General features: G+C 61.0%; 50 protein-coding genes (2 of these 50 only partly in view). 16 read left to right on the plus strand and 34 right to left on the minus strand.

The genetic code is table 11. The features are described from left to right. The 3 genes in view from EH165_RS07530 to EH165_RS07540 are tightly spaced (at most 2 nt apart) and all read right to left on the minus strand, a layout consistent with a single transcriptional unit that may run on beyond the window. A protein-coding gene (locus EH165_RS07530) for a carboxypeptidase-like regulatory domain-containing protein (protein WP_124798924.1) crosses the window boundary here: on the minus strand, positions 1-2193 show its 5' portion. It extends 603 nt beyond the left edge of the window; only the first 2193 of its 2796 coding nucleotides appear in the window; the start codon lies at positions 2191-2193; the stop codon falls past the left edge of the window. Continuing rightward, positions 2193-4604, minus strand: coding sequence for a carboxypeptidase regulatory-like domain-containing protein (locus EH165_RS07535; protein WP_124798925.1), 2412 nt, complete (start codon positions 4602-4604; stop codon positions 2193-2195). The genes EH165_RS07530 and EH165_RS07535 overlap by 1 nt, the downstream gene beginning before the upstream one ends. A gap of 2 nt (positions 4605-4606) precedes the next feature. Beyond that, positions 4607-5176 (minus strand): Pvc16 family protein, encoded by a 570-nt coding sequence (locus EH165_RS07540; RefSeq protein ID WP_124798926.1) that lies wholly within the window; start codon positions 5174-5176, stop codon positions 4607-4609. Positions 5177-5604: 428 nt separating this feature from the next. Between EH165_RS07540 and EH165_RS07545 the strand changes: the two genes are divergently transcribed. From EH165_RS07545 to EH165_RS07555, 3 genes are all read left to right on the plus strand, one after another. Further along, entirely contained in the window at positions 5605-7632 is a 2028-nt protein-coding gene (locus tag EH165_RS07545) for an ATP-binding protein (protein WP_164479155.1), read from the plus strand. A 164-nt stretch (positions 7633-7796) separates the two neighbouring features. Further along, positions 7797-10847, plus strand: coding sequence for an eCIS core domain-containing protein (locus EH165_RS07550; RefSeq protein ID WP_164479156.1), 3051 nt, complete (start codon positions 7797-7799; stop codon positions 10845-10847). After that, positions 10847-11320, plus strand: coding sequence for a type III secretion system chaperone family protein (locus tag EH165_RS07555; protein ID WP_124798929.1), 474 nt, complete (start codon positions 10847-10849; stop codon positions 11318-11320). Before EH165_RS07550 ends, EH165_RS07555 begins: the two co-directional genes overlap by 1 nt. A gap of 61 nt (positions 11321-11381) precedes the next feature. Here EH165_RS07555 and EH165_RS07560 read toward each other — a convergent pair whose 3' ends face one another. Next, on the minus strand, positions 11382-12299 hold the full coding sequence (locus tag EH165_RS07560; protein WP_206425854.1) for a DNA-3-methyladenine glycosylase family protein: 918 nt from the start codon (positions 12297-12299) through the stop codon (positions 11382-11384). 256 nt (positions 12300-12555) lie between these two features. Here EH165_RS07560 and EH165_RS15420 point away from each other — a divergent pair, with 256 nt between their 5' ends. Continuing rightward, a complete protein-coding gene (locus tag EH165_RS15420; protein WP_164479157.1) occupies positions 12556-13533 on the plus strand; it encodes a VldE C-terminal domain-containing protein in 978 nt (325 codons plus the stop codon). A 98-nt stretch (positions 13534-13631) separates the two neighbouring features. Here the strand turns inward: EH165_RS15420 and EH165_RS07570 are convergent, their stop codons facing one another. Beyond that, positions 13632-14006, minus strand: a complete 375-nt coding sequence (locus EH165_RS07570; RefSeq protein ID WP_124798930.1) for an FKBP-type peptidyl-prolyl cis-trans isomerase — start codon at positions 14004-14006, stop codon at positions 13632-13634. A gap of 101 nt (positions 14007-14107) precedes the next feature. Then, positions 14108-14986, minus strand: coding sequence for a DNA-formamidopyrimidine glycosylase family protein (locus EH165_RS07575; protein WP_124798931.1), 879 nt, complete (start codon positions 14984-14986; stop codon positions 14108-14110). Positions 14987-15051: 65 nt separating this feature from the next. Here EH165_RS07575 and EH165_RS07580 point away from each other — a divergent pair, with 65 nt between their 5' ends. After that, entirely contained in the window at positions 15052-15492 is a 441-nt protein-coding gene (locus EH165_RS07580) for an SRPBCC family protein (protein ID WP_124798932.1), read from the plus strand. 60 nt (positions 15493-15552) lie between these two features. Beyond that, positions 15553-16764, plus strand: coding sequence for a tRNA guanosine(34) transglycosylase Tgt (gene tgt, locus EH165_RS07585; protein ID WP_124798933.1), 1212 nt, complete (start codon positions 15553-15555; stop codon positions 16762-16764). On the opposite strand, the gene EH165_RS07590 is transcribed toward tgt, so the two are convergent. After that, complete coding sequence (locus tag EH165_RS07590; protein WP_124800384.1) at positions 16761-17462, minus strand: queuosine precursor transporter; 702 nt, start codon at positions 17460-17462, stop codon at positions 16761-16763. The two genes, tgt and EH165_RS07590, sit on opposite strands and share 4 nt — an antisense overlap. Before the next feature lie 95 nt (positions 17463-17557). Here EH165_RS07590 and EH165_RS07595 point away from each other — a divergent pair, with 95 nt between their 5' ends. Further along, positions 17558-19225: an ABC-F family ATP-binding cassette domain-containing protein gene (locus EH165_RS07595; protein ID WP_124800385.1), complete on the plus strand. Its 1668-nt coding sequence runs from the start codon at positions 17558-17560 to the stop codon at positions 19223-19225. Between the two features lie 40 nt (positions 19226-19265). On the opposite strand, the gene EH165_RS07600 is transcribed toward EH165_RS07595, so the two are convergent. From EH165_RS07600 to EH165_RS07610, 3 genes are all read right to left on the minus strand, one after another. Continuing rightward, positions 19266-19937: a GNAT family N-acetyltransferase gene (locus tag EH165_RS07600; protein ID WP_124798934.1), complete on the minus strand. Its 672-nt coding sequence runs from the start codon at positions 19935-19937 to the stop codon at positions 19266-19268. Positions 19938-20150: 213 nt separating this feature from the next. Further along, on the minus strand, positions 20151-21533 hold the full coding sequence (locus tag EH165_RS07605; protein ID WP_124798935.1) for an NAD(P)/FAD-dependent oxidoreductase: 1383 nt from the start codon (positions 21531-21533) through the stop codon (positions 20151-20153). A gap of 210 nt (positions 21534-21743) precedes the next feature. Beyond that, positions 21744-22433: a DUF998 domain-containing protein gene (locus tag EH165_RS07610; protein WP_124798936.1), complete on the minus strand. Its 690-nt coding sequence runs from the start codon at positions 22431-22433 to the stop codon at positions 21744-21746. A gap of 144 nt (positions 22434-22577) precedes the next feature. Here EH165_RS07610 and EH165_RS07615 point away from each other — a divergent pair, with 144 nt between their 5' ends. Further along, positions 22578-23393 carry a DUF6636 domain-containing protein gene (locus EH165_RS07615; protein ID WP_124798937.1) on the plus strand — a complete coding sequence of 272 codons (816 nt, stop codon included), beginning with the start codon at positions 22578-22580 and terminating at the stop codon, positions 23391-23393. A gap of 8 nt (positions 23394-23401) precedes the next feature. Here EH165_RS07615 and EH165_RS07620 read toward each other — a convergent pair whose 3' ends face one another. The 10 genes from EH165_RS07620 to EH165_RS07665 all read right to left on the minus strand — a co-directional run bounded on the left by EH165_RS07620 (position 23402) and on the right by EH165_RS07665 (position 33794). Next, on the minus strand, positions 23402-24484 hold the full coding sequence (locus EH165_RS07620; protein ID WP_124798938.1) for a P1 family peptidase: 1083 nt from the start codon (positions 24482-24484) through the stop codon (positions 23402-23404). Positions 24485-24504: 20 nt separating this feature from the next. Next, a complete protein-coding gene (locus EH165_RS07625; protein WP_206425856.1) occupies positions 24505-25785 on the minus strand; it encodes a M20 family metallopeptidase in 1281 nt (426 codons plus the stop codon). Next, positions 25755-26672, minus strand: coding sequence for an ABC transporter ATP-binding protein (locus EH165_RS07630; protein WP_124798940.1), 918 nt, complete (start codon positions 26670-26672; stop codon positions 25755-25757). The genes EH165_RS07625 and EH165_RS07630 overlap by 31 nt, the downstream gene beginning before the upstream one ends. Continuing rightward, entirely contained in the window at positions 26669-27481 is an 813-nt protein-coding gene (locus EH165_RS07635) for an ABC transporter ATP-binding protein (protein WP_124798941.1), read from the minus strand. Before EH165_RS07635 ends, EH165_RS07630 begins: the two co-directional genes overlap by 4 nt. Further along, entirely contained in the window at positions 27478-28320 is an 843-nt protein-coding gene (locus EH165_RS07640) for an ABC transporter permease (RefSeq protein ID WP_206426209.1), read from the minus strand. Before EH165_RS07640 ends, EH165_RS07635 begins: the two co-directional genes overlap by 4 nt. Positions 28321-28352: 32 nt before the next feature. Further along, entirely contained in the window at positions 28353-29303 is a 951-nt protein-coding gene (locus tag EH165_RS07645) for an ABC transporter permease (RefSeq protein WP_124798943.1), read from the minus strand. A 23-nt stretch (positions 29304-29326) separates the two neighbouring features. Beyond that, on the minus strand, positions 29327-30949 hold the full coding sequence (locus EH165_RS07650) for an ABC transporter substrate-binding protein (protein ID WP_124798944.1): 1623 nt from the start codon (positions 30947-30949) through the stop codon (positions 29327-29329). Between the two features lie 73 nt (positions 30950-31022). Further along, the gene (locus EH165_RS16150) at positions 31023-32387 is read right to left on the minus strand and encodes an SPFH domain-containing protein (RefSeq protein ID WP_124798945.1); all 1365 of its coding nucleotides are present in this window, start codon (positions 32385-32387) and stop codon (positions 31023-31025) included. Positions 32388-32390: 3 nt separating this feature from the next. Next, positions 32391-32822, minus strand: a complete 432-nt coding sequence (locus tag EH165_RS07660; protein WP_124798946.1) for an NfeD family protein — start codon at positions 32820-32822, stop codon at positions 32391-32393. Between the two features lie 108 nt (positions 32823-32930). Continuing rightward, positions 32931-33794, minus strand: coding sequence for a DUF3097 domain-containing protein (locus EH165_RS07665; protein WP_124798947.1), 864 nt, complete (start codon positions 33792-33794; stop codon positions 32931-32933). A 44-nt stretch (positions 33795-33838) separates the two neighbouring features. On the opposite strand from EH165_RS07665, the gene EH165_RS07670 reads away from it, so the two are divergent. Next, positions 33839-34666: a hypothetical protein gene (locus EH165_RS07670; protein WP_124798948.1), complete on the plus strand. Its 828-nt coding sequence runs from the start codon at positions 33839-33841 to the stop codon at positions 34664-34666. Between the two features lie 84 nt (positions 34667-34750). Here EH165_RS07670 and EH165_RS07675 read toward each other — a convergent pair whose 3' ends face one another. From EH165_RS07675 to EH165_RS07710, 8 genes are all read right to left on the minus strand, one after another. Continuing rightward, positions 34751-34936: a CsbD family protein gene (locus EH165_RS07675; RefSeq protein WP_124798949.1), complete on the minus strand. Its 186-nt coding sequence runs from the start codon at positions 34934-34936 to the stop codon at positions 34751-34753. Between the two features lie 102 nt (positions 34937-35038). Continuing rightward, entirely contained in the window at positions 35039-35839 is an 801-nt protein-coding gene (gene fabI / locus EH165_RS07680) for an enoyl-ACP reductase FabI (RefSeq protein ID WP_124798950.1), read from the minus strand. Positions 35840-35941: 102 nt separating this feature from the next. Beyond that, entirely contained in the window at positions 35942-36658 is a 717-nt protein-coding gene (locus tag EH165_RS07685) for a beta-ketoacyl-ACP reductase (protein WP_124798951.1), read from the minus strand. Between the two features lie 122 nt (positions 36659-36780). Next, on the minus strand, positions 36781-37734 hold the full coding sequence (locus EH165_RS07690; RefSeq protein ID WP_124798952.1) for a VWA domain-containing protein: 954 nt from the start codon (positions 37732-37734) through the stop codon (positions 36781-36783). Further along, on the minus strand, positions 37731-38729 hold the full coding sequence (locus EH165_RS07695) for a DUF58 domain-containing protein (protein ID WP_124798953.1): 999 nt from the start codon (positions 38727-38729) through the stop codon (positions 37731-37733). Before EH165_RS07695 ends, EH165_RS07690 begins: the two co-directional genes overlap by 4 nt. 14 nt (positions 38730-38743) lie before the next feature. Beyond that, the gene (locus tag EH165_RS07700) at positions 38744-39814 is read right to left on the minus strand and encodes an AAA family ATPase (protein ID WP_124800386.1); all 1071 of its coding nucleotides are present in this window, start codon (positions 39812-39814) and stop codon (positions 38744-38746) included. Positions 39815-39941: 127 nt separating this feature from the next. Next, complete coding sequence (locus EH165_RS07705) at positions 39942-40523, minus strand: NTP transferase domain-containing protein (protein ID WP_124798954.1); 582 nt, start codon at positions 40521-40523, stop codon at positions 39942-39944. Between the two features lie 24 nt (positions 40524-40547). Continuing rightward, positions 40548-42491 carry an NlpC/P60 family protein gene (locus EH165_RS07710; RefSeq protein WP_124798955.1) on the minus strand — a complete coding sequence of 648 codons (1944 nt, stop codon included), beginning with the start codon at positions 42489-42491 and terminating at the stop codon, positions 40548-40550. 296 nt (positions 42492-42787) lie between these two features. Between EH165_RS07710 and EH165_RS07715 the strand changes: the two genes are divergently transcribed. Beyond that, a complete protein-coding gene (locus EH165_RS07715) occupies positions 42788-43288 on the plus strand; it encodes a hypothetical protein (RefSeq protein WP_124798956.1) in 501 nt (166 codons plus the stop codon). A 218-nt stretch (positions 43289-43506) separates the two neighbouring features. Here the strand turns inward: EH165_RS07715 and EH165_RS07720 are convergent, their stop codons facing one another. Then, a complete protein-coding gene (locus tag EH165_RS07720) occupies positions 43507-44037 on the minus strand; it encodes a hypothetical protein (RefSeq protein ID WP_124798957.1) in 531 nt (176 codons plus the stop codon). A gap of 69 nt (positions 44038-44106) precedes the next feature. On the opposite strand from EH165_RS07720, the gene EH165_RS07725 reads away from it, so the two are divergent. From EH165_RS07725 to EH165_RS07735, 3 genes are all read left to right on the plus strand, one after another. Beyond that, complete coding sequence (locus EH165_RS07725) at positions 44107-45324, plus strand: SRPBCC family protein (protein ID WP_124798958.1); 1218 nt, start codon at positions 44107-44109, stop codon at positions 45322-45324. 288 nt (positions 45325-45612) lie between these two features. After that, positions 45613-48444 carry an aconitate hydratase AcnA gene (gene acnA, locus EH165_RS07730; RefSeq protein ID WP_124798959.1) on the plus strand — a complete coding sequence of 944 codons (2832 nt, stop codon included), beginning with the start codon at positions 45613-45615 and terminating at the stop codon, positions 48442-48444. A 9-nt stretch (positions 48445-48453) separates the two neighbouring features. Next, complete coding sequence (locus EH165_RS07735) at positions 48454-49041, plus strand: TetR/AcrR family transcriptional regulator (protein WP_124798960.1); 588 nt, start codon at positions 48454-48456, stop codon at positions 49039-49041. Positions 49042-49050: 9 nt separating this feature from the next. Here EH165_RS07735 and EH165_RS07740 read toward each other — a convergent pair whose 3' ends face one another. The 4 genes from EH165_RS07740 to EH165_RS07755 all read right to left on the minus strand — a co-directional run bounded on the left by EH165_RS07740 (position 49051) and on the right by EH165_RS07755 (position 54758). Further along, positions 49051-49530, minus strand: a complete 480-nt coding sequence (locus tag EH165_RS07740) for a hypothetical protein (protein WP_124798961.1) — start codon at positions 49528-49530, stop codon at positions 49051-49053. 74 nt (positions 49531-49604) lie between these two features. Continuing rightward, a complete protein-coding gene (locus EH165_RS07745; protein ID WP_239020475.1) occupies positions 49605-50591 on the minus strand; it encodes an enoyl-CoA hydratase/isomerase family protein in 987 nt (328 codons plus the stop codon). Between the two features lie 47 nt (positions 50592-50638). Further along, on the minus strand, positions 50639-52255 hold the full coding sequence (locus EH165_RS07750) for an ABC-F family ATP-binding cassette domain-containing protein (RefSeq protein WP_124798962.1): 1617 nt from the start codon (positions 52253-52255) through the stop codon (positions 50639-50641). Positions 52256-52376: 121 nt separating this feature from the next. Continuing rightward, entirely contained in the window at positions 52377-54758 is a 2382-nt protein-coding gene (locus EH165_RS07755) for a Tex family protein (RefSeq protein ID WP_206425857.1), read from the minus strand. Between the two features lie 146 nt (positions 54759-54904). Between EH165_RS07755 and EH165_RS07760 the strand changes: the two genes are divergently transcribed. Further along, complete coding sequence (locus EH165_RS07760) at positions 54905-55186, plus strand: SCO4848 family membrane protein (protein ID WP_124798963.1); 282 nt, start codon at positions 54905-54907, stop codon at positions 55184-55186. Then, positions 55183-55989 (plus strand): phytanoyl-CoA dioxygenase family protein, encoded by an 807-nt coding sequence (locus EH165_RS07765; protein ID WP_124798964.1) that lies wholly within the window; start codon positions 55183-55185, stop codon positions 55987-55989. Before EH165_RS07760 ends, EH165_RS07765 begins: the two co-directional genes overlap by 4 nt. A 104-nt stretch (positions 55990-56093) precedes the next feature. Here EH165_RS07765 and EH165_RS07770 read toward each other — a convergent pair whose 3' ends face one another. Further along, positions 56094-56753: an acVLRF1 family peptidyl-tRNA hydrolase gene (locus EH165_RS07770; RefSeq protein ID WP_124798965.1), complete on the minus strand. Its 660-nt coding sequence runs from the start codon at positions 56751-56753 to the stop codon at positions 56094-56096. An 89-nt stretch (positions 56754-56842) separates the two neighbouring features. Here EH165_RS07770 and EH165_RS07775 point away from each other — a divergent pair, with 89 nt between their 5' ends. Further along, positions 56843-57671, plus strand: the 5' portion of a protein-coding gene (locus EH165_RS07775; RefSeq protein WP_124798966.1) for an MFS transporter. It continues 473 nt past the right edge of the window; 829 of the gene's 1302 nt are visible here — the first part of the coding sequence; the start codon lies at positions 56843-56845; its stop codon lies beyond the right edge, outside the window.

Below are 57671 nucleotides of genomic sequence, written 5' to 3' on the forward strand. Positions count from 1 at the left end.
CGCTGTGATCACCGTGTAGGTATCCGTGGCCGAGACGAGGACGACGCTTGCCTCTCCTACAGCCGCCCCGGTACCTGTCGGTGCCTGCTGAGTCACTGTTCCCATCACGGTGGCGTACGCGGATTGCAGTCCAATAGCAATACCCGAAGCGTCTACACCTGCGCCGAGGGAACCGCTCGTGAGTGTTCCGGTGGCATCGAGTGAGACCGCGACGGTTTGCGGCTGCAGATCAGAGCGCGAGAACGTCACTGTGTAGGTGCTCGGGATCGCCAAGCCAGCCATCGTCCAACTGCCCACTGCACCAGCGGATTGAGTGACGGTAGCTATTGTCGTGGTCCCACTTGTCACAGTGACGGTGACACCCGGTGCGCGCTCCCCATCGGCCAAGGTGGTCACTACACCTGTCAGTGACCCTGCGGCTTTAGCCAGCGAAATCTGCACACCATCCAAGGTTTGGCCTGCACTCAACGCCAGATTTGACGTCGACGTGGTGTAGCCGCGCAACGTGACGCTCACGGTATAGATACCGGGGGTAACAAGGCCGCGCAACGTGAAAGCACCTGCCTCCCCTGCCGTTTCACCCGTGAGCGAGACCGTCTTTACCGAACTGCTACCCGCGGTGGCAGTGACGACCGCTTCACCGAGCGGGCCGTCGGGGCCTGAAATTGTGCCGGTGATGACCCCGTCCCCAGTTCGCAGACGGAGCGAGATCGCAGCGCGATCCTCGCCACCACCAAGGTCCACCCGCTGGGTATCTGTGGCGAAACCTTGTTTGCTCACCACTAAGTCGTAAATTGCTGGCGAAGCGAGCGCGCTCAGACTAAAAAGTCCATCGGCGCCGATCGGCACTGTCTTCACTAGCGCGCCCGGTACGTCACCCGCAGCCCCTACGGGAATTGAACCCGTGCCATCGGGTAGCTGATCCGCCGGCACTTGAACTGCAAGGCTTGCCCCTGCCACATCGGTACCAAGTACCTGACCAGAAATGGTTGCGGGTAAGCCGCCCAGCACCACGGAAATGCCTTTCTTGGACTGTCCAGCCTTCACCTCCACCACCTGGGCATCGGCGGCTGTCAATGCCGTCGGAAACCACAATTCTGCGAAACCTGCACTGCGAAACCGGACTTGGTACTTGCCTTGGGCTAGACCGGCAATCTTCCAAGTACCGTCATTCGCGGTCGCAGTGCTGGATAACGGGGTGCCAACTTGGCCTTGAGCAAACAGTTCGACGGCAACGCCTCCCACCGGTGCGCCCGTGGTGAGAAGTACGACGCTCCCTGAAACAGTCGAACTTCCGCCAGTTCCCCCGGTGGCGTCTTGAGCTGCGGCAACCTGCAGCGCAAGGTCCCGGTCTGCGGCCGACGCACCTACCAGTCGAGAGAGCGCGATAGTGATGACTACCGCAAAAACCGTGACTGCGAGGACTAACCCCATCAGCGCTAACAACCCGCGCCCCAATCGAGGCTTTTGGAGGAAGGTCCCTTGGGCCAACGGTTCCACTTCCTGCGGCGGCAGCGGTGGTGTTAGCGGTACTTCGATGGAACCGGGCTCTTCGAGTGCAGTGTGCACGGTGGGCGGCAACCAGCCATCCAGATCGCCTCGCTCGAGAACTGGACTTATGGCCAACGAGAATGGCCGAATCACAGGAGAACCGAACCAGCGTCGAGGAGCGGTGGTCCGAAGATCAGCGATGCCATGATCCCCGGGAGCCAGTGTCAGGATTTCAGGTGTGAAGCGGAAGGTGATCTTGCCTTCGTCGTCAATGCCGAAAGGCCGCGCTGAAACCACCGTGTTCCCAGTGTTTTCCAAGGTCACACCGAATTGACCATGCTTGCCCGCCATCACCGTCATCGGCGCCAGCTTGACAGCCATCGCTTCTTGAGCGGGAACTACGAGGTCGACTTCCGTGACCGACATTGCATTCGGCGGGGTCAGCTCGCGAACCTGGATGGCGATACGGCGGTCACCTGCACCAATGCCCGGCGGAATGGAAATAAGAGCACGTACGGTTTGTGACGTGTCAGGAAATAGCGAAAGATTCTCAGCGTCGAGCACCACCCATGACGGATCCGCGCCGAGAAGACGAACGTGATACCCACCGATGAGGGCGGTGGTGTTGGTAACGGTGATGGTCAGAGTAAGTGGTTCACCCTCCACCAAGTCGACCCGCTGCGGAGTTACTGCTACCCGCATCACTGCCCCCCGGGGATGGTGAAGTTCGTGGCCGCAACCATACCGGCTTGCACGGGCACGAGCGCGGTTACTGTACGGCCGTCCGCTGTCCGCGCGGTGAGCGTGTATGGCCCGACGGGTAGTTGCGCAATCACGAATCCGCCGCTGGGCTGTCCGCCCGAAGCCGCGGTAGTCGTGCTGGGCCAGAGTCGTTTGCCGTCGGTTGCCGTAACCGCGATCCCAATCATTGGATTGCCTGCAGCATCGAGCACCCTGCCGGTGATGCGGCCGAGCGAACTGGCCATGGTCACGAGCAGCGAGCTTGGCGGACTCTCGCTGGTGAGCGTCAATGGGACTGTCTGATCCGCGTATTCCGGCAACCTGAAGGTGATTGTGTAAGAGCCAGGTGACGGGAGGCCAGCAAGACTAAAAGATCCCACATCCCCGTCCGTCACAGTGGTGGTCGTTGGGGGGTTTTCAGTTCCGCCGACTGTGACAGTCGCTCCGCCCAGGCCCTTGCCACTGGCATCGACCAGCCTTCCGCTCACGAGTCCAGTGCCGCCCACCATCGGAACTTTCAGGTTGCCCAACACCTCCCCCGGACCCAGGTCGACCACGATCGTTTGGGTGGCGTAGTTCTTGGCGCTGAAAGTCAGGACGTAGGTTGCTGGCGTGGGTAGTTCAGCGAGAGCAAATTGTCCGACCGACCCGGTGGTTGGCGTGCCCGTAACTACATCCTTGCCGTCGACACTTGTTGCAACGGCGACCCCACCCAATCCGGCGATGCCATCCGTCACAAGGCCTGTGATGGATCCGGGGGCGGTTCCCAGCACCACTGTCGGTTCGAAGCGTTGCGACCCGCCTGTCACGGTGCTTCGAATACTTGTAGCTTGATAGCCCGGTGTGGTGAAGCTCAATTCGTAAGTGAACGGCGCGGGCAAATCCGGTATGGAATATTTGCCGTCGGCGTCGGTGGCAACCGGCGGCACCACCGGTGCCATGCCGGTTCCGCCAATGGGTGTCACCGTCACCTGAGATACAACTGGTAGCAGGTTGTCCCCTGGGTCAATTTTGCCGGTGATGGTCGCGGGGTTTCCGGTAATGACAGCGTTCACATTTGCAGTAGCCGCCCCGGCGTTCACTTCCACCGGCGACGCCGCGCCGACATTACTGACTCCGGGCGCGAATGCGGTCTGGAAGCCATCGGCTGATAGGCGCAGTACGTACCGTCCCGGGAACAGGCCCGAGACTTCGTAACTGCCGTCTGCTTGTGTCGCCGCCGAGCTGGCCGAAATCCACGCGCCCGATCTGTCCTGGCGCTGCGCTTCGACCAGAATGCGGCCAACGGGGGCGCCGTTGCTCATCGCTGTCACTGTGCCTCCGATCGCCCCCCCCAGACCCGCGGGCAACGTGCCGTCTTTGGGTAGAGCTCCGGCTGGTGCGAGCGCTGGCTGGGCACCCGCTGCGGGGCCGGTGGGCGGCGGCTCGCCAGCTGCCGCCGCCGCATTCAGCGCCGCTACCTGACTTGAGGCGGCAAAGAAGGAAGCGGGTGCTGACTTGGTTTGCGGATCTCCGGTGAAAACCTGATTCAGGCCGAAGAGAAAGACAGCAGCCCAGATCAACAGGATGGTCAACAGGATCACCACGGTCAGGAGTCCACGAGTGAAATATGGACGGTGCCGCACGGTGAGTACGCAGGAAGCTTCCGTCAACGGTTCGGGTGCCAAGGCTAGCGTCGAGATCGGCTCTGCCACAACGGGTCTGTCAGGTGCCGCAGCTAAGAGCGTCGATACTTCGGTGATGCGCAAGCCCCTTCCTTGCGTCCGCAGCGGAAGCGTTCTCACCGGTACACCGGCAGCCGCAACCGTAATGGGTTTGTCTGTGTCGCTACCGAGGAAAACCCGTCGCGACTTCACCTCGACGATCGGCTCTAATGTCGCGCCCGCCGGCACTGTCACCGTGGATGGCGAGCACTTGATAGACATCGCGGCTTGCGGATCAGAGGCTGTCAGTCGCACATCCAGAGCGACGTTGCCCGGATTGGTGAGCGTCAGCACGAACCTCGAACTACGTCGACTGCGCACCATTTTGGGGTGCGCACTCACTAGCAGTCCGGGGTGCGGTGGAACGATTAGGTCAATGTCGGTATAGCTGGCGTCGGTGTCCCGCGTGCGCGACTTGACCTCGACACTGAGCGGATGCCTACCCGCGGGGAAACTTGCAGGCAGCGTGAGAGTGAGCACCATGCGCCCAGTGGAATCCGGGAAGAGGGGCAGCACCAAAGGATAACTTTTCACGAGCGATGACGACAGGCCAATGATGCGAGCGCTTACTCCCTCAATAAGATCGCCCGTATTGATGACATCGACGGCGAACTCAGCAGACTCGCCTGGCACTAGGTCGAGTTCTTCCAGTTCCGTGGTGATCCGCACGGCTAGGACGCCAGATCCGGCACGGGCGCAACCATGGCTTGGATTCGTGCGACTGACGTCGGGAGGTCCGCAAACGGCAGCGCGTCGATTGCTGTAGTGACGATCAATTCAAATGACGGCTTGATATGCCCGCCGACGGTGGACCAAACATCTTTGGCGCGATTGTTATCGTGCGGAGCCACCGCGAGTTGAATGCCCGCAGCCACCTGAGCAGGCAAATGCTGTGCCGGTAGGACCTGATTCAGGATGAAACAGGTCAGCAGATCACCAATCAGCTGGTGCTCATCCTGGACGGTGCCTGCCCACGCCGAGACCAGGTAGTGCACCTGCAGCATGGGCAGCTGGGGACGGCGCTCAATTCTTCCATCCGGTCCCGGCCGCTCGATAGCGGGGCGTGGTGGCTGGGGCGATCGACCGATCCCAAAAAGGAACAGGTTCACCGTGATCCGGTTCAACTGCGCTGACCAGGTCCCCGAGGGGGCATCGAAGGAGACATCTCCCACCGACTCGGACAACGCGAGTTCGTGTCTGACCAACGCCTCGAGACCGCTGTCGAGGGTGGGAATGATCATTGCGCGCTCTCCAAGTGAACCTCGCGGGGGTCACACAAAATGACCCAAAACGCGCAAACGCCCCGCGTGCATTCACGATGCATTCCGTATACCGATTTAGTCCAGTCGCATCCGGGCACCCCGGTCCGCAGATCCGTCCATCGAGGCTGCGCATTGTCACCCGCAGTCAAGTGCAGCGACTGCCCAACCACCTAAACAGCCGAGCAGCCTTCGCTCTTGAGTGAATGCAGCTTGCGGCGAAAGTGGACGAAGAGCGAGATGCGCTGCACCAACGAGGCTAAGCGTTGCCTACGGGTGGAAGAGTCTCTCAAAAGAGTGGAACTTTCCCGCGAAAGCGCCGAAGGGCCCTAGGCGTCCGCTAGGGGCGCAATGATGAGAAATGTTGAAGCGAGTGCCGTCTCAGCGGCCCTAACTCGGAGGAGATGATAGTGGAATCTGCGGCTTCACTATCTCTGCTGTCGATAGATGAGTCGCGCGTGGTGGTGGGGGCGACCTTCAACCTGCGGGGAGCGATCGCTGCGGCCGTCCAAGTCAGAAACGATATGCACTGGCAACACCAGGAAATTGCTGAAGCCGCTGTCGGCGTTTTGGCCCACGAGCCCGCAGATGCAGCTGCGTGGCAATTGCCTTCCGGCTGGGCCGAACGGTTCGGCCTCTGTGCAATCGATATCGCACTGCTCACCACTGCTCTGGCTGCGGAGCTACACCCCACCGTGCACTTACTCACGGGGCTGCTGGCAGGAGATGCGGGCCCCGGCCGCCCAACGGTTGCACTCGCCTTGGAGCTGGCAGGTATCTCGCCGACCGCGCCCGCAGCAAGAGCGCGCTTGCACAGCCTCGCGCCCCTTCTCCGACTCCGGCTCATCGCCCTCGACGGCGCAGATGCTCTACACAGCCGACGGATCCGAGTCCCCTGCCGAGTCGCTAGCCAAGCAATCGGCGATGATCTTCCGCCCGCATCACTGCTGCCTCTGCTGGTTTCCTTGCCATCGATTCCGTTAGGCAGTGTCGAACTGGTGGCCTCTGCGCTGGAGGAGGGGCAACCTCTTATTTGGATCCAGGGGCCAGCTGGCTCGGCGGGCGCGTCGATGGCCCTGGCTGCGTGCCAGATGCTTGACGCAGCAGCTCTCGTCGCTGATTTACACCGACACCCGTCTCTCCTGGAACGCCCCGAAATGGGCGAGAACGGCATGCTTCAGCGTTCTACAAGCCAGGCGGAATCTTTGCAACAAAGCCTGGCAGAGCTAGTGATGGAGTCTTGTCTTACCGGCTCAATATTGATCATTCACGGCCTTGAGCTGCTCAGTGGTTCTTTGTCCATGCTGGCTGCTACCCCGCTCCCGGTCATCGCGGTCAGTGCCGAACGCTGGAATCCCCTTTGGGGTATCGACCTGCCCGTATGTGTCCATGCACCCACGCTGTCAGTCGCGGACCGGGAGAATCTGTGGTCGCCGGTGCTCGATGGCGGCGGCATCTCACGAGACATTTCAGCACTGCGACTGAGTCCAGAAAACATCGGCATCGTGAGCCGGCATGCACGTCTCATGCGCAGATTGGCTGCCCGCGCGCACCCTCTGGAAGTCGAAATCCGCACCTCTGCCCGCCAACTAGGACGCGGGCCCAGCAACCAGTTCGCCGATGCTGGCTCGGTGCGCATGTCGGATTTAGTGCTACCGGAACGGATCGCTGCCGAGGTGCAGCGTTTACTGGACTGGGCGCGATACCGCGACGAGGTTCTGGCGCAGGGACCGCTTCAAGGAAAAGGCGGGAAAGGCGGCGGGATCTGCGCACTCTTTTCTGGTGGTCCTGGAACAGGGAAAACCCTTGCTGCCCATGCAGTTGCCGATACCTTGGGCATGGACCTGATACAAGTCGACCTTTCCGGTGTGGTCAGCAAGTACATCGGCGAGACAGAAAAAAACCTCGAGAAAGTTTTCACCGAAGCCGAGTCCCTGAACGCTGTGCTGTTCTTCGATGAGGCCGATTCGCTTTTCGGAACTCGCTCGAGTGTCAAAGACTCGAACGACCGATACGCCAACCAAGAGGTGGCTTACCTGCTTCAGCGTATGGAACAGTTCGACGGGATCACGGTTCTCGCGACCAACCTACGCGGCAACCTCGACCCCGCCTTTGCGCGGCGGCTGCATTTCATCATCGCGTTTCCCGACCCCGATGTGCCTACCCGGCAACGGCTCTGGCAGCACCACATCGAAAGCATCGGTCGGTTGGACCAGAAGGATCCGATCACGGTCGATAGCCTCGCTGGGGCACTCGAAATTGCTGGCGGGGACATCCGTAATATCGTGCTCTCTGCCGCTTACGCAGCAACTGCTGAAGGTGAAGGCGTTGGCATGCGGCACTTGGTGGCGGCAGTACTGCGGGAGTACACGAAACTTGGCCGACGCCCTCCCGGCGGCCCGTGGCAAAGCGGCAGTGTTCATCACTCGAAGGCTTGACGGGCGATCCGGACGTCGGAGTTCGGTGGTGCTGGCGCGCATCTGGGTGAAAACGTTCTCACCACTGCACTCTTGCAGGTGCTCTACGCGGACAAATGCCTCAATTCGTGTAAAAATCAGCCTCAGACTTAACGTCGTCTGACTCTCTTAAAGGAATGGTGCCCGTGGGTAACGAACGTCCTAGTGGGCAACAACTCTTCGCTGCTGCAGAGCCGCCGGCGCGTGAGACGGCTCTACCTGTCGCAGTGCCACACGCACCTCTCGGGGCAGTGCTGACCGTGGGACATGCTTTGGATCCTGCCGAAGCTGATGCCGACGCGCGCGCCGATCGGGCGCTCGCCCGGCTCGACGGGGGCGGGTCAGCTCCTGGTGCCGACGCACACCGCCATGGAGCGGGCTGCGATCACATCCAGCGCAGCGCGCTACCCGGTGGGAGCTCCGCCCACGTCGGCTTCGCTGGAGGCGCTCTCGACAGCGACCTGTCCAGTCGCATCATTAGTCGTAAAGGCGGGGGTCGCGCACTCGACGGGCCCCTGCGCCAGCGGCTGGAGTCTGGGTTCAATCAAAGTCTGTCCGGCGTTCGCGTTCACACCGATTCTGCGGCAGCTGCTCTAAGCCGGTCAGTGTCCGCGCGAGCTTTCACCACGGGCAAGGATATTTTCTTCGGTGCCGGCGAGTACTCGCCCGAAACCCCAGCCGGGGAAAGGGTTTTGGCGCATGAGATAGCACACACCATGCAAAACAGTGACGGGATAGGCAGACTGTTCGGGTCGAAGAAGACCCCCGCGGAGATCGAGGCAGCCGAAACAAAGAAGAAAGAAAAGGCTGAGCTGAAGGCGGCAGAAAAGGAGCAGACCAAAGCCGCAAAGGCTACCAACAAAAAGGCGAAGGCCAATGAGCGCGAAGAGGATGAGCGGCTCAAAGGCGAACGGAAACTAGGTAAGGAGTCCCGCGAAGCCACGAAGGACGCGATCACTCTAGAGCAAACTGCAGGCGACAAATCCAGTCCAAAAGCCGTGGCACTGTACGCCGAGTTCGACCGCCTTTTAGCAATGGAAAAGGAGGTCGTTACCGATTTCATCAAGCTCGGAATCGACCCCGCGCAGGAAGCAAAAATGCTGACAGCCGACGAGTCTGTGAAACAGACCCACGAAGCTGAAATGGCAAAGTACACCGAGGAATGCATCGATAAGGCCTACGAGTACGTCTGGTTGAAACAAGCAAATTCTGAGATGCGCGCTCTGAGACCACCTCGAGAGACAGCTGCCGAGCGACTCACTGCCGCTGTCCGGAAGGCTCGGAACCTCGACAGGGTTGACGATGCAGTCCGCGCCGATACTAAACACGGCCAACTTCTGTCGAAGCGGGTGGAGCGCGTGTATGACGAGTACGTCACCGAGCTTGCACGCTTGACAGCCGCGAACATTGACGATCCCAATCCCCAACCCGAGGACGTACTCGAGCAGCACGCCGAGATCCTCACCTGGGGCAAAGTTACCGACAAGGCCACGCTCAAAAATCGCCCCACGGATGGTGCCATCGTGGAAGCCGCCTTGCGCGATGCCCGCAAGCGGACCAACATCTCTCTCGCACCTGTGAAGAAGACGGGAAGCGGGCTCGAGACTGCTACCGACATCGTCGATCAAGGACGCAGTATCGCCGGCGGAGTGCTCAACGGAGCAAGCTTGCCTATCCAAGGGGCGCTGAAGAAGGTCGGCACGCCAAAGGACAAAAAACTCCAGCTCAAGGCCGGATTCACAGCAACGGAGCCAGCACCCCTAGAGGAGAAGATACCGATTATCGGTGGGTTGGCCAAAGCGATTAACAGCAGTAAAAAGCGAGTTGATGATGGCCAGGCGCACGACAAAGTGGTGGTGAAGCCTGTCTCCGTCGAGACACAGGCATCTCTCGGCTTTGGTTCTGCCACCAGCATTTTTACCGGACTTATCTCGTCTGTAAGCGGCATTATGAAGATGGCCAAAGCGATCCAGACGGCGCACGGCGAGCGCACACCCCGCAACATTATGCGGGCGGCAAAGGCGTGTGCGGAGGGCGCCAGCTCGGTCGCAGGGGTCGGTCGATCTTCTGCCGAGCTGGCGAAAGCTATCAGCCCAGGAATCACAGCTTCGGTAGGAAGCGTCATCCCCGGCTTCAACATCTTCATCACGGTGATGTCAATCGTGAGGAACGCACTGAGCTTGGCGGACATGTCCATGCGCGTCAACGACACCAGCAATCAACTCTTTGAGGCTCGCTCACGCACCAACGGCACGGGCGTCGACGTCATGATCTACCCACTGCAACACGTGGCCTCGGTCTATGCCAAAAAGTTGGAACAAACCGTCTGGGACACTGCCATCAGCATCAGCGAATTTGCCACCAGCGTCGCCACAGTTGCCAGCGGCGGTGGTTACGGAATACCGGTGGCGGTACAAGCGGGCGTCAAACTCATCGACCTTTTGCACACGGCTGGCCACTTCATTGCCGACCAAGTTATTGCCGTCCAAGCGCAGTCGTCGCGGAAGGACGCGATGCTATCGCTCGAAGGCGCGGCAGAAAATCAACTCCGCAAGGACCCATCGATGGCAGTGGACGGGATCATCGTCCAAGCAAAGGACAAAAAGGACCCCATCGCTATCAAGTTCCTACTGGGCCACGGCGTCGAAGAGGCGGACATTGCCGCAGGCAAGATCGGCAAGATCCGGGAAATTGTGTTGGGTGAAATCGGCGAATCCGGCGACCCCCTGACGGCCTACCAGAGCTTCAAGAAAACAGCGGGCGGTGTCCTGACCTCTGCCAAGGGCGTTGGCGACAAGTGGTCCAAAACGGGGGCGCTCGCTTCCGACCGGAACAGCCTGGAGGGCGGCACTTCTCGTGGTTTTCGCTGGCGGCTGAAGATGATGTTCAAAGGGGCGGACAAGTTTGACCGATCGTTGAACAAAACATCGGTGGTAAAAACTGCGAAAGAGGCGGCGGATGGCAAAGGCCAGAGCCAGCAGCCGACCGCCGAAGAAAATCACGTGCTGCTGACCGTTGGAAAACTTCGGCTCTTCCGTTCAGCAACCGCAGATCAGTTTCAGAATTTTATGGAAATGGTAGAGAAGCTCGACGACACCGTCATTACTGACGCGATTGCACTGCCCGAAAACGACGAGGCTCGCGGCGCACTTGAAGCGCTGCTCGTCGACCGCGCGCAAGCATTGGCGAAGGTCTAATGCCCGACACCCCCGTGCTGCCTAGCCTTCTGGAGCGCACGGTGGCATCGCTGCAGAACGATGGGCGTCTGGTTAAAACAGACTGGGACCTTGAAACCTTCGACGTGCTCGCAACTCGCGACGGTGCCGAGAACGTTCTTGGTGTCGCCAAACCCTCCACCGGTACCGTCGTCTTCTACTATGTGTGGCCCAAAGTTATTGCCCACGAGTATGTTTCACTCATGCTGGAATTTGTAGCGCGAGCAAACTGCGATCTGTACACCAGTGCTTTTGAATTTGATCCAGACAGCGGCATCGTTTCTGTGCGGGCGGGGGCAGAGATCGGCAACGACTCGGTGAATAGAGATGCAGAGTCCGCCTTTCTGATCAACGCGCTCGACGAGGTCGAACGGGCGGGCGCACTTTACGACTCAGTGGTGCGGGCAGTGGGGTCGGGCAACATGTCTGCTATCCAGGCCGCCAGCAGCATCTAGCTGGACTTTCTCCTTGCTGTGACAGGGAAGGTGTTCAACGCACTCAGATCGCTGCCGGGTGTTAATGCGCGCGGTGGTCCTGCACCGTCATTCGTGGTGCAAATTTAGGTTTCACCGCCGCTGGGTGGTTTTGCAACAGCCGCACCACCCGATGTCTCTGGCCGGCCCAGGGCCGTAGGAGTGCCACCATCTGTTCGTCGTCTATTTTGCGGCCTACCAGCGACCAACCCACAAATGCTGCCAAGTGGAAATCACCCACGGAGAGAGCGTCGGCGTCGCCCCACACTCGTTGGGCGACTTCAGCAGCCGTCCACACCCCGACCCCTGGGATCCTCATCAGAGCGGCCTGGCCACCCGCGGCGCCAACAGCCTGCACTGTTTCAATCATCTTCAAGGCCGCCATAATGGTGGCGGCGCGGCGAGGATCCACCCCTGCGGTATGCCAGACCCAGGAGGGCACTAGCTGCCACTGCCGCACCGTTGGCACTACCCACAGGGGAAACGGGGTAGGCCCTGGAGCTGGTTCACCATAGGCCCGCACCAAATAAGCCCACGACCTTCGCGCGGACCCACCGTCAACTTTTTGTTCAAGAATTGCAGGCACCAACGATTCCAAAACTGCTCCTGTGTGCGAAAGCCGCAAACCGGGCGAACGACGGACTGAATCCGCCACCAAGGGATGGCCGGGCTGGAATGTAGCGACGTCATCTGTGGCCCCCAGCAACTTTGGCACCGACTCGATGAACTCCGCCGCGCCCGGGCCCCATGCTCGGACATGGATTTCGTGCAGGCCCCGCTGCCAGATACGAGCACTTACCGGTCCAGACGACAACCGACTTGTTCGCCAGATTGCGCCATCGGGGGCGTTTTGATGGACCGGATCACTACCGCCACGGCGCAAGGGCGAGAGGACCAACCGGATATTCACCGGGTATGCGGGACGCCAACAGGTGACGATGGAGCGAACGGGATCTGTCACGTGCTTGGCTCCCTCCCCGAAAACTGTTGTTGTTAAAAGTATGTGGACGCGAGAGTAAGACAAAAGCGCTGACAATCAGCGTTCCCCGACTTCAGAATACCGACCGTGGTCTCTCTGCCTTTTGATCACGTAAAGTAGCATTGCAGTTACATACGGTGAAAAAATTAGACCTTCTAAAGATATTCGAGACTGTTCATTCTGTCCCTTGTGTCACCACCACAATGGACAAGTACCGCTGCCTTGAGGAGAAATCTGCGTGCGACACTCGAATTTACGACTGCTCAACCCTCCCCGCCCAACGGTGCGCAACGCGCTGACATTCCTCACGATCCTGATTGCCGGGGTGGTAGGTCCCACCACCCTTGCTGCCGCCACTCCTCCTGACGCCGTTGCCACCCAGAGCACCAGCGCTGCCACTGCTTCCGAGGACAATGGCTCCCAACCGGCCGAAGCAGCACCGGTGACCACAGCAGCGCCGGCCGACCTAACCTCAGAGGGCGTCGAGAAGGGCGACGCGACGCAGACCGCAGCGCGCACGGCGCCGGCCACCACTGGATCCACCAGCACTGCACCCACCACCACTGCACCCACCACCAGCGCACCCACCACCAGCACACCCAGCACCAGCGGATCCAGCAGCACTGCACCCACCACCACTGCACCCACCACCAGCGGGCCGAAGCCTGGCGAGGTACAACTCGTCGATGCCTACGCACTGTGGATGCTTTTTTCCGCCAAAACCACGGCGGGGCAGATTCAGCCCCCCGGAAATAGCGAAGTGGCCTATGTGGCGCCGAATTTAGTCACGAACACTCAGTGGCTCAGGGAAGCCGCCAGCCTCCCTGACCCTTCTACTTCCCCTACCAATAAGCTGACTCCGCGCACGCTGCAAATGGTCGAAGCGGTAATCGCGTCGGGCCAGCTGAAGATGATCGATATCGGGTGCGTATCGGGGCGCGCAGGCGCGTCGGACCACCCAGGGGGACGAGCGTGCGACCTGTTCTTCAACTACCGCACGCCTGCTGGCGTGGCGGCTGGCTGGAAAATGGCGAACTGGCTGGTGGCAAATCAGGCAGTGCTGGGGGTCAAGTACGTGATCTGGCAGGGAAAAATCTGGGAACCCGCCACGCCGGTCGAGCCTTGGGACGTCTACAACTCATCGGTGTATGGCTGTCCCAACCCGGCCAATGTCACCGGTTGCCATTACGACCACGTGCACGTGTCTATGTTTTAACCACTCGGCGGGGTGCGCCTGCCAAAAAATGCCGTTCCAGTGGTCGCTGAGCCCCGGATACATCAAGATTTACGGGGCTCAGCGACCAGGCGGCCTGATCAGCTCACGCCTAGCAGATCAATCACAAAGATCAGTGTTTTACCCGAAAGCTGGTGTCCCCCACCGGCTGGGCCGTACGCCTGGTGCGGCGGCACAACTAGCTTGCGGCGGCCGCCCACCTTCATTCCGGGGATGCCCACCTGCCAGCCAGCGATGAGGCTACGCAACGGGAAATTGATGGACTGGCTGCGGCTCCATGAGGAATCGAACTCGGCGCCGGTATCGAACTCCACGCCCAGGTAATGCACGTCCACGGTGGAGCCAGCGCTTGCTTCGGCGCCTTCGCCAAGGGTGATGTCGGTTATTTCCAGCTCGGCGGGCGCGGGCCCGGTGGGGAAGTCAACTTCGGGCTTGGAGGCAGAGGTATCAGTCATCCCCCTATCCAACCGCACGGGCGCCCCGGATGCACACCGTCGCCCGAAGCCCGCCGCCCGTCGCCCTAGCGCATCGGCAGCTCTGGCGAGGCAGGCCCGAGTCAGGTGAGCAGTCGCGACATTCCCCGGTCAGCGAGCTTGCGTCCCCCGGTCTGGCACGTCGGGCAATATTGCAGGCTCTTGTCGGCGAACTCGACCTGCGCCACGGTGTCCCCGCACACCGGGCACGGCAACCCGAACATTCCATGAACCCGCATTCCGCTGCGCTTCTCGCCTTTGAGCCGCGCAGCCTCTTGGCCCTCTAATCGCGAGCTGGCCGTGATGAGTACCGATCGCATCGAAGCGTAGAGGCGAGCAACGGCGTCATCCGTGAGCTTTTTCGCAACCGCGAACGGCGAAACCATTGCGGTGTGCAGGATCTCGTCAGAGTAGGCGTTGCCGATACCTGCCAAGCTCCGTTGGTCGGTGATGACGTTTTTTACCCGCGACGGGCTCCGAGCCATTAAATCTGCGAACTGCTCGAGAGTGAGGGTCAGCGCATCCGGACCTAGGGCCGCAACACCCGGTACCTGCAGTGGATCCTTCACCAACCACAACGTCATTGATTTGCGACTTCCAGCCTCGGTGAGGTCAAAACCGGATCCATTCTCGAACCACAGCCGCATTGCTATGGGTCCGCCCATTTTCGGCATAACGGAAGAGAGTGCGTCGGACCACCTAAGCCAGCCAGCTCGCGCCAAAAACAGCACCAAGTGGATTGGCCGATCCGCCTGTCTCGAAGAAGACGGTGAGAATTGGAAGTCAAGAAATTTGCCGTGCCGGGTCGTTGCCGTCAGAGTGGCACCAACCAAAGCCGCGGGTGCGGGTTCAACCGTGGCGAGCAAGCCCAATGCTGACACGCTGACTTTCGAAACCTTCTGCCCGCCTCCGTTTTCGGCGACGAACGACGTCAAGGCGGCGACCTCTGGAAGCTCCGGCATCCATCCATTCTGCACACCGGCGCACACTGCCGCGCCGCAGAGATCTGCGGACTAGGCTCGGGTAGGTGATCACCGTGGAAGAAACCCTCATCAGCAAGCTCGATGCCCCCCAGGCCTTCGCCTATTTGCGCGAGTTCGAGCACACCATGCAGTGGGACCCGGGCACCCCCGTGGTTCGTAAAATTTCCGAGGGGCCAGCAGCGGTGGGATCGAAATACTATGCGGAGGCGGAGTTTCGCGGTAAGCGGCAGCCCATCGAGTACGTGGTCACAGAAATCGGGGAAGACCACATCCAGCTGCGCGGTGAAAATAAAACCGTGATCTCGGTGGACACCATCACCGTTCTCCCCAGCGCCGATGGCGCCACCGTTACCTATCGCGCCGAGTTCAGCCTCAAAGGGATTCTCAAAGTAGCCGAACCGTTTATGAAGGGCACATTCCAAAAGCTCGCGAAGCCCGCCATCGACGGCATGCGCACCAAACTCGACTCGATGGTCGCCTCTTAGACGCGCTGAGGAGAGACTTCCAGTTTCACCAATCAGTGCCTGCTCTGATTGGCTGTGGAGGTGTCTGACGCCGAAAGCAACTTCCAACTGACCACCGAACTCGGACACAGCGAGCTCGGCCGCTCTGGCGTGATCTCAACGCCCCACGGCACTATCGCCACCCCGGCCTTCATCGCAGTGGGAACGAAGGCAACGGTCAAGGCCGTACTCCCGGAATCGATGGTCGGCTTAGGTGCACAAGCGGTGCTGGCCAACGCTTACCACCTCTACCTGCAGCCAGGCTCGGACCTCATCGACGAGGCAGGTGGCCTGGGGAAGTTCATGAACTGGACGGGCCCCACCTTCACCGACAGCGGTGGTTTTCAAGTGCTCTCCCTCGGCGCCGGGTTCAAAAAAGTGTTGGCAATGGACGCGGGGAATGTCCGCGCTGACGACGTGATCGCCGAAGGCAAAACCCGACTGGCACACGTTGACGACGACGGGGTTACCTTCAAATCCCACTTAGACGGTTCACTGCACCGCTTTACCCCGGAAGTATCGATGCAGATTCAGCACCAGCTGGGCGCCGATATCATCTTCGCCTTCGATGAGCTCACGACCCTGATGAATACGCGGGAGTACCAGGAGATGTCACTGGAGCGGACCCGCTTGTGGGCGCTGCGCTGTATTGCCGAACACCGCACACTCACCGAAAGTCGCGCGGAAAAGCCCTACCAGTCGTTGTTTGGCGTCATCCAAGGCGCGCAATATGAGGATCTGCGACGCAAAGCCGCACGCGATCTGGGCCAAATGGGGTTCGACGGTTTCGGGATCGGCGGCGCTTTGGAGAAGGAGAACCTCGGCACCATCGTCCGCTGGGTCAACGAGGAACTTCCTGTCGACAAACCCCGTCATCTTCTCGGGATCAGCGAACCCGACGATATCTTCGTGGCGGTGCAAAACGGGATCGACACCTTCGACTGCGTCTCCCCCTCGCGGGTTGCGCGTAACGGAGCCATCTATACGCCAGTCGGTCGAGTCAACGTCACCAACAGCCGGTTCCGTCGAGATTTCGGTCCACTGAGCCAGGACTGCGGGTGCTACACCTGCTCCCACTACAGCAGGGCTTATCTGCATCACCTCTTCAAGGCGAAGGAGATGATCTCGTGCACGTTGGCCACAATCCATAACGAAGCATTCATCGTCAAGCTCGTCGACGACATCCGAGTCAGCATTAACGACGGGACCTTTTTCGACTTCAAGGAGCAGTTCCTGGGCAGCTACTACAGCTAGCGTGCACTGATCGGAACAACGTCCTGGATAGCCTCCCGCTTCTTCACGTATTTGATGACGCGGTAGGTCACCGGGAGCATCACCGTTTCGATTCCCACCTTCCAGAGAAAACCGACCGTGATGTAGGACCACAGGTCTGAGGCGGACAACACCCCTGCAAAGGCGACGGTGCAAAAAACCATGGTGTCGGCGGCTTCGCCCACGATGGTGGATCCGATCAAGCGGACCCAGAGGCGCCCCGTGCCGAACCTCTCCTTTAGCTTCACCATTACGAACGCGTTGAGGAACTGTCCGACCAGGTACCCACACATGCTGGCAAGCACAATCCGCCAGACGAAACCGAGAATGTTCTCGTAGGAATCCTGTAAGCCCCAATCAGACTGTGCCGGCGTCATCTGAACGAGGTAGAAACTGAGCGTCGCCGTCAACGAAATGGCGAAACCTAGCAGGATGGTGCGCCTGGCCGCGCGCAGGCCGTACACCTCAGCGAGAACGTCGCCGAGAACGTACGTCAGCGGGAACAGCAGAGCGCCGCCGTCGGTAATGAACGGTCCACCAAAATCGATGAGCTTGACTGCGCTGACGTTGGAGATCAACAGCAACGCGCAGAAGGCTGCGACCACGATGTGGTAGACGCTTCGCGAGCTCACCACTGCGGGTTCGATAAAGTTCGAAATCGGTTTTGTCACGTGGATCATCCAAGCAGCTCGCTGGGCCACGGCAAAGTCCTTGCCGCGGACATCACTATCGTAGGACGGCCACAGCTGCCGGACCTGGCATGATCGAGGACACTATGAGTGCGACATTGGTGGCCAAAAACCTTGCAGCCGGACACGGGGACAGAACACTTTTTAGCGGTCTCGACCTGGTGATTGCCCCAGGCGCGGTGATCGGCTTGGTGGGCGCGAATGGAGCCGGAAAGTCAACGCTGCTCAGGCTTTTCGCACAAGCAGCGAGCCCGGAATCTGGTTCTGTGACGCTGGCGCCTGCCGATGCGATTGTGGGATGGCTGCCCCAGGAGGTCGAGAGGCTAGATGGTGAAACGGTTCTCGAACACCTCGCGCGTCGCACGGGGGTAGCCGCAGCCCAAGCCCAACTTGATAGCGCCACCCAGGCGTTGGCAGGCGGCGACTCGGTGCTGGTACCTGGCATAGCGGGGCATTCAGTGGAAGATCAATATTCTCATGCCTTCGATCACTGGTTAGCCATTGGCGCAGCAGATCTCGCCGAACGCACCGAACAAGCCATGGCCGACGTGGGCTTAGCCGTCAGCCAGGACAGCCAGATGACGACGCTCTCCGGCGGCCAAGCGGCGCGCGTGGGACTGGCCGCGCTGCTGTTGTCTCGTTTCGACATCTTGCTTTTGGACGAGCCGACTAATGATCTTGACCTCGCGGGGCTTGCCCGCTTGGAGCGATTTGTCCGTGAGCAACGTAGTGGCATCGTCGTGGTCTCCCACGACAGAGAGTTCCTTGCTCGCTGTGTAACCACGGTGGTGGAGCTCGACCTCGTGCAACAGCAGGTCGCAGTCTACGGCGGCGGTTACGAGGCCTATCTGGCAGAGCGCGCTTTGGCGCGGCAGCACGCTCGCGATGAGTACGAGGAATTTAATGACAAACGCACCGGACTGGAAAACCGTGCTGCCATGCAACGCGGCTGGACCGACAAAGGATTGCGTGCGCAGTCGGCAAAGAAAGCGCCAGACAATGACAAGATCGGCCGTGCCAGCCGGATAGAAGGCACCGAAAAACAGGCCGCGAAGATCAGCCAGACGGAGCGGCTCATTGAGCGCCTTACCCAGGTGGCAGAGCCCCGTAAGGAATGGCAACTGCAGCTAGAGATCGCCGTCGCGCCGCGGTCGGGATCCGTTGTCGCGACCCTCAATGAGGCGGTGGTGCGGCGCGGAGATTTTCAGCTGGGTCCGGTCAGTCTGCAAGTGAATTCGGGCGACCGCATCGGCATCACCGGGCCGAACGGGAGCGGCAAAACCACCTTGCTGGCAGCGCTTCTTGGACGCATCGAAGTGACTTCGGGGGCTTGGTCTTTAGGCACCGGGGTGGCTATCGGCGAGGTTGACCAGGCGCGTTCCTTGTTGACCAGCGGCCTCAACCTGCTGGAGGCATTTGCTGCCCAGATTCCAGAGTGGCCCGCTGCTGAAGTCCGAACGCTGCTGGCCAAATTCGGGCTGAAAAGTGACCACGTGCTGCGTCCCACTGCCGCACTCTCCCCCGGTGAGCGAACCCGGTCGGTCCTAGCGCTCCTGCAGGCGCGAGGGGTTAATGTGCTGGTACTGGACGAACCCACCAACCACCTCGATGTGCCCGCGATTGAACAGCTGGAGCAGGCGCTCGACACCTACGAGGGCACGTTGCTTCTCGTCACGCACGATAGGCGGATGCTCGAGGCCGTGACGCTCAACCGCCGATGGCAAGTATCGGGCGGGCAGGTCAGTCAGGAGTAGTCCGGCAGCGGTAAAGCAGATATCTAACTTTTGGGCGTGGTTACGTCGGCACGGGCGATTTACTAGGCTGCTCCGTTTGCGTCTCGATCCGCCAAGATTCAGCAACCACGCGAAAACCCTGCCGTTCATACAGCCGTTGTGCCGGATTTCCGACCGTCACCACCAGAGTTACGACAGGCCAACCAATTTCTGCCAAACGCCATGCCGACTCAGCGAGCAGAGCACCTCCTAGGCCGCTGCGGGCGGCAGCCGGATCGACGCAAATATCCGTCACAAAAGGCCCGGCGACACCGGCTCCGTGGGATGTGGTCTCGCTGATAAGGATGTGCCCGACGATGCGGCCGGTCTGGTCGGATATGTGCACTGAAGCTGCGGCGATCCACGGACCCATCACTAAGCCGGCCATGATGTCAAGGACAGCCTGTCCGGCTGATTCAGGGTCGGAATCGGTGGGCTCGTGGTCAGGGTGCGCGGCTGGGTACGCCCTTGCGATGACGGAGCCGTATTCCCTCGCTCGGTCTGGTGACATAGGCGCGATCGCGAAACCCCGCGGAAGTGAGTGAGTGGTATCTCTGCCTACCGCGCCCACCTGCCGCCTGGAGAATCCGGGCAGGTCCAGGACCATGTGAAGGCAATGACGGTCCAGCAGCCCTCCTGCAGCTATCGCGTCTGCAGCTGCTGCGGGATCATCGACAATCCGCTCCATCGCCATAAATGGGTCCCCGTTCGTTGCATCTGCGTGAACACCGCCAGTCAGACCTCACTACCTGCATAGTATCGGGCAGTACAGCCGAGTCGCGAACTCGCAGTACTACCGACGAATCCGTGACAGTTGGATAGGTGCTCCCAGCGGTAGAAATAACAAAAGGCCCCCATGCCCGCGAGGGAATGGGAACCTTTTGTCGTGAGAGACGTTGCTGCTGAACTACTTTCCGGCTGAGACCTTCACCGGCGCTGGCACTACTGTTTTTTCCTGTTTCGCCTTCGCTGCGGGCGCGACCGACACGCGGTCGAACACTGGCACGTCACCCACGATGGGGTTGGTCCGGCGTGAGGGCGCCATGTACTTCGTCACGAGGTTAACGAATGTCGCCAACCGGTTGCGGTTACCCAGCAGGGTAGCGATGTGCACGTACAGCCACACCAACCAGGCTAGCGTGCCGGTGAGTTGAATCGACTTCCCGAACGGCAACGCGATGTCGGCGATGGCAGCACGACGTCCGACAGTGGCCATGGTGCCCTTGTCCTTGTACTTGAAAGCCTCTGTGGGCCGGCCGGTGATCAGCGCAGCAATGTTCTTGCCAGCGCGAACGCCTTCCTGCAGAGCGGGCTGCGCCAGCTGCGGAAGCGCCTCTGGCCCAATGGCGATATCGCCCGTGGCGAAAATGTTCTCAAACCCGGTGACCCGCAAGTCGCTTTCGACGGTGATGCGACCACCCCGACCCTGCGGAAGTCCCCAGCTGCTGACGATCTTTGGCGCGGTTACTCCGGTGGCCCAGACAACCACCTTGGCGGGCAAGAATTCGCCGGTACCCAGGGTGACGCCGTCTGCGCTGACTTCCTTCACAGAAGTCTCGAGACGAAGCTCGACGCCGCGCTCGCGCAATTCCTTCTCCGCGTAGTCCCGCAGATGTTCCTTAAACGGTGGCAGGACGGACTTGCCCATCTCGATCAGCACGATGTGGGTGCGACGCGGGTCCAGCTCCGGGTACACGACTGACATGGCGTCGTTGCGCATCTCTGCCAGAGCGCCAGCGGTCTCAACGCCCGTGGCCCCGGCGCCAACAACCACCATCGTGAGCTCGGGAGCGTTCTTGCCGTCGTTGGACGCTGCTGCGTGCTCGAGTTGTGTGAAGATGCGATCGCGCAGCGTCAACGCCTGTTGACGCGAATAAATAGCAAGCGTGTGTTCTTCCGCGCCGGGGGTACCGAAGTAGTTCGTGGTCACGCCGGTTGCCACGATTAGGTAGTCGTAGTCGATGCTGCCGCCGTCAGTGAAGTTGACAATCTGATTCTCCGAGTCGATGGACTCGGCTTCCCCGTGCCGAAACGACAGGTTCAGTTGGCGCATCCGAGCCGCGCGGAGGAAGAAGGTTACGTCTCCCGCGTTCAACCCCGCCGTTGCCACTTGGTAGAGCAACGGTTGAAAGGTGTTGTAGGTGCGTTGGTCGACAAGCGTCACGTCCACATCAGAACTCCTGAGTGCCTTTGCGGCGCCGAGGCCCGCAAAACCACCTCCCAGGATGACAACGTGGGGGCGGCGACGCGCTGAGGCGACAGGTCGGGCAGATGTGCTTGGGGCACTCATGAGGGTCCTCGCGGTGTGCGGAGATAGCTGACATTTACTCTGTCCAAAGTAGGCGGTTTTGGTGACTTCTGTGTAACACCGGGACCATCAGGTGCCCTAAAACAGCCACTTTGTGAAAAGTTTCACAAGCCTCTGGGGTAGAGTGTGACTCCGATCACTGAATCGGTTCGGAACGAAACTGAAATCTCCTACCTTGATTGCTTGTTCGGGCTAAGAAGCGCCTTGCTGAGACACCCGAGGGTGCGGACGCAGCTCCCACCACACCGAGCCGACCATGAGAGCGAGCATCGCGTGGTCGCACACCACCGCAACCGACTGCCAAAATGCCCAGGATCTGGGCGCGCCAGCGCTATTTGGCGCGGTACCGAGAACCACCGGATCGGGCACTGAATCGAGCCCCGTGTTATCCCACCCATTCGCCGCCAGGAGAAGGAGAATCAGACTCACCCCGACCGCTGCCATTAAGACAGCAGCGCCCGCGCGCCAAGGTCCTCTTATGCCCCAGAGACAGGAGAGGATGCCCATCGGAACAAACGCCAGCCCCAGTACCGCACCCACCGTGTGAATCTGCGCGGTTGACGACTGCTGTGCACCGCCCGGGTCCGTGGGAACCAATGCCATCACCACCGCGCCAATCGCGCCTATGGTCAACAAGGTGAGGCCCGTTCGAGAGCGCGGGCGCAGCGTCCGCGTCAGTACCAGCGGGGTTGCAGCAAATGCCAGCATCCAGAGCGCAAATAGCCAGCCGTTTGGCCCCACCCCGTACTGACTCATCGAGACAGGAGGTGGGTACCACTCACCGGCAACAGCCTGAACCGCCACTGCGAGAAAAAAGGTGGCAGCAGCGAGGGCAGATCCGAGAATTCGCCATCTGCGCACCACAATATTGTCCCCGATCACCGCCCGGAATTGTCCCTACGTCTGCCGAAGAGGGAGGCCTAACCAGCGATGCTGCCCACGCAGCTACTTCTGAAGATAGCTCCGCACCCAATCCGAGCAGAGAAAATACCCGCTTTGGGGCGGTTTGTCCTCTAGTTTGAACCTATGTTCACTGCCAGCCGCGCAATTTTGACGCCCATCGCATATGTCTGTGTCTCCGTCCTGTTCCTCGCGGCGTGTTCCGGCACAGACAGCGTGGCAGGAAAGGGCACCTCGACGGTCGTTGCGTCGACCGGCGCGCCCAGTGCGAGTGCCAACGCGCTGCCGTCCGTCATGACCACTCCTGCCTCGGCAGGAGCTCAGTTAACGAGTGGGGCGTCAACAAGTGGGGCGTCAACGGATTCAGGTCTACCCAGCGTGGCCTCTGCAGGGGCAACCCCGAGCGCGACGGGTCCCACAACTGGCGCTTCTGCAGCCCCTCCTGCGCCAGCGACCGTCATGATTCCTGGGCCGCAGGTGACGGAGGTGGTGACCGTGACGGCAACCGCACCACCAGCTGCGCCGGCCCCGGGGGCCAACCCCGCCGGTGGCGGCTCCGGCATCACGCCCAATTCTTACGGAGCCCTCGGTTTCCAGTCCCCGTCCGGCAACATCAACTGCCTGATTCAGACAGACCCAAGCTACCCATCTGTGCGCTGCGATATCGGCGAATTCACCTATGCGGTACCCGCTCACACAAGCTGCGGCGCCGAGATCGGGTGGCATGCCGGCACGGTTTCCATCGAGGGAGCTGGCGTCGCGGAATTGGGCGGGTGTATCGGCGACACCATCTCCGATGCGAATTATCCCGTCCTCGGCTACGGACAGTCAGTCACAGGAGGCAATTTCACCTGCGCCTCAGCTGAGAATGGAATGACGTGCAAAAACCTCACAACAGGGCGCGGATTCCGCTTGGCTAAGAGCTCGTACACGATTTCCTGATACAGGACTCAGCTCGTAAATATGCTCGGCGCAGTGTCGGCGTAACTGGGCCAACACCCAGCCTCGGTGGTGGTGGTTTCGGCCGCCAGCATTGCTCGCATCATCGCCCGCGTGACAACATCGCCAGCGGCAGCGAAGAGATGGTAGAGCTCCCCCGGGTCGGGCGCTGGCCGCTCACCGGTAGCGGCGCCAAAGAACAGGTCCCCATCGAACATGGTGTGCACCGGGTTCACGGCTCGAGCGAGCCCGTCGTGTGCCATCCCGGCCATCTTGGCGCATTGTGCCTTCGTCAAAGTTGCATCGGTAGCAACCACCCCCAAGGTGGTGTGGCTAATAGATTCCGCTGCTGCCGCCGTCACCGCCGCTGACGCATCCGCCAGGCCAACCCCGATCTGCGCTGCAACAGCGCGCAGCGCCGCGGCGTCGCCTTCCGTGGGCGTACTCGGTGTGGGCCCATCCTCGGGTCGCATCAGCGAAGCCCCCAGCAGCGCACCACTTTTCGGATCGAAAGGGATGCCGGTGGCGTTGGCTACGACCAAAGCAGAAATGATCGTGCCATTGGGAAGGACCGCACTGGCTTGACCAATGCCACCCTTGAACCGACCCGTACAACTCCCGGTTCCTGCACCGATGCTGCCTTGCGCCGCCATTTGGGTGGGTGAATTCTCCTGCGCTGCCGTTACCGCCAGAGCGCCAAATTCGGCGGTGGGTCGTGCGCCGAAGCGCCCACCGCGGCCAAGGTCGAACACCACGGCGGCCGGAACAATCGGCACCACTTCGTCCGCACGGGCGCCCACTGCGATGCCAATGCCCTGTTGTCCCAACGCTTCTGCCACACCCGAGGCTGCGGACAATCCGTACGCCGAGCCGCCGCTGAGCACGAGGGCGTGAACTTTCTCCACTGTCGCCAGCGGCGACAGCAAGTCTGTTTCTCGGGTTCCCGGGCCGCCGCCGCGAACATCAACACCAGCGGTCATCCCGCCCGGCGGCGCCAGCACCACGGTGGTGCCCGTTTGGTATCCATCGCCGATGGCGGTGTGATGGCCCACCCTGATCCCGGCAACATCAGCAAGCGCGTTGAGGAGAGTCATCGCCCCTTCCGTCCCCCCGTTCACAAAGCAGACGCAGACAGGAAGGACGCGGCGGCCAGCGCGAAAACCTTGGTGGACTCCACTATGTCGCTGACTGCTACAAATTCATCCACTTGATGGGCGATCCATTTTCCACCCGGTCCGTACACCACGGTGGGCAGTCCCGCATCTCGGGTCAGAATCGTTCCGTCAGTGGTGCCGGGTACTCCGCCATACACGGGCGGTGTGCCCACAACATGCTCATGAGCCAGAGCGAGTGCGCGCACCACAGCGGCATCCTCAGAAATCTCGACCGGAGGCCTGTCGTCCACGATGATGATGTTCGCTCGCAGACCCGCTTCAGTCGCGATTTGTTCGGTGAGAATTGTGATCAGCGTAATCAGACCGTCATGGTCGATTCCCGGGATAGTCCTGATGTCGAGATGCACCGCGGCAATTTCGGGGATCACGTTCCCTTGCTCCCGCGTACCTGCCTCGACAACCGTTGGTGTTAAGTAGAATTCACCCAAAGTCGGATGAGCTGGGTAGCGATCGCTCAGAGCGCTTTGCAACTCGCCTAGACCCATGAGCAGCGGCCCTACGGCGAGAATCGGATTTACCCCCTGGTGCGGCATTGCGCCATGAGCCATTTTCCCGGCCATCTCTACCCTGATCCTGATGGCGCCCTTACTGGCGGTGCAGATTTCGCCCGCCTCGGGTTCACAAATGATGACCGCATCCACTTCGGCGGCGAGGTCGGAGGCGGCAAAGTGCTTTGCTCCCAACATCATCCCCTCTTCATCCGCGAGGACCCCAACGAGAATCCGGCCGGAAAAGCCCGCTAGTTCGACGCCGCGCGCCGCCCAGATGGCTGCTGCGATACCGCTTTTCATATCCGCCGAGCCACGCCCCCGCAGATTTCCGTCCACGATGTCGCCGGCGTAGGGGTCGAATGACCAAGATGCTGGGTCGCCTTCTGTCACCACATCCGAATGACCCTCGAACATCAGTGTGCGGCCAGGCCCCTGGCCTTGCACCACACCCACAATATTGGGCCTGCCTGGTGCTGCTTCTGTTCGCAGAACCTCCCACCCGAACGATGCCATCAGACTCGAAACGAGCGAGGCCACTGGTTCCTCCACCACGGGGGGGCTACCAGCCTCGGTCGGACCGTCGTTGACCGTCCGCAACCGCACCAGCTCGCCGGTGAGCTGCACCGCTGCTTCAGTGTCGAGATGGTGTAAAACGCGATCAAATAACGCCACTACTTCACTGTCGGCCATGCCCACAATCATGCCCCATCGCTGTGGTTGCTCGCCCATGGCTCGCGCGCCGCCTTGCAAGCCTGTCGTTCCAGCGCGCTAGCCAGTCCACGCTCCAGAGTCGGTACAGCGCCAAGAAGTTCGCGGGTGTACTCCTCCTGCGGACTCCCGTACACCTCGTCGATAGTGCCGGTCTCCACGAGCTTTCCTCGATGAAGGACAGCGACCCTGTCACAGACACGTTGGATCACCGAAAGATCGTGCGAGACGAACACCATGGTGAAATCCTCGACGGTGGCAAGCTCATCGAGAAGCTGCAGAATCTGGGCTCGAATTGTCACGTCCAATGCCGAAACAGCCTCATCGGCAAGCAGTATCGCCGGCCGGGGCGCGATAGCGCGCGCGATCGAAATGCGTTGGCGCTGTCCGCCAGAAAATTGGTGGGGGTACCTATTCATTACCGATGCTGGCATCCCCACCTGCTCCAGCACAGCGGCAACCCGGTCGGCGATACCCGAGGCTCCTTGAACTTGAAGTGGCTCGCCAACGATCTCACCGATCCGCATGCGCGGATTCAACGATCCCATCGGGTCCTGGAATACCAACTGCAACCGTTTGCGGGTCGGGCGAAGTTGCCTATCAGTGAGAGTGCTGATGTCGGTGCCATCAATCACCACTCGGCCGGAACTTGGTCTGTCCAAGGCTGCAATTAAACGCACAAGAGTTGTTTTGCCCGAACCAGACTCGCCAACAATCCCAAATCGTGATCGTCGGGGAACCACCAAACTCACGTCGCTGAGGGCGTGCACGACTGGCGCTGGTCCGAAGAGCGAGGAGCGTCTGCTGCGGAACTCGCGGGAAACGTGATCAATCACTATTGCGGCGTCCGTGGCTCCCCCAGTGGACTCCGTGGTTCCCTCTTCGGGCACGAACGAATGGTGGGTCATGGCGCCCCCGTCAGTTCAGCATCACGTAGTAGTGAAATCGTGTGCTCGTGCACCGGTTTGGTGAGAACAGTTGCCACGTCGCCCTCTTCCACCACCGAGCCGTCAAACATCACCAGAACCCGGTCGCAGACCTGAGCGAGGACCGCGAGGTCGTGGGAGATGAACAGGAGAGCGGCGCCGACCTGAGCTACTTTCTCGTCGATCAGGCCCAGCACCTTTGCCTGGACCGTGACGTCCAGGGCAGTGGTGGGCTCGTCGCAGATGAGCAAGTCCGGGCTGTTAGCGAGCGCAATAGCCAGGACCACTCGTTGACGCTGGCCCCCGGATAGCTGATGTGGATAGGATTTGGCCACTCGCTCCGGGTCAGGTAGCCCTGTGGCGGCCAGCAATTCCACAGCGATTCGTTTGGCATCCCGCTTGCTATGCCTGGCGTGCTGCCACATCACCTCAGCGACTTGGGAAACGATCTTCATCGTGGGATTGAGCGCCGTCATCGGCTCCTGAAAGACCATTCCGGTCCGTAACCCTCGAATCCGGGCTAGCGCCGATTCCTTTGCCCCGATGAGGTCCTTGTCGATACCCGCCAACCGGATACTCCCCGTTGCTCGGAGCCCGTCGGATAGTAGACCGGCGATTGCCATGCAGGTCAAGGTTTTTCCTGAGCCACTCGCGCCGATAATTCCCACTCGCTCACCCGGCCATACCTCCAGGTTGACTCCGTGCACCAGCTCGGAACCGCCCGCACTCACTCGCAGGTCCCGCACGGTGAGGATCGGCCCACTAAACCTCGGAGGTTGAGCTTTCGTCATCTCTTCGCAGCCATCCGGGGATCAAACCGGTCTCGAAGGCCATCGCCCAAAAGGTTAAATCCCAGGACTGCCACCGCGATGGCGAGCCCCGGCCACACCGAGACCATCGGGTCTACCGTCATCGTCGATTGCCCCTCGTAGAGCATGCGTCCCCACGACGGCACGCTTGCCGGCGCCCCGAGCCCCAGAAAGGAGAGCGCTGCCTCGGCCAGAATAGCGATGGCGTAGGCGGATGACGCCTGCACAATGATGAGGCCGGCGACATTGGGGAGGATGTGACGGACCGCGATGGCGCCTCCCCTACGTCCCGCCACTCTCGCAGCCTTGACGTAGTCGGTGCCCATAACTTGCATCGTCGCGGACCTGAGCACACGGACGAAGCCAGGAATCGACGCGATTCCGATCGCCACCATGGCCGTCGTCACCGAGCCGCCATACTTCGCCGCCAGGATAAGCGCCAGCAAAAGTGCAGGGAACGCGAGCAGAATGTCGTTGGTGCGCATCAGGAACTCCGAGAAGCCTGGGCGCACCATCCCCGCAAGAATCCCTAGCGGCGTACCGATGACGGCCGCGATTCCTACCGCGACCAGACCCACGTACAGCGTCGTCTGTGACCCGAGCATCAACCTGGTTGCAGTATCTCTGCCGGTCCTATCGGTCCCCAGCCAGTGCCCACCGACAAACGGTCCGACGCTGCGATTCTTGAGATCTGTCGAAATCGGCGAAAACGGAGTCCAAAAGAATGAGACCACTGCGGCGATGACAACCAACCCCACCACGAGGAGACCAAAAATCACCAAGGGACTCAACGGCTGACGCGGGGACTTGCCGGGCGCCATCATCGCCGGGTCCGCATCCTGATGTGGGGTCGTCATGTGCTCGCCTGCTGCCGCAGACGCGGATCTATGACGGTGTACAAAACATCCACTACGAAAGAGATCAACAGCGCTGCCACTACCAAGGTCAGAACCATTCCTTGGACGGTCAGCAAATCTTGCCCTTGCGCCGCATCCGCTAGGCCCTTTCCAATACCGGGGATGGTGAAGATTCGCTCGATGACCACCGCTCCCACGAGCACCGTCACCAATTGCACGCCAATGACCGTCAACACCGGAATCGAGGCATTGCGCAGGCCGTGGCGGCGCAGCGCCGCCGCCGGTGTCAAACCCTTCGCGCGGGCGGTCCGCAAATAATCCTGACCGAGCTCGTCCAAGACTGCGCTACGGACATATCGGGCAAGCACCGCGCCTTGGACCAGACCCAGGGACAACCATGGCAACAACATGTGGACGAAGAATTGGGCCGGATCCTGCGCCGGCACCACATATCCGTTGGCGGGTAGCCACCGGAGCTTGACGGCAAAAAGCAATACGAGGAGAAGTGCTGCGACAAAAGCTGGGACAGCGATGCCCACCTGTGAGATGCCGGACAGCAGGCTACCGGAGACCTTCCCGTGTCGTAGCGCGCTCGCCATGCCCAGCGGAACCGCCACAAGCAATGCCACGACAATTCCCCCGGCGACCAACCACAGCGTCACACTGAGCTGATCGAAAATCTGCGGGCCGATCGGCCGCTGGCTAATGTACGAGGTCCCGAAGTCCCCGGTGATGGCAGCGCTGAACCAGTCCCAGTACTGCACGAGAAGCGGTCTGTCCAGACCCGTCTGATGGCATAACGCGGCCACAGAGTCCGGCGTCGCACCCACTCCGAGTGCGGTCTGCGCGGGCCCGCACCCGGAGTCGATGATCCAGAAAATAATTGACGACGCTGCGACGGTGCTGACCAGGAAGATCAAGCACCGTCGCAACAGCTGCCACAGCATCAGCGAGCAGCTCTCGTGGGCGTCTAGCTCACAGCCAGCGTTGTGAAATCGAAGGCTTCACCGATCGCGTTCTTCGGAATCCCTGTGATATTGGCGTCCGCCACGATGAGGTTCGGGAAGGACCACAACCACACTGACGCCGCGTCTTGGGCGATTTGCTTCAGCGCCGCCGTGGTGTCCGTGATTTGCTGCGCGGGCGTACCTGCATCGGCAGAGGCAAAAAGGGCCTGAACTTGCGGGTTGTTATAGCGCGGGTAGTACTCAGGGTTGGCAAACAATGCTGCAGCATCCCGAGGTTCAACATGGTTGATAATCGTCATGTCGTAGTCAGCCTGCTTGAAAACCTGGTCCAACCACACTGGGAACGTGACGTTGCTGTCGGTAACAGTGATACCCACATCGGCCAGCTGCGAGATCACCAACGGCGCGGCGGCGCTGGCGTATCCGGTCGGCGGAAGGGTCAGCCGCAGCGTTGGGGTGGGGTTGGCAGTCTCGGCGAGAAGAGCCTTGGCCTTTGCCGGATCAAAAGGGTAGGCATCCTCGTCAAAGAACCACGGATCCGTGGGGGCCTCGTGGGTTCCGATGAGCGAACCGTACCCGCTCCACGCGACGTCGAGGATGGATTTACGGTCGAGCGCGTAGGAAATTGCCTGGCGCACTTTGAGATCCGCGGTCGGGCCAGTGGCGTTATTGAGCGTCAGTAGAACTTCACCGTTGGTACTGCCCACGATTGTCTGGTACTTGGCTGCATCGGCAAATTGGCCCATTGATTCTGGCGTCTGAATAGATGAAATGACGTTGATACCGCCGGTGAGCAAGGCGTTATTCATCGCGTTGGGATCCTGGAAATACCGCAGGGTGACCTTTCTGACGGCCGCCGGGGTACCCCAGTACGACTCGTTGCGGATTAAAACAATATTGTCACCGGGTACGCGGGAGTCGAACTTATACGGGCCGGTGCCTACGGGCGCGTTCGCAAGGTCGGTAACACCGTTGGGCGAAAACATGGCGCCGATGCGCGTGGTCATGGCATAGAGCCACGAGTTTGACGGCTTGGATAGCGTGACCTTCAATTCCGTGTCAGACACGGCGTCGACAGCCGAAACAACATCCATGCCAGATTTAACCGAGGGCAGCCATCCGGTCTTGACCCGCTCGATAGAAAACTTCGCCGCCGCAGCATTGAAGGGATCCCCGTTGGAGAATTTCACTCCCGACTGCAGCACGAAGTCATACACCGTCCCATCGGCGGATACTGTCCAGCTTTTCGCCAGCGCCGGGACGATGGCGCGCGCGTCGTCCTGCTTCACTAAACCCTCGTACACATTCACCAGCAGCGCTTGCGGAGCTTGAGCACCATCGACTTGGGTGAAATCAAGGCTTGTCGGCTCGAGGATGAAACCTACCGTCAGCGCGGAATCCCCCGCCGCCGGCGCTGCCTGAGAGGTCGCAGTATTCGCGCTGCTCTCTGTGCCAGCCGCGCTGGGGTCGGCGGAGCTGGAAGTTGCGGTGGCCGCGGGCGAGTTACTGGTAGCCGGCACCGCATTTGCGGAGGTGTTACTTGTCGATGCCCCTGCGCTGCAGGCGCTCAGAAATAATCCCGCGCTCACAGCTACGGTCAGGAAACGGAACTTTGTGGCCTTCATGGTGGACTTCAATTCAACCTCCGTGGTGAGAGAGTGCGTCGCGCAGCAGCTGCAAGCGACAAGATTGCCAGATCTAGTGTTGCGGGTCAGCGGGGGGCTTCGTGTCGCTCTGCGGGGGTACGAATCCCTGATAGCCGGGCTGTCCCAACGCTTGCTGTGGCCGCTCGGGCTGCTGGTATTGCTGCGGGTAGCCCTGCTGCGGATAACCCTGGACCGGTGGGAAGGAATTCATCAGTCCCGACTGCATAGGACGCGATTGACTCTCCGAATACTGGGCAGACGCCGGATGCGGCGCAAGAGCGCGGGCCATCTCCTCGGACTGCGCGATTCGGGCGCGGTTCATTTCGTCGGAGAGCTGTCGTGCCGCCGCTTTGTCAGCAGCAGCCAGCTGTTCACTGGTGTCGCCACCGAACCAATCCTTGACATCATCATCAATGTCCCCGGCTGGCTTCGCCGGCGCGTCGTCGTCAGTAGGAGCCTCGTAGCGGAATACACCATCATCCCCCTTCGTACCCAGCATTTTGGCGAATTGCTCCAGTGCTTTATCAAACCCGCTGGGAATCATCCACACCTTGTTGGAGTCGCCCTGGGCAAGCTGGGGCAGAGTCTGAAGATACTGGTAGGCAAGTAATTCCGGGGTGGGCTTTCCGGCCTTGACCGCGGCGAATACTTTTTCGATGGCCTTGGCCTGACCCTGTGCTTGCAGGAACCTCGCGGCACGGTCGCCCTGCGCTCGCAAGATCGCGGACTGCCGCTCACCCTCGGCCCATAGAATTGCTGCCTGCTTTTGCCCCTCCGCGGTGAGGACCGCTGCCTGCTTCTGGCCCTCGGCCGTGGTGATGGATGCAGTGCGCTGCCCCTCGGCGGTCAAGATGATCGCCCGCTTGTCGCGGTCGGCGCGCATTTGCTTTTCCATGGAATCCTGAATGGACATGGGCGGGTCGATTGCCTTGAGTTCCACGCGAGCGACCCGAATCCCCCACTTGCCAGTTGCCTCGTCCAGGACGCCGCGAAGCTGCCCGTTGATGGCATCACGGGAGGTGAGGGTCTGCTCGAGATTCATCCCACCGACGACGTTCCGCAGGGTCGTAGTGGTGAGTTGCTCAACAGCGACAATGTAGTTGGCAATTTCATAGACAGCCGCGCGCGGCTCGTTGACCTGAAAGTAGACCACGGTATCGATGGACACCGTCAGGTTGTCCTGGGTGATCACCGGTTGCGGCGGAAACGAAACCACCTGCTCGCGCATATCGATCCTGGCGCGAATCCGGTCAAGGAATGGAATGAGCCACACCAACCCTGCATGGGAAGTCTTGTTGTACCGACCAAGTCGCTCGATCACCGCTGCTTGCGCCTGCGGGATCACCTTCACCGACCGAACCACGATGACCACGGCAAGAATCGCGATCACAATCGCAACGATGGCAATTGGTTCCATAAATCAGGACCCCCAGATCACAACCGCGGTCGCTCCGCGGACTTCGACAACCGTAACCGGTGTGCCAGGTGGCAAGGACCGGTGCCCTTCAACTCCCGAAGCCGTCCAAATCTCGCCGCCAATTTTGACCTGTCCGCCACTGGCATCAACGGTGGAAATGACGGTGGCTTTCGATCCAATAATGGCTTCGACACCAGTCTTTATGGAAGCTGGGCCGTGGAATCTGCGCAGCAGTACGGGCCGGGCGAACACCACAAGTGCCACCGAGGTCAGCGCGAAAATCAGCAGCTGCAGCCACAACATGTCGTCTGCCACTAACGACACACCGGCCGTTACCAGCGCGCCCGCTCCCAACATCAGCAGTACAAATTCACCGCCGAGAGCTTCGGCGATCACGAGAAGTACTGCTCCACTGAGCCAAATCCATCCGGGCATACCCTCATCCTGTCAGAGTGAATCGCCGAAAGATGACGAATCGGCTGACCGATAGCGCACCGTGACCTGCTCGTGATCGGAGCACATCACTGCGCCTTCGACGAGTCGCTACTCCGATTCGGTGACGAAATCTATAAGACGCTCCACCGCGGTGATCAGCGGAGTCTGCAAATCTTTAAAACTGCGCACCGAACCGTTGACCCTGCCCCACATGGTCTGCGGGTCGGACACGCCGAGTGCTTGGCAGACACCGGTCTTCCAGTCGACGCCGCGCGGCACCTGCGGCCACTGTTTGATACGCACCACCTCGGGTCTGACCGCTTCCCAAATGTCGATATAGGGATGTCCGGTGATCAGGACGTATGCGGCGCCGGGAAGCGTGCGGATGTGCTCGGCAATCCGGGACTCTTTGGAGCCTGAGACCAAATGGTCTGCCAGGACACCCACTCGACGGCCGGGACCCGGTCCAAACTCCGCAAGGTCTGCCATTAGATTGTCGAGACCGCTAATTGGTTCCACGACAATGCCCTCAACCCGAAGGTCATGACCCCACACCCGCTCAATCAAAGCAGCATCGTGGATGCCTTCCACCCAGATTCTCGCTGACCGCGCTGTCCGCGCGCGCAAACCGGCAACCCGGACCGAACCCGAAGCAGACTGCGTAGGGACCAAGGAAGGCCTCTCCACCGGCCTGATCAAGGTGACCTGCTCACCGTCGATCAAGAACGCACCCACTTCCAGGGGGAAGGTCCGTGTTTTTCCCCGATAGTCCTCCAGCGTGACGCTGTTGTTCGTACACCCGACAACAGCACCGCAAAATGCCGTTAATGGATCCTCAGCCACCACATCGGAGGTGGCCTCCACTTCCGGAATTATCCTTTTCGGCCGAGGCATGGACAGCGCATCGGGGCCGTACTGGCCCGCAGGCAGACCCGTCGAACGTGGGGACGTGGGGGAAGAGTTCACCGGCATCACGCTAGAGGGCCGTGCGCCACTATTCACGTACCGTGGCAGTCATGTCTGCGATTCGTGCCGCCACTGTCCTCGCTCTGTGGGGAGGAGCCTTCGGCGAGCAAAGGGCGAGCGCCGACGAACTCCTGCAGCAGCTCGCCGAAACCGGATTTAATGCCGGGGTGCGCGCTGATGATGCCGTGACTGCTGAGCGCACCGGGCTCCCCGGACCAGGCAGCGCGGGGGCAGGCACCATTGACCTGCTGGCCTTGCTCCGTGAATCAGGCACCCCCGAGCTCCTACTCCCCGTACCGGGAGACCTACGCGGCCTTCCGCCGAAATCCACATCTGTCATCGCCGCGCTCGACGCTGGGGCAGCAGTGTTATTGCCTGCAGCCGCGCTGCTGGTGATCCCGACCAACGGCTTCTGGCGGGTGCACGATGCAACTGGACCAGAAGACGGCCGGGGAAATTCCAGCGCCGCTGGTTCAGTGCTGGAAGCAGAGCTCGCGCTCGATGGAGCAATCCGCACCGCCACTCGTCGACTCATGGTTCTGGATATCGCCCGAGACAGCGCGAGCGTCCGTGAACAGATCGCGGCCAAGATGCGCGACGCCGCAGTCCCGCTTCCGCCCGGAGTCCGGCGGAGTTGTTCTGCGCTGTTGGCGAAAGCAATTTCCCTCCAAGCACTGCTGGAGGTGGCGCAGCAGCACCAAACAGGGGCCGTGTCACGACATGAGCTGGGCGCGGTCGACGATGCCCTGCGGCCACTTGCAGCCGCCGTTCGTTTCGGCAGGCTAGCGGCGGTGGCGCACGCGCTGGTAAGCCGCAGCCACCAGGAAGCATCGCCCCACCATCCTGCCGTTCACAAAAATCTCAACGCTTACGAATAAGAGTGCAGCAACAAAAAGCGCCGCGACCGTTACCGGTTGCGGCGCTTTTTCTTCGCCGGGCATGCCCAGCGCGGTGTTCAGCAGTTAGTTGCCGATCAGCTTGTTGCCAGCGTCCTTGACGTCGTCACCAGCCTGCTTGACATTGGCCTTGGCCTGCTCGGCTTCGCCGCGCGCCTCAAGGTCCTCGTTACCCGTCACATGGCCGGCGGCTTCCTTGACCTTGCCAATGGCGTCTTCGCCGGCGTGCTTAATCTTGTCTCCGAAAGTCATGGCATCTCCTTCTTGAACGGGCGTTCGTTCTGAACGTTCCTTACGTACTGAGATACCCATCGACGGAGTTAGGAAACATCCACGGGAATTCTCTGCAAAAAATCAGCTGCTGAGTGGGACCGCGATCTCAGCGGTGGCAAAGCCCAACGAGTGGAATCCGCCGTCAACCATCACCATGGACCCAGTGGTCGCGGGAAACCAGTCCGACAGCAACGCAACGCATGCCTTGGCCACTGGTGTGGGGTCGGAGGTGTCCCACCCGAGGGGCGCGCGTGTACTCCATGCGTTTTCTAAATCTACGAAACCTGGGATGGACTTGGCGGCCATGGTTCGCACCGGGCCGGCCGAGACCAGGTTGACCCTGATGCCACGAGGGCCCAGCTCGCGGGCCAGGTAACGAGACGTTGACTCCAGAGCGGCCTTGGCCACGCCCATCCAGTTGTACGCCGGCCATGCCTGCCGGGCGTCGAAGTCGAGCCCGACGATCGAGCCACCACGGCCCATCAGCGGCAATAGCGCAGTTGCGAGGGAACTGAGCGAGTATGCCGAGGTGTGGACAGTGGTTGCCACATCCGCCCACGGGGTTGCCAGGAAGTCGCCGCCGAGCGCGGAGCCGGGTGCGAAACCGATGGAGTGCAAGACGCCGTCCACCGTGGGGATATGGACGCTCACGCGCTCGGCGAGTGAGGCAAGCTGCTCGGCGTCCGTGACGTCGAGCTCCACGACAGGGGCCTCGTTCGGCAATCGCTTGGCGATTCGCTCGACCAACGAGAGCCTTCCGTAACCGGTAAGGACTACGTTTGCTCCCTGCTCCTGCGCTTGGCGGGCGGTGTGGAAAGCCATGGAGGCTTCCGTGATCACCCCGGTGATAACGAGGTTTTTACCGGCTAACAATCCAGTCATGTGACTACTTTCTACTTGTGAGTTGCTCTGGTGGAGCAGCAATTGAATGGGCGCAATTTGCGCTGGCGGCGCCCGTGCCTAGTGAAGTACTGAGCTTTTGCGTCAGTGCCCCATGCCAAGGCCGCCATCGATGGGGATGACCGCTCCAGTGATGTAGCTTGCCGAATCGGAAGCCAAAAACACTGCTGCAGCGGCGATCTCGTCCACGCTGCCATATCGGCCAGCCGGTACCTGCCCCAGGATCTCGGCGCGCCGGGCTTCGGGCAACCCCTGTGTCATCTCAGTATCGATAAATCCCGGGGCAATGACGTTGGCAGTGATGTTGCGTGAGCCCAATTCACGCGCTATCGACCGTGCCACACCAATAAGTCCCGCTTTCGACGCGGCGTAGTTGACTTGGCCCGCGCCGCCGGAGAGACCGACCACGGAGGAAATGAAGATCATCCGTCCCCAGCGCGCCCGCAGCATGGAGCTCGCGGCGCGTTTGGACACGCGGTAGGCGCCAGTCAAATTGGTATCTAGCACCGAGGTGAACTGCTCCTCCGACATCCGAAGCAGCAAAGTGTCAGCGGTGATCCCGGCGTTGGCAACGAGTACCTCCACTCGCCCCTGCTGGGCTTCCACCTCGGCAAAGGCCGCCTTGACCGATTCTTCGCTGGTGACGTCACACTTGACAGCTGTTAAACCTTCCGGCGCTTCGCCGCTGCGTGAGGTCAGCGTGACCTTGTGGCCGGCCGCGAGCATTGCGCGCGCAATAGCTAAGCCGATTCCACGATTACCGCCGGTGACGAGCACCGAACGAGACGTATCTGTCCCCACTCAAACCTCCAAGATGGCCGCAAAGGCGCTCGCGGCACGCGAGAACCAACGTTAGCGTGCCTTACTTGTTACCGCCCAGTAACCAGCCGGGGCTCTACGGGGTGTGCGTCACGAAATGTGCGTTAAGGGATGCGCTGGGTAATCACCAAGCTGGCAGCGCCGGCCAGAAGCACCGCCAACGTGCCTGCAATCAGCCACGGCCGCGAATTGTCCTGTTCCTTCAATTCGAAGCCGATTTGCTCGCCCAGCTGCGAGTACACAGTTTTGAGCTCAGCAGCGCTAGCAGCGGAGTGGAAGTCCCCGTTGGAGATTCGGGCGATTTCCCGCATCGACTCCTCGTCCACCGGCACCGGCTGGTCCTTACCCTCAATAGAAACCGAACCACCCTGCGTTCCGAAGGCGATGGTGGATATCGGTACCGACTGGTCTGCGGCCCGTTGAGCAGCTTCGAAAACGTCTCTGCCAGTAGTTTGTTTGCCGTCGGACATCAAAACTATTCGAGCGGGTGGTGGACCCTCGGCGCCCGAAATCGTTTTGGTAAAAACGTCGATGGCTTGCAGTCCCGAAATGATGGCCTCGCCCGTGGCAGTACGTTGGTCCAGCTTGAGGTCGGCGATCGCCTGCTCAGCCTGTGCTCGATCCGTCGTGGGCGAGAGCAACACTGTGGCAACACCCGCGAACGCGATGATTCCAAGGTTTACATCGGGGGTGAGATCCTGCGCAAATTGAGTGGCCGCTTCTTGCGCCGCCGTAATTCGGTTGGGGGCCACATCCGTGGATTCCATCGAAAGTGAAACGTCAATTGCCAGCATGACGGTCGCCCGATTCCGCGGAACCTTCACCTCCTCGGTGGGACTGGCTACCGCAACAGTGAGCAGGCACATTCCGATGAGCATGAACGCGGTCGGCAGGTGGCGCAATGGCCCAGGCCGGGTCGGTGCCACCTTCTCCAGTAACTCATAGGACGAAAACCTCAGTAGGTGCCGCTTCTTCCTGGCGCTGACAAAGATATAGCCCAGCAGCAGTATCAGAACTACCCCGCCCAGGCCCAACCACCAAGGGTGTGCGAACTTCATGCGCGCACCTGGCTTTGGCGCGATAGATTCGCGCGCGGGCTCCCCGCGCCCGTCCACCCTCGCTTACGTTCCATGACGAATCGCAGTACATCTGCGATCCAGTCGCGATCAGTTCGGAGAGTGAGCTGAGCAGCACCGGCGCGGCGCAGCGCCGTTGCCACTTCCTGGCGATGCTCGCTCGCTATGTGGGCGAACTCCGCGCGCAGCTTCGCCGTGGTCTGCACTTCCTTCGTTCGCCCGGATTCAGGATCCATCAGCGTCGCCACTCCGATGTTGGGCAGCTCGAGGTCCAGCGGATCGAGCACCTCAATCGCCAAGAGGTCGTGTCGTGCGTTGAGCGCGCGCAAAGATCGAGCCCAGTCGGTGGGTCCCACGAAGTCGGAGATGACAACGGCGAGGCCGCGCCTTCGCGGCGGTCGCCGCAACTGCTCTAGCGCTGTACCGACATCCGCGCGGTGGCCAATTGCCGTGCGTTCGGTAGTGGCAAGGGTCCGCAATAAATACTGGATGTGTGGCCGCCCGCCGCGAGCCGGGATCCTGTGCACGCCGCCACCGGAAGCGATCACGGCGCCGATGCGATTCCCGCCGCCCTGGGTCAAATGTGCCACTGCCGCACAGGCCGCGATGACTAGGTCTCGCTTCTCGCAGAGCGTCGAGCCGAAATCCAGTGAGGCCGAAAGGTCTGCCACTACCCATGTTTCGAGCTCACGGTCGGCTACGCTCTGCCGAATGTGCGCTTGCGTGGTGCGGGCGGTGACCGACCAGTCCATCCGCCGTACATCGTCTCCCGGGTAATAGGGGCGCGCGTCTCCCGGCTCAGAACCCGGACCCGGCACAAGGCCGAGATGATTTCCCTGCAGGAGTCCATCGAGCCGGCGGCGAACCGTCAGCTCGAGATTGTTCAGAGCGCCGTCCAGCTTTTCCGGGTTAGCGAAAGACGGGGGCGGGGCGCCGTGGTGGGCGCCGGTTGCATCAGGTGGTTGCGGCGTGCGCATCTTCTCGGGGTTTCCTACCGCGGGCCGGTAGAAATGTAGGGGCTCACCTGTGGCAACGGGATAGCTTGCAACAAGCGGTTAAGAATGGTCTCGACCGAGACCCCGTCGGCAAGCGCATCGTAGGAGAGCACCAGCCGATGCCTGAGAACATCTGCTGCAACGTCGATGACGTCCTGCGGGATGACGAAGTCGCGGCCACGCACCAGCGCTAAAGCCCGTGCCGCCGCGATCATTCCCAGAGTGGCGCGCGGAGATGCGCCGTAGGAGAGCCAGCCGGCGACATCTTCCATGCCGTGTTCGGCGGGTGTCCTGGTCGCGAACACCACGCGCACCACGTAGTCGACCAGGGAATGGTGGACGAAGACATTTGACGCGACGTCCTGCAACCTCGCCAATTCAGAGATGGGCAACACTTCGTGTGCCACGGGCGCACTTACGCCCATGCGGTACACAATCTCGCGCTCCTCCTCAGGAGCCGGATAGTCGACGAGCAGTTTGAACAGGAACCGATCACGCTGCGCCTCCGGAAGCGGGTAAACACCTTCGTTTTCGATCGGGTTTTGGGTTGCCAACACGAGGAACGGGTTGGGCATCTTGTAGCTCACCCCACCGATGGAAACCTGACGCTCCGCCATCACTTCCAGCAGCGCGGACTGCACCTTTGCAGGTGCACGGTTGATCTCATCAGTCAGGACGAAGTTGGCATACACCGGTCCGAGTTCAGTGTCGAACTCCTCCTTGCCCGCCCGGTAAATCCTTGTGCCCAGCAGGTCGGAGGGCACAAGATCTGGGGTAAATTGGATCCGCGAAAAGGTGCCGCCCACCACCCTGGCAAACGACTCGACTGCCAACGTTTTGGCTACCCCCGGAACACCTTCGATCAAAAGGTGCCCCTTTGCCAGCAGGCCCACCAGGATTCGCTCCACCAGTCGATCCTGGCCAACGATCACTCTTTTGACCTCGAAGATCGTTCGCTCCAAGAGTGCGGCGTCAGCGCTCGGCGATGCGAGCGCCGCTCCTTGACCGTGCGGAACCGGCTGCGGGTACCCACTCGTGGTGTTCTGCGGCGCCCCAAAACCATTCATTGCATCTGCCGACACCGGCTGGTCCCCTCGTTCTGCGTGCTGTCTCACTCGACCTCTTTCGTGACCCACGCTACGTGAAAAGCCGACATTGCGACTCCAGCTCCCGATCCTGCCCGAAACCGGTTGGTCAGCTTGTGCCGCGGCACCAACGATCCAGATCGCCGGGCGTGTCGATATCCATTGTCTCGCTGGCAGAAAGCTGCAGCCTGAGAACCCCTGGCAGGTCTAGCACTGACCGCAGCGGGCGTCCGGTCACGTCTCCTGCCGCTTCGCACGCCTCACGGAGCGAGTGAAGTCTCCAGACGCCCAACAGCCATTGGGGGCGCAGATCATCATCGAGGCCTATGACACCTGGGGCCGCGAGGTCGGATTGCAGCGCCCAATCGAGGGCCATCAGGGTTTCCGGGACAATTCCTGGAAGGTCGCTCGCAAGCAGCGCGACCGTATGTGGCGCAACACCTGCCACGTCCAGCGCGGCAAGGCCTGCCGCAAGCGCCGCCGCAGGGCCACCTCCGGCTGGGCTCTCGCGGGCAAAAATGACAGCCCTAGACAGCTTTCGTTCTCTGCCGACCACCACTACCGGTACGTCACCCACCACCGCAATCACTGTCTCAAGCAAGGTGCTGCCGCCGACCACCAACCCCGGTTTATCCAGGCCGGCCATCCGGGAAGCCGCTCCCCCAGCCAACACCACCGCCGCGCCGATCATGATGGCAGGCTCCTGTGCACGTGGTCAGGACCCCGGGCGGCTGGCGCCGATATAACCATTCCATCGCATCGGTGAAATCTTCACGTACGACCCCGATTGCGGGGCCTCCACAATCTGGTTGTTCCCCATGTAAATGGCGACGTGATGGATAGTGCTCGGGTCAGAGGTGTTGTTGGCATAGAACACCAGATCACCGGGCTGCAGATTGGACTTGGAGATCCGCGAACCAGAATTGAACTGGTACCCGGAGTAGTGCGGCAAACTGATTCCCACCTGGGCCCAGGCGTATAAAGCCAGGCCAGAACAGTCAAATCCAACGCTCTTGTAATCCCCATAGCTATCCGCCGTGCCGCCATCCCTGATTCCAAGTGACGGACCATTGGAGGTTCCGCCGCCCCAGGAATAGCGGGTTCCGAGCCACTTGAGTGCAGCGTTCACCACCGTTTGACCGGAATTGCCATTGGAGCTAGCAATCGGCGCGGAGACAGCTTTCCCCTCGCATGCGACACCGTTGTTATTGGGGTCCAACTCAGCGCGGTATCCGGATTCACCCCTTTTAATCGGGCCACGTCCGGCCGCACGTGCAGCGTCACAAGTGACGTAGTACTCCTCCACTGGGGCCGTGGGCGTAGAAACCACTCCCACGCCTTCACATGCGACGCCGTTGCCATTGGGGTCCAGTTCGGCGCGATACCCAGATTCGCCCTTGTTAATCGGGCCTCGCCCAGCGGCGCGAGCGTCGTTGCAGGTGTCGTAGAACGGCTCGGCGGCTGCTGCTGCCGCAGCAGCTGCGGCCGCCTGGTCGGCCAACGCCTGAGCGTCGCGTGCGGCCTGCTGGTCTGCAGCGGCCTTTGCGGCGGCTTGCGCGATTGCCTGCGCCTGCGCCTGAGCCTGGGCTTGCGCTTGCGCTTCGGCCGCTGCTTGCGCCTGAGCTTGGGCCGCTGCCGCGGCTGCCGCCGCTGCCGCCGCGGCTTCGGCAGCCGCTTGTGCCGCAGCTGCTTGCGCGGCTTCGGCTGCAGCCTGTTGCTCTGCCGCGAGCCGAGCGGCTTCTGCTGCTGCTGCCTTCTCCGCTTCGATACGGAGGCGTTCCTCTTCGGCGGCCTTGAGCACTAGCCAATCGTTGTATTTGGTCCGCTGATCCTTCAGCGAGGAGACGGTATTAGCCGCAGCCTGGAATGAGATCTGTTGTTGATTGAGCTGAGTTTGCAGTGACTCAAGCTCGGAAGCACCTACCGCGAAGGCGTTTGCTGCGTCGAGTTGAGCTTGATCAGCAGTCACTTTGGCGTTGTCCGCAGCGGTCTGCGCCGTCTGCGCGTTGAGCAGAGCCTGCCGCGCGGCTGCGTCCAAGTTGGCCTTGTTCACCCGTGCTGCATCGAGGTTCCCAATCACGTCCAGCTGGGACTTAGAGATAGCTCCTAGCAGCTGCTGACGTTGGAGCACTTCGTCTGCGCTGCCAGAGGTGAGAAGTGCTGAGATCGAACCGAGTTGCGATCCCTGCCGAAAGGATGCGGCAGCGAATGAGTCAGCCTTCGCCTGCGCCGCATCGATATCTTTTTGCGAATCAGTAGCTTGCGCAGCCGCCGCCTTGGCGTCTGTGACAGCTCGCTGGGCGTCAGCGACCGCGAGGTCCAGATCGATCGCCGCCTTATGAGCAAGCTCTGCTTTGAGCTCCATATCGTTTTTCAAGCGGTCGATGTTTCCCTGCGTCACCACCACCAAACCCGAAAGCCGACCTACCTCTGTAGAAGCTTCGGCAGCGTCGCTTTGGCTCTGCGTGATCTCGTCATCCGAGGGGTTGACGGGGGGCGGGGGCAATGCGCTCGCCGGAGTGACAAACCCGAGCAGCATAGCTGCGGTCAAGGCTAGGGCGAGTGACTTGCTCAGTAGGTGGATGGACTTCGATGGGGAGCGGTCCGTGGACAGACCCGGCGACAGGACAACCCCGCTCCGACGACCTGGTAATCCCACAGATGCTCCTCCCCTGAGCCTGTTCCCGGGCGCAGATGGCTTTACGACTTCCGATACGTGCTTGTCAAGACGACACTCTCAGCACCACCATGCCACTTTGTCACCCCTATGCGCCAGCCGTCCCTGCAAACTCACCCGTACCAGTGTTCACATTTCGAGCGTTTCGGTGTCTTGGCGAAAACTGGGGGGTCTCGCTCACACACAGCAACCACGGATCTCAGAAAATGAGGCTCGATTCATCAGTTCGGCAGCAACGAACCTGCTAATTTGCGCTCGATATGCGAGACACTTGCAAGGTGAAAGGTCCCGAAGCTCCTATCCAGGTCGTCTCCAAGCGACACAGCGGCCGAATATTCACGTCACTGTGGATTTCAGGACTGCTGATGGTCGCGGGCGGTACGTTCGCGCCGTGGGCCTACTCAGGTCAGATCGCCAAAAGCAGCTACTACATCACTGGGGCCGTCCAGCGATACCTGGACCTGCCACAGTGGGTCGAAACGCTGCTCCATAGCTGGTCGTTCGTCGGGCCCGCCTGTGTTGCAGTAGTACTGATCCGCTTTCTGGGGATGCGACGCGCGGCCGCGGTCGCAACCCTGTGCCTGATCTTGTTTGTGCTCGTAGTGAGCATCGGCTTCTTCGTCGCCACAGCGGGTTTGGACACCGCCTATGTTTCTGCCAGCGCAGTGGGACCCACCCTCACGGTTGTTGGGGGGCTGGTAGCGGCAGCTGGAGCGGCTGCGCATACCGTGTCCGCGCGGGACCGCCAAAAACCTCTCACGCAATTTGCAACCCCCTGAACTTCCCCCGCGTCTTCCGGTACACACCTTCTATTCACCGTTCTACGTTTAGAAAGAGAGCGGGATCGGTACCAAGCTAGAGTCTGATCAGGTTTCACCATTGATCAGACTCCTGCGGAAAACTAAGTATGCGGATCACAGCAGCCTTCCGGCGGCCCCCATCATCGGAATTATCAGGCACCCGAGTACTGAGTCACCCGGTTCATCAGTCACCCGAATCATCCAAAAATGAAATCAAACAACCAGCTTCGGCGGTTGAGGGGAGCACGAATATGAGCGAAAGCCCAGGGCAACAGCAGCCACATTTCGGAATACCCGAAAATCACGGTCAGGATGGACCGCCGCCCGGTGGGGCGAACCACGGTCCCAACGATGCGCAAGGCCCGCACAGCCAGTCCGCAGGTCCCCAGAACGGCGAGCAGCAGTATGGCCAGCCCGGGCAGCAACAGCAAGGCCAACAGCAATACGGGCAACAGCAATACGGCCAGCCCGGGCAACAGCAGTACGGCCAGCCCGGCCAGCAGCAGTACGGCCAGCCCGGCCAGCAGCAGTACGGCCAGCCCGGCCAGCAGCAGTACGGCCAGCCCGGCCAGCAGCAGTACGGCCAGCCCGGCCAGCAGCAATACGGCCAGCAGCAATACGGCCAGCCCGGCCAGCAGCAATACGGGCAACAGCAATACGGCCAGCCCGGCCAGCAGCAGTACGGGCAACAGCAATACGGCCAGCCCGGGCAACAGCAGTACGGCCAACCGGGGCCGCCCAGCTCCGCTCAGCAGAGTCGGAAGGGCTCCAAGGGACCGCTGATCACAGCTGTTGCGGTGGTGATTGCGTTAATTGCCGGGGTGGGTGTGTGGTTCTTTGCTTTCCGTGAGACCAAGCCGGCGGGGCAGGCAAGTCCGCAAGCCGCGGCAGCAGCACTGTTTGCTGACGTCAGTAATGGCGACTTGGTGGGGTTGGCTGACACCTTCGATCCGGTCGAATCCTCCCTCGTCACCGATTTTGCGGGAGACGTCACCAAACATCTGCAGCGAATCGGGCTGCTCACAGATGAGGCGACGATTAACAACTCCACCGGCGTTGGCATCTCCATCAAAGGCGTCACCTACGACGAGTCGGCCGCAGAGAACCCCCTGCCAAACCTGAGCATCGTGAAGGTGACCGGCGGTACTGTCACCATCGATCCACCTGCGGGCAATAATTCTGCAGCCCAGACAGATAAATTCCGGGCATTGCTGGCAGCGCTCGAAAAAGCCAATTTGTCTTCCGACTTTCAACCCGCAGTGCAGACAGAGCCCACCGTCATCGACATCGCGAAGGTTATCCGTGAAGAAAATAACGGTAAGCCACTCAGAATCTCGACGGTCCAACGGGACGGCGAGTGGTACCCGAGCCTGTTTTACACGCTCGCGGACTACGCCGCCCAGCAGGCAGGGAAGACGCTCACCCCTGCCGATTCAATCCCAGCCGTCGGTGCAGCTTCCCCGGGGGCTGCGATGGACACGCTGATCAAGGCCAGTCTCGCCGACGATCCAGAATCAGTGATCAAAATTCTGGATCCCCGCGAAATGGGTGTCGTCCACGATTACGGTCGGATGCTTGTTGACGGTATCGGTAGAACTGACGTTCCGCAGGCACAGGTCACGGCATCCTGGACTCTGGACGAGGTCACCGGCGGAACCAAGGTGTCCCTCGGCACTTTAGAAATCACCTTCGATGGCACGACCGCGAAAATTGTTCGGGATGTCGCTGCGGGTTCGGTGACGGTGTCGGCCAACGGCGAGGCTCAGACCTTCGACAGCACCGCCGTCGCGTCATTATTGGGGTCCAAAGACCTTTCCGAAATTCATCCGAATTTGCCGGCAATGGTCGCCAGGATGATCAAGGCCGCTCTGGGCTTGGGCGTCATCGCCACCAAGGTTGATGGTTCTTGGTACATCGCGCCGGCCCGCACATTCCTGGGCACCGTCCCACAGCTGATGAGCGGCATGGAGGAATCTGATATCGACATGTTCCTTGATTTACTGAAGCAGAACTAGTTCTTTTCAGGTGTTGGCCCTGTCGCGGATACTCTGCGCGACAGGGCCGTTTTCTTCTGCTCCTGTTGGTGTACATCGGTCCGGCCTGTCCCTTGATCGCATAGCAGGACAAGCGTACGGTTAGACGTGCGATCGCTTTCGGGGTTGCCGCTGGTCGCTACGGCCTCGGTGATAGGAAGCCGGTCGCCGAACATCGCCGGGGCTGCCGCGCCGGTGTTGAACCCCCGGTCACGTCCCGTCGGTAACCGCCCACCGCTGGGATCCGCCGCAGCTCAAGGAGAGACAACCGTGCCAGCAGCACCCAACAGCTTTCATTCCAAGGACACCCTCACCGTTGCCAGCGAAGCCGGTGAAAAGACATACGAGTACTACAAGATCGCTGGCGTTCCAGGTCTGGAGAATGCCGCAAAACTGCCTTACTCGCTGAAGGTCCTGCTGGAGAATCTGCTGCGTACGGAAGACGGGGCGAACATCACCGCGGATCACATCCGTGCCCTGGCCAATTGGGATCCCAACGCCGAGCCCGATACTGAGATTCAGTTCACCCCTGCCCGCGTGATCATGCAGGACTTCACCGGTGTGCCGTGCGTGGTCGACCTGGCCACCATGCGCGAAGCCATGGCCGACCTTGGCGGCGACCCCCACCGCATCAACCCGTTGGCCCCCGCCGAAATGGTCATTGACCACTCGGTCATTGCCGACGTCTTCGGCAGCCCAGATGCTTTCGAGCGCAACGTCGCTCTCGAGTACGAGCGCAACCGTGAGCGCTACCAATTCCTGCGTTGGGGCCAGAGCGCCTTCGACGAGTTCAAGGTCGTCCCGCCAGGAACCGGCATCGTGCATCAGGTCAACATTGAGCACTTGGCCCGAACGGTGATGGTGCGCAACGGCTTTGCCTATCCGGACACATTGGTCGGAACCGACTCGCACACCACGATGGTCAACGGGCTCGGCGTCCTGGGCTGGGGTGTCGGCGGCATCGAAGCAGAGGCAGCCATGCTCGGTCAACCGGTATCGATGTTGATCCCCCGTGTAGTGGGATTCAAACTGCTGGGCTCTCTTCCGGATGGCACCACTGCCACCGACCTCGTATTGACTATCACCGAGATGCTCCGGAAGCACGGCGTTGTCGGGAAGTTTGTCGAGTTCTACGGCGAAGGCGTCAGCGCAGTGCCGCTGGCAAACCGCGCCACCATCGGCAATATGAGTCCCGAGTTCGGCTCCACCGCCGCGATGTTCCCCATCGATGCCGAGACCATCAGCTACATGCGCCTCACTGGGCGCCCCGAGGAGCAACTCGCACTCATCGAGGCCTACGCGAAAGCTCAAACACTTTGGCACGACGCCAGTGTCGAGCCAGTCTTTTCTGAGTACCTTGAACTCGATATGTCGACCGTGGTTCCTTCCATCGCGGGCCCCAAGCGCCCGCAGGACCGCGTGATCCTGGCCGACTCCGTTGCATCGTTTCGCACCGCGCTGCAGGCCTACGTCAGCAAGGACGATTTGGACGCGGTGGACGAGTCCCTTCTGGAAACGTTCCCAGCCTCGGATCCGCCCTCTCATGAGGAATCACACGTCACTGCGTCATCCACGAAAGCGGGCGGCACACCCGGCAGCACCGGCTCCGGTCGCCGAATTTCCAAGCCGACGTCGGTGACCATGGATGGCCAGACCTTCGACATGGACCACGGTCACGTTGCCATCGCGGCCATCACCTCCTGCACCAACACCTCGAACCCGCAGGTGATGATCGGGGCGGCACTTTTGGCCAAGAAGGCCGTTGAACGGGGGCTCACGCGCAAGCCGTGGGTGAAGACCACGCTGTCCCCGGGCTCGCAGGTTGTCATGGACTACTACGAGCGCGCGGGCCTCATGCCGTACATGGAGAAACTGGGCTTCAGCCTCGCTGGCTTCGGCTGCATGACGTGTATCGGCAACTCTGGACCCCTTCGCGACGAAATTTCGACCGCCATCAACGAGGCCGACCTGGCCGCCGTCTCCGTTCTGTCCGGTAACCGAAACTTCGAGGGCCGCATCAACCCGGACATCAAAATGAACTACTTGGCATCCCCGCCTTTGGTCGTCGCCTATGCGATCGCGGGCAGCATGGACATGGATATCACTCGTGACGCGCTCGGTACTGATCAAAATGGCGTCGAGGTCTTTTTGAAGGACATCTGGCCATCGCCGCAGGAGGTCGAGGCAGTGATGGCCTCAGCGATCAACCAGGAGATGTTCATTCGTGGGTACGCTGACGTTTTTGCTGGTGATGCACGGTGGAAGTCGCTGCCCACCCCCACTGGAAAAACCTTCGAATGGGATACGGATTCCACCTACGTTCGCAAACCCCCGTACTTCGATGGGATGTCAGCTACCCCATCTCCTGTCACGGACATCAGCGGTGCGAGGGTCCTAGCCAAGCTGGGCGATTCGGTCACGACCGACCACATCTCCCCCGCCGGCAACATTAAGGCGGGAACGCCCGCAGCGCAGTACCTCACCGAGCACGGCGTAACTCGGAAGGACTTCAACTCCTATGGCTCACGCCGCGGTAACCACGAAGTCATGATCCGTGGCACATTCGCCAACATTCGGTTGCGTAACCAGCTCCTGGATAACGTCGAAGGTGGTTACACCCGCAACTTTCTCGCTGGTGGCGAGCAGACCTTCATCTACGACGCTTCTGCCGCCTACCAAGCAGCCGGTATTCCGTTGGTGATTCTGGCTGGCGCTGAGTATGGCTCCGGCTCCTCGCGCGACTGGGCAGCCAAGGGCACGGCGCTACTGGGCGTCAAGGCCGTCATCGCCGTCTCGTACGAGCGGATTCACCGTTCCAACTTGATCGGCATGGGCGTCATCCCATTGCAGTTCCCGTCGGGGCAATCCGCGGATTCCCTGGGTTTGACGGGAACGGAGACATTCGAGTTCACCGGAATCACGGCGCTGAACGAGAGTCGTATCCCGAAGACCGTCACTGTCACAGCAACCTCGGAGGATGGCACCGTCGTGTCATTCAACGCCATGGTCCGCATTGACACACCGGGCGAGGCCGACTATTACCGCAACGGCGGCATCATGCAGTACGTGCTGCGCAATCTGCTGGCTGACGCCGGCAACTGATAGAACTCCATGCCCCGGGTTAGCCAAGATCATCTCGACGCTCGTCGGTGGCAGATCCTAGGTGGTGCCCGTGCCGCGTTCGCGCGGCACGGGTACGAGGGTGCCACCGTCCGGGTTCTCGAGGAGGAAATCGGGCTTTCCCGGGGGGCGATTTTTCACCACTTCGCTGATAAAGCAGCTCTTTTCATGGCGTTGGCGGTGGAAGACGCCGAAAATATGGCTGACACCGTTGCGGCCCAGGGACTTGTTCAGGTGATGCGTGATTTGGTTGCAGCCCCCAACGCCGGGTGGCTAGGCACCCAGCTTGAAATATCTCGCCGCTTGCGGACGGACGAAAGCTTCAGAGCCGCGTGGGAAATACGATCTGAAGCCATCAGGTCAGCCACGCGGGCTCGGCTATCTCGACAGCGCGACAGTGGGATTTTGCGCCGCGACGTAGATATCGATGTGCTCACCGACTACCTGCAGCTGGTTCTCAACGGTTTGGTCTCGCATCTGGCCTCTGGTCAACCCACAGCCGCTCTGACGCCGGTTCTGGACATGATTGAAGCATCCGTCCGAATCCAGCCGGCTCATCTTTGCGCCTTCAACGCTTGAGCCGCAGGATTATTGTCGTCTCAGCGCCCGCAGGTGCGTGTCGTTGGTAGCGAACCATAGCTTGGCTCTCCCCGTGTTGACGCAGGAGACGATGATGACGGATACCAGGACGCTGCCGCCAATCCCCCGGTTCGCCGAGTCAGTCAGGCCCAGTTGAATCCAGGAGAACAGCAGCAAGACGATGGGCATTACCGTGACTAGTGTTTGGCTCTTGCGTGCGAGCGCTTGCAGGCTGCCATAAAACAGCAATCCCATTCCCACCACCGACAATGCGAAGATCGCTGAACTTAATGTCTGCTTCTCGCTCGCAGGATCGATGTAGCCATAGTCTTCGCCGAAGAGAGCCAGAACATTGACACTCACCCCGATAAACAGCCACAACCATACGAGGACCACAGCAACAATCACTGATCTTGGCCGCACCTCTGTCGGAGATTCTCCCCAAAAATTAGCCTGATCCTGCCCGTGCGGAGCATCAAACAGTCCCATCAGGCCATTATAGACACGTTTAGCCCATCAGTGGTCGCCTTGGTAAACCCGAATGGATCAGCGGTGCATCTCGGCTAGTCGGATTCAGTCTGTTTGTTCAATTCTCGCAGCAGCGGAACCTGTTCTGATCTTTCGCGCAAACGCTGATCGGAGGAGGTGAGCGAGGCAGCGGTGGAAATCAACCTTGTGACTGCGCGCAGCGCTTCCGCTGGCCTGCTGAGTAGTTCCTGGGCGAGAGCGTTGACCGCATCGCTCAGGTCTGCGGTGTCAACCACGGTGTTGACCAGACCTATCTCCCAGGCTTCCTTCGCGCCAACGGCCCTGCCTGTGGCGCACAGTTCTAACGCCCGCCGCGCCCCGACAGCCTGGGTTAAACGAGAGGTGCCCCCGAGATCTGGAACCATCCCCCACGTGATTTCTCGCATAGCGAACTGGCTGTCCGTTGCGGCAATGACAAGATCGCAGGCGAGCGCCAGCTGAAACCCCGCTCCAATGGCGTGGCCATGAACTGCAGCAATGGAAACGAACTGTGTATCCGCCAGCCAGCTAAATCCTTTCTGGTAGGAACGGATTCGCTCTAGCGCCTGTGTGTCGGTTTCACCTGCAATCAGCTCTAGGATGCCCGGCATCGCCTCGCGGTCGAGTCCGGCCGAAAACGAACGCCCGACACCCTTCACGATCACGACCCGCACCGTATCGTCGAGATTTTCACCGATCCATGCAAGCGCTTCCCAGGTTTTGTCGGTCTGAGCATTCAATTGAGCTGGGCGGTGAAGCGTTACTGTCGCGATGCCCGCTTCGACATCCAGCCCTACGTGGCCTTCCTCCAGCAACAGGTCGACAGCCGCCAGATCTGCAACGTCGGACAACGGACCGTCCACATAGATCTGAGCCAAGTGCGCAGCGAACCGCGGTTCCTCCGCGGCGTGCGCCAGGTCGATGATGACTTCGGCATCGTTGGCCGCAGTCGCCAGCTCTCCCTGCGTCGACGCGCGTTTACCTGGCTTCTTCTTCGAACCGCGGTCGGTTTTGTCAACAACGTTCTTGGATTTTTTGCTCACGGCCTCACTCTACGAGCAGCCCCGACACCGAGAACGGGTAGGCGGCTCTAGGCGAGTTCGACAAGCTCCAGATATTCGTCAGACCAGTGGTCCTCGGTACCGTCCGGCAGCAGGATGACGCGCTCGGGCTCGAGCGCCGCGACGGCTCCAGCATCGTGTGTCACCAGAACGACGGCTCCGGAATAGCTGTGGAGTGCGTCTAGTACCTGCTGCCGGCTTGCGGGGTCCAAGTTATTCGTGGGCTCGTCAAGCAGCAGCACGTTGGCAGCTGAGGAGACCAGCCCTGCGAGTGCGAGCCTTGTCTTCTCGCCACCGGAGAGTGTGCCAGCTTTTTGTTCGAGCTGTTCGCCCTTGAACAAGAAGGTGCCCAACAGGTTTCGTAGCTCTTGCGCCCCGGCATCCGGGGCCGCGTGCCGGATATTTTCCCAGACAGATGCATCGGGATCCAGTGTCTCGTGCTCCTGTGCGTAATAACCGAGTTTGAGTCCGAAGCCCGCTTCGATCTTGCCGGTATCCGGCTTCTCCCGCCCGCCCATCACCTTCAACAGCGTGGTCTTGCCCGCGCCGTTGAATCCGAGAACCACTACCCGGCTGCCCTTGTCGATCGCTAGGTCGACGCCCGCGAAGATTTCCAAGGACCCATAGGCCTTGGAGAGATTACTGGCGGCCAGCGGTGTTCGGCCACAGGGCGCTGGCTCTGGAAAGCGAATCTTGGCGACCTTATCGGCAACGCGAATTTCGTCGAGGCCAGCGAGCAGTTTCTCTGCGCGCTTGGCCATGTTCTGTGCAGCAACGGCTTTCGTTGCTTTGGCCCCCATTTTGGCAGCCTGGGTGAACAACACGGAGGCTTTCTTCTCCGCGTTGGCGCGCTCACGACGACGGCGCTGCTCGTCGGCGCTGCGTGCGTCGAGGTAACGCTGCCACGTCATGTTGTAGATATCGAGTTCGCCGCGGACAGCGTCAAGGAACCAGACGCGGTTGACAACCGCCGCCAGCAACTCGACATCGTGGGAAATAATCACCAGTCCGCCGTTGAAACTCTTGAGAAAGTCCCGGAGCCAGACAATGGAGTCGTGGTCGAGGTGGTTGGTGGGCTCGTCCAACAGCAACATGGTGCCGTCACCGGCATCTGCCGCCGCGAAGAGGATACGGGAGAGCTCCACGCGGCGACGCTGGCCGCCAGAAAGTTCGTGCATGGGCTGGTTCAGAATCCGCTCGGGCAGGCCGAGGTTAGAGCTGATCCGAGCCGCTTCAGATTCTGCGGCGTATCCGCCGAGATTGGAGAACCGCTCCTCAATCGATCCGTAGCGGTTGATGGCGGCATCGCGGGCCGGGCCGTCCACCAACTCAGCCATCTCGATGTGCACCTTAGCCAGGTCTGCAGCGAGAACATCCAGGCCGCGTGCAGACAGGATCCGATCGCGGGCAGAGATGTTGAGATCGCCCTCGCGGGGGTCCTGCGGCAAGTAGCCCAGCGGGGAGGTCACGTCGACTTTGCCGGAATAGGGCTTTCCCTCACCTGCGAGCACCCGCAAGGTGGTGGTCTTGCCGGCGCCGTTACGCCCCACAAAGGCGATGCGGTCGCCTGTTTGGACTCGGACGGAGGTGTCGGCGAGCAGGATCCGCGAGGCGGCCCGCAGTTCAAGGCCGGTTGCGGTAATCACGGATGTTGATTCTACCGGCCAGAACACGCCTGCCGGACCCTTTACCGGGGCAGATTGGTCACAAATGGTTGGTCAGGACATCAGAGGCTGGCGCAGTGCCCGCGGCCCTGATCACAGCGACTCACTTCCCGAAACCAGCTCGTTTCAGCGCATCTGCCAGTGCGCCGCCAGGAGCAGGAGGAGCAGCCGGGGCGGTGCCACGTGGAATCTGCCCTGCCCGGACTTCAGGCTTAGCTCCGCCGCGGGCGCCAGCGTTCCGCCCAGCCCCTCCCCTGCCCTCGCGCCCGGCTCCCTTGCCGGCGCCTGGCTCGTCGGTCAGCCGCAACGTTAACGCGATCCGCTTTCGTTCCGGGTCGATTTCCATCACCTTCACGCGGACCACCTGTCCCGACTTCACCACTTCGCGGGGGTCACTCACGAACTTTTCGCTCAGCGCGGAAACATGCGCGAGACCATCCTGGTGGACGCCGATGTCAATGAAGGCTCCGAACGCGGCGACGTTGGTAACGACACCCTCCAGCACCATCCCGGGGCGCAAGTCGCTAATTTTTTCCACACCTTCGGCAAATGTCGCCGTCGTGAACTCGGGCCGCGGATCTCGGCCGGGCTTTTCAAGTTCTGCGAGAATATCGGTGATCGTTGGCACACCAAAGGTGTCGTCGACAAACTGCTCGGGGCGCAAGGTGTGCAGCAGCGCGACATTCCCAATGAGCGTCTCGAGCTGCTGCCCGGTCGCCCGCAGGATCTTCCGCACTACGGGGTAAGCCTCCGGGTGCACACTCGATCTGTCGAGCACGTCCTGACCACCGGAGATGCGCAGAAAGCCCGCGCATTGCTCATATGCCTTGGCTCCCAACCGCGGGACGTCTTTGAGCGCCTTGCGAGAGGCGAAGGGGCCGTTGCTGTCTCGGTGACTCACAATGTTCTCGGCCAAGGTCGTCGTGATACCGGAAACCCTGGTCAGGAGCGGAACGGAGGCGGTGTTCACGTCCACACCGACCGCGTTCACGCAGTCCTCCACCACGTTATTGAGCGAGCGCGCCAAAATTCCTTCGGAGATATCGTGCTGGTACTGACCCACCCCAATGGATTTCGGGTCGATTTTCACCAATTCGGCCAGCGGATCTTGGAGCCGGCGCGCGATCGATACCGCGCCGCGAATGGAGACGTCGAGATCCGGTAGTTCTGCCGACGCGTAGGCCGAGGCCGAGTACACAGAGGCACCCGCTTCCGAGACCACGATCTTCGACAGTTGCCTGTTCGCTGCTACCAGTTCGGCCGCCAGCTTGTCGGTCTCGCGCGAGGCTGTGCCATTGCCGATGGCAATAAGTTCAATGTGGTGTGTGGTGATCAGCTTCTGCAGGGTGGCCTTTGACTGCTCCCATTTGTTGTGTGGCTGATGGGGATAGATGGTGTCAATCGCCACCACTTTGCCGGTGCCATCCACGACCGCGACCTTGGTGCCGGTGCGCAGGCCTGGATCAAGACCCAGCGTGGTGCGGCCGCCCGCGGGCGCGGCCAGCAGAAGGTCGCGCAGGTTCTCGGCAAACACGGTAGCGGCTGACGCTTCTGCAGCCTGCCGAAGTCGCATCCGCAGGTCCACACCGAGGGAAACGAGGAATTTTGTTCGCCACGCCCATCGGACGGTCTCTCGCAACCAGGCATCTCCCGGACGGCCCTGATCTGAAATCTTGAATCGCGCAGCGATTCGCCGTTCGTACTCGTTCGGCGAGGTGTCCAGCGGATCCCGATCGGCTGCTTCCGGACTCAGAGTGAGAGACAGTATGTCCTCATTTTCACCGCGCAGCATTGCCAGCGCACGGTGCGAAGGGACCTTCTGAAGTGCCTCGGCGAAATCGAAGTAGTCGGCAAATTTGGCGCCGTCAGTTTCCTTGCCACTCCGGACGGCTGAAACCATACGTCCCTGGCGCCACATCTTTTCGCGTAGCTCGCCTACCAAATCGGCGTCCTCGCCAAACTGTTCTACGAGAATTGCCCTAGCGCCCCCTAGCGCCAGAGCAACATCATCTATCCCCTTCTCCACATCGACAAAGGAGCGAGCCGTCTGCTGCGGATCCTGTTCGGGGCTGCCAAGCAGTTGATCCGCCAGCGGCTGAAGGCCCGCTTCTCGAGCGATCTGCGCCTTGGTCCTTCGCTTGGGCTTATACGGCAGGTAGATGTCCTCGAGACGCGCTTTCGTGTCGGCCGTAGCAATCCGCAACGCCACAGCGTCATCGAGCTTTCCTTGGCCGCGAATCGATTCGACGATCGCGCCCCTGCGGTCCTCGAGTTCTCGAAGGTAGTGAAGCCTGTCCTCCAGCGTGCGCAGAGCAGTATCGTCCAGCGTTCCGGTGACCTCCTTGCGATACCGGGCAACGAATGGCACCGTCGCGCCGCCGTCAAGCAGCTCGACCGCAGCCTGCACCTGCCAGGGTGCTACACCCAATTCTTCGGCAATCTTGCCGACGATGACGTTCTGCAGGCCTGGCGCTTTTTCGGACAAGGTTTTTTTCCACTTCCTGTGGTATCTCCAACGGGGCTGCTTTTGATTCACACGCACGGTGGCGGTGCGCCGGACGCCCCTGCATTCTGCCTTGCCGACAGGCGGGGAACCGACCGCGCAACTGATCGAGGTGAATACTTGACGGTGTGATCCTGACAAGAAAATGGTCCGTTTTCCTCGCCCTCGCCGGGTTGTTCAACGTCGTCGTCTGGCCGCGATTTGCCGTGGCCATTTGGAATGACCCTCGTGCCTTCTCGGGCCCTGATGCGATGACCCCCACGGCCTTCCTGATGGTCCACGCGGTGCTGATCGTTTCCGCGTTCTTCATCGGCCTGTTGGTTCTCGGCCTGGGTCTTCGCGCGCTCGCTGTAGCCAGACGCACCCGAAGCTTGCCTTCCGCAGCTCTGAGTTCGACACTGTCCCCATGACGTACCTCACGGCAGAGCAGATCGAAACCTACCGACGTGACGGAGTCGTTCTCGTGCGCGGCGCCCTCAATCCGGCCGAAGTGGCGACGGCGGCCGAAGGCATCGACTTCGTGCTCGCGCATCCGGGACCACTCTCGCAGGTGGCTAGTCGGCCCGGCGATCCCGGGACGTTCACCGAGGACTTCTGCAGGTGGACCGAGGTTCCCCACATCGCGGAGCTCGCAACGAGTTCCGGGGTGCCCGCTCTGGCAGCTCAGCTACTCGATACGCCGCGGGTTCGGCTGTACCACGATCACGTCCTGGTCAAAGAGGGTGGCACTACACAGCGCACGCCCTGGCATCAGGACCAGCCGTATTACAACGTCGATGGGCGAGGGGTCAGCGCCTGGATTCCGGTTGACCCGGTACCGGAAGCCGGCTGCCTCGAACTCGTCGCCCGCACCCATGTCGGGCCGTGGCTGATGCCCCGGACATTCCTTGCCGGCGAGGCAAAGTGGTTTCCCGAAGGCAGCCTCGCCGAGCTCCCCGACATCGAAGCCGACCGCGCGGGTTTCGAGATTCGCCGCTACGAGATGCAGCCGGGTGACGCGATCTTCTTCGACTTCCTGACGGTGCACGGCGCCCCCGGCTTCCCGTTTGGCGGCCGTCGCCGCGTGCTGTCACTGCGGTACCTATCGGATGCGGCTCGCCACGCACCCCGCCGCTGGCGAACATCCCCGCATTTTGAGGGCATGGAAACGCAGATCGAAGACGGCGCCGAGATGGACCATGCGCTGTTCCCGGTGGTCTGGCCAAGGAGCTAGCCGTGCTGACACCGGAGCCGGGGCCTTTGGTAACGCGCATCCCGCAGGCTCGACGGCTGTACTTTTCCCAGCATCAGTTGATGTGCGATTAGCTGCGCGACCTATCAAGGGTTGCGGATCGTGATTTCGACATCAAAAATTCGCTCTGCCAAATCGTCTATGACCGTGCGCCTGGGTTCCGGGATATCCCCAAAGACCCTGCGCGGCAACGCAAGTAGCGGTTGAAGTCGGGTGTCTGCTAATACGACGCTCAGAGCTTTCGCATCCCCCGCCACCACCAACGCATCCAGCTGGGCCACAACCGGGATAAGCACCTTTGCGGCGTCGCGCGCGGCATCGGCCAACGACGTGGTCAACTGGTTTCCGCGTCTGCGGGCGAAGCGCTGTTGCGACCAGCCGCCCGCCGCGGTCCGGCCCTGTAGGTAGGCGCGATCGGTCTTCGAGGAAACGACAACCCCAGCCTTGGCGACGCCGATCGAATGTGCCCCCGCCCGCACCGCAATAATGCCGACCCCGCCAAGACCAGCGAGGTGGTCCAGCAGCGCCTCCACACCCTCGCGATCCGCGAGGCGCATGGGCGGGAACGGAACAGCAATCTCGGCGGTGGTGCCATCGGATGCCGTCAGAAGCACCAGGTGTTCCTTCGCAGTAATATTGGCGACGCCGCCATTGCGCCCAGCAAACCGATTGACCCAACCCGGCAAACGGTCGGCAGATACCTCAACGACGGTTCCGCCACCTGGTGCGGAACGGGTTCGGGACATATCACCAGTTAACCAGTGGACAAGCGCGACTGCCGCACCGCAAGCTGTACAACAGATATCGCAGTAATACGAAGAAGAAGTAGGAACACTTGAAAGCCCCCGCACCGACCCGTCGTTGGTGGCACACGCTGCTATCGGCAAAGATCGACATCACCCCGCTGCGCACATCCAGCCAGTTCCGAGTCCTTTTTGTGGCTGGGACCATTTTTTATCTCGGCGCGATGTTCGGTTTTGTGGCGGTGCCGTACCAGCTGTACACGCTGACGGGTTCCAACCTCGCGGTCGGAGCGATGGGGGTTGTGCAATTAGTGCCGCTGATCATTTTTGGTCTTTACGGTGGCGCGCTGGCCGACCACGTGGATCGCCGCAAGATGATGGTGTGGTCCGGCGTGGCGCAAACCGTTCTCGCAAGTCTGCTGCTCGTCAACGCACTGCTCGACCACCCGCACGTATGGCTGCTCTACGTTATCGGTGGCGCGATGTCCGCTGCCTCGGCGCTGCAACGACCCAGCCGCGAGGCACTCATCCCCCGGGTGGTCAAACACAGCGAACTGCCTGCGGCCGTTGCCCTTTCGTCATTGGGCTACCAAATCGGCATGTTGATCGGCCCGGGCGTCGGCGGCATCCTGATCGCAAAGTTCGGCGTCTTCGTTGCCTTCGGGGTGGAGGCTGGTGGATTCGCTCTCGCGAGCCTGGTGCTGCTTCTGCTGCGCCCCGCGCCCCCACTGGGCGACACCGTCGCGCCAAGTTGGTCCGGCATTAAAGCCGGAATCACCTATGCCACAGGCCGCAAGGACCTTCTCGGCACCTACGTGATCGACATGGTCGGCATGTTTATGGCGATGCCGATCGTATTGTTTCCAGCCCTGGCCGCGGACATCTTGCGGGAGCCCACAATGCTGGGCCTTCTGTATACCG

This window comes from Nakamurella antarctica (assembly GCF_003860405.1).
Lineage (GTDB): Bacteria > Actinomycetota > Actinomycetes > Mycobacteriales > Nakamurellaceae > Nakamurella > Nakamurella antarctica.

Excerpts from the sequence above, each read along its gene's own strand:
- EH165_RS07540 (WP_124798926.1), bottom strand. The coding sequence starts at position 5,176 with ATGATCATTCCCACCCTCGACAGCGGTCTCGAGGCGTTGGTCAGACAC.
- EH165_RS07555 (WP_124798929.1), top strand. The coding sequence starts at position 10,847 with ATGCCCGACACCCCCGTGCTGCCTAGCCTTCTGGAGCGCACGGTGGCA.
- EH165_RS07570 (WP_124798930.1), bottom strand. The coding sequence starts at position 14,006 with ATGACTGATACCTCTGCCTCCAAGCCCGAAGTTGACTTCCCCACCGGG.
- EH165_RS07575 (WP_124798931.1), bottom strand. The coding sequence starts at position 14,986 with ATGCCGGAGCTTCCAGAGGTCGCCGCCTTGACGTCGTTCGTCGCCGAA.
- EH165_RS07590 (WP_124800384.1), bottom strand. The coding sequence starts at position 17,462 with ATGATCCACGTGACAAAACCGATTTCGAACTTTATCGAACCCGCAGTG.
- EH165_RS07595 (WP_124800385.1), top strand. The coding sequence starts at position 17,558 with ATGAGTGCGACATTGGTGGCCAAAAACCTTGCAGCCGGACACGGGGAC.
- EH165_RS07600 (WP_124798934.1), bottom strand. The coding sequence starts at position 19,937 with ATGGCGATGGAGCGGATTGTCGATGATCCCGCAGCAGCTGCAGACGCG.
- EH165_RS07605 (WP_124798935.1), bottom strand. The coding sequence starts at position 21,533 with ATGAGTGCCCCAAGCACATCTGCCCGACCTGTCGCCTCAGCGCGTCGC.
- EH165_RS07615 (WP_124798937.1), top strand. The coding sequence starts at position 22,578 with ATGTTCACTGCCAGCCGCGCAATTTTGACGCCCATCGCATATGTCTGT.
- EH165_RS07620 (WP_124798938.1), bottom strand. The coding sequence starts at position 24,484 with ATGACTCTCCTCAACGCGCTTGCTGATGTTGCCGGGATCAGGGTGGGC.
- EH165_RS07625 (WP_206425856.1), bottom strand. The coding sequence starts at position 25,785 with ATGGGCGAGCAACCACAGCGATGGGGCATGATTGTGGGCATGGCCGAC.
- EH165_RS07630 (WP_124798940.1), bottom strand. The coding sequence starts at position 26,672 with ATGACCCACCATTCGTTCGTGCCCGAAGAGGGAACCACGGAGTCCACT.
- EH165_RS07635 (WP_124798941.1), bottom strand. The coding sequence starts at position 27,481 with ATGACGAAAGCTCAACCTCCGAGGTTTAGTGGGCCGATCCTCACCGTG.
- EH165_RS07640 (WP_206426209.1), bottom strand. The coding sequence starts at position 28,320 with ATGGCGCCCGGCAAGTCCCCGCGTCAGCCGTTGAGTCCCTTGGTGATT.
- EH165_RS07645 (WP_124798943.1), bottom strand. The coding sequence starts at position 29,303 with ATGCTGTGGCAGCTGTTGCGACGGTGCTTGATCTTCCTGGTCAGCACC.
- EH165_RS07650 (WP_124798944.1), bottom strand. The coding sequence starts at position 30,949 with ATGAAGGCCACAAAGTTCCGTTTCCTGACCGTAGCTGTGAGCGCGGGA.
- EH165_RS16150 (WP_124798945.1), bottom strand. The coding sequence starts at position 32,387 with ATGGAACCAATTGCCATCGTTGCGATTGTGATCGCGATTCTTGCCGTG.
- EH165_RS07660 (WP_124798946.1), bottom strand. The coding sequence starts at position 32,822 with ATGCCCGGATGGATTTGGCTCAGTGGAGCAGTACTTCTCGTGATCGCC.
- EH165_RS07665 (WP_124798947.1), bottom strand. The coding sequence starts at position 33,794 with ATGCCGGTGAACTCTTCCCCCACGTCCCCACGTTCGACGGGTCTGCCT.
- EH165_RS07670 (WP_124798948.1), top strand. The coding sequence starts at position 33,839 with ATGTCTGCGATTCGTGCCGCCACTGTCCTCGCTCTGTGGGGAGGAGCC.
- EH165_RS07675 (WP_124798949.1), bottom strand. The coding sequence starts at position 34,936 with ATGACTTTCGGAGACAAGATTAAGCACGCCGGCGAAGACGCCATTGGC.
- fabI (WP_124798950.1), bottom strand. The coding sequence starts at position 35,839 with ATGACTGGATTGTTAGCCGGTAAAAACCTCGTTATCACCGGGGTGATC.
- EH165_RS07690 (WP_124798952.1), bottom strand. The coding sequence starts at position 37,734 with ATGAAGTTCGCACACCCTTGGTGGTTGGGCCTGGGCGGGGTAGTTCTG.
- EH165_RS07695 (WP_124798953.1), bottom strand. The coding sequence starts at position 38,729 with ATGCGCACGCCGCAACCACCTGATGCAACCGGCGCCCACCACGGCGCC.
- EH165_RS07700 (WP_124800386.1), bottom strand. The coding sequence starts at position 39,814 with ATGAATGGTTTTGGGGCGCCGCAGAACACCACGAGTGGGTACCCGCAG.
- EH165_RS07705 (WP_124798954.1), bottom strand. The coding sequence starts at position 40,523 with ATGATCGGCGCGGCGGTGGTGTTGGCTGGGGGAGCGGCTTCCCGGATG.
- EH165_RS07735 (WP_124798960.1), top strand. The coding sequence starts at position 48,454 with ATGCCCCGGGTTAGCCAAGATCATCTCGACGCTCGTCGGTGGCAGATC.
- EH165_RS07740 (WP_124798961.1), bottom strand. The coding sequence starts at position 49,530 with ATGGGACTGTTTGATGCTCCGCACGGGCAGGATCAGGCTAATTTTTGG.
- EH165_RS07765 (WP_124798964.1), top strand. The coding sequence starts at position 55,183 with ATGACGTACCTCACGGCAGAGCAGATCGAAACCTACCGACGTGACGGA.
- EH165_RS07770 (WP_124798965.1), bottom strand. The coding sequence starts at position 56,753 with ATGTCCCGAACCCGTTCCGCACCAGGTGGCGGAACCGTCGTTGAGGTA.